This window comes from Shewanella carassii (assembly GCF_019670705.1).
Taxonomy (GTDB): Bacteria; Pseudomonadota; Gammaproteobacteria; order Enterobacterales; family Shewanellaceae; genus Shewanella; species Shewanella carassii.
The window spans coordinates 230,687-287,706 of the sequence record NZ_AP024618.1 but is presented as its reverse complement, the minus strand read 5'-3'; the positions used below and the strand labels follow the sequence as shown (position 1 = coordinate 287,706).

Here is a 57,020-nt window from a genome sequence, read left to right as displayed (position 1 = left end):
CAGAGATTTTCTCTACCCCTGGGTAGAATGGGAGTACCTGCAGGATGACTTTCGGGTACTCACCAATATTCACCTGGTCAACTATAACGAAGACTTCAACCTCGGCTGGCATCACAGCGTTAAATTGGGGCTGGAAACCAAAGACAGTGACAACCTTGGCTATCACCTAAACTGGCGCAGCAGCCGCGGCTATTTTGAAGGCAAGGAGCTGCTGTTGCTGGCATTTGGCGGTGAAGCCACCCTGGCCACCCGGCAACGGGACTTTTATCAAGTGAATGTTGCCGCCGAGTATTTCTATAAGTTCACCCCCAAGTGGACCGCCTACTCCAAGGTGCGGCTATCCAACTCCAACAACAACTATATCGACCGTCCCTTTGCGCTGGGGGATGAAACCGGCATTCGCGGTTATCCCAACGACTACCAGCACGGTGACAATCAATGGCTGCTGACCGGCGAAATCCGCTATTACCCCAATATCAACCTCTACCAACTGGCAGAATTGGGCTGGGCCGCCTTTATCGATGTCGGTCAGGCCTTTGGTGGTGCCATGGCCAATGACAACGAAGTCTCAAGCCCCATAGGCTCTGTCGGTATAGGTGCCAGAATTTACTCTTCCCGCTCCAGTTATGGTCATGTCGCCCATATCGATTTCAGCGTGCCCTTTACTCAGGGCGATGAAGTGGACGGCTGGGAGTGGCGCTTTCAAGTGAAGCAGAGTTTCTAAGCTGACTTTGCCACCTCAGCGGCAAACTCTGCACTAAACTTGAAGGGTCACAGCAACCTGGAGCTGACATGAAAAAACTCCATTCCTCTGTGCTACTCGGCCTGTCGAGCCTGATATCGGCACAGGCAAGCACGTTGAAAATCGCCTTTGTTGATTTTGCGCCATACCGCTTTCAGGAAGAAGGAGAACTCAAGGGCGTCATGGTAGAGATGACTCGCCTGGCCTGCCAGCGCTGGGAGGAAGGCTGCCAACTCAAGCTGTGGCCCAATGGCAGCCTGAGCAAGCCCAAGCCATGAACATTCCACTCGAGTAGAAAAGCAAAAGGCCGCCCGTGATAACACGGGCGGCCTCGTTTTATTTGGTGAGTTGGCCTATAAGCCGGGTCCTGTTCTCCCGAAGGAGCGGCAGTCATTCCTCTAGGCCTGCAATCGCTCACAGGCTCAAGCAATCTACCCGGTTCCAACGCGAGCCACGCATTAATTCCGAAGAATAGTGGAACCCTATTTGATCTTGCTCCGGGTGGAGTTTACCGTGCCGCGAACTGTTACCAGCCGCGCGGTGCGCTCTTACCGCACCCTTTCACCCTTACCGGCCCGAAGGCAGGCGGTCTACTCTCTGTTGCACTGGTCGTCGGCTCACGCCGCCCAGACGTTATCTGGCACCCTGCTCTATGGAGCCCGGACTTTCCTCCCCGTTCTTGCGAACGCAGCGACTGCCCGGCCAACTCGGCGCGGATTATAGCCCATAGCGAGCCTCACACCAAGGCATTTCCTTACCAGCCCAGCTCCAGCCCTTTTTTATAGAGAGCATTTTTCTTCAGCCCATGGATCTGTGCCGCAATGGCGGCCGCCTTCTTCAGCGGTAATTCATCACAGAGTAGTTTGAGGGTATCCAGCGCCGCGGCGGGCGTTTCGTCTGCTTCTTCACTGACAAAACCGTGCAGCATAAGCACGATTTCACCGCGCTGCTGGTTGGCATCGGCTTCAACCTGCGCCAGCACTTCGGCCGTGGTGCCGCAGAGGAAAGTTTCAAAGGTCTTGGTCAGTTCCCGCGCCATCACCATCTGCCTATCCGGCCCCAGAACCGCCACCAGCGACTTGAGGCTGGGCAAAATTCTGTGGGGAGACTCATAGAAGATCAGGGTGCGCGGGTCTTCCCTAAGCGCCAGCAGTTTATCCTGGCGCCCTTTGTCTTTGGCCGGCAAAAAGCCTTCAAACGAGAAGCGATCCGAGGGCAAGCCAGATGCCGACAGCGCGGCAATGGCGGCGCAGGGGCCGGGCAGCGGGATCACCGGATAACCGGCGGCGCGGACATGGGATACCAGGTGATAGCCGGGATCGGAAATCAGCGGCGTGCCGGCATCGCTGATCAGCGCTATGGCTTCACCTTCGCCGAGGCGCTCAACAATCCACTGCGCCCGAGCACGTTCATTGTGGTCATGCAGCGCTGTCGTGCGGGTATCTATGCCAAAGTGGCTCAGCAATTTACCGCTGTGGCGAGTGTCTTCACAGGCGATCAACGCCACCTGATTCAGTACTTCCAGAGCCCTGGGGCTCAAGTCCCCCAGATTGCCTATGGGAGTGGGAACTATATACAGCGCGACCGACAGGTCCATAACTACCTCGGAGATGAAAGTGCCGAGACTTTCGTCAGGCACAATAGAAGGTTAAACTAGAGCCAGCATCTTACCAGAGTGAAGCCCTGTGTTAAAAAGCCTGAATAGAGTTAAATACATTTCTGCTGCAATTCTGCTTGCCAGCCTGTGGGGCTGTAGCAGCACGCCGCCGGCAGACAAAGAGCAGCTGGCCGTTGTTTCCCTGGTCAGCGCCCCGCAAGCCCCGGCCGAGTATTTGGCATTTGCCGCCAAGGCGCCCAGCAAGGAAAACCGCGAGCGTTATCTGTTGTTGGCTGCCAATGCTTATCTCAAGCAAGGGGATACAGATGCCGCTGCAGACATTCTGCATTCAATGCAGGCAGGGCTGAGCCCGGTGGATGAAATTCAGGCCGAGCATCGTTTTCTCAGTGCTCGCCTGCAAGAGCTGACCGGCAAGAGCGCCGAAGCGCTGAACACCTTGAATTATCCCGGTAATTGGCAGTTGCCCGATTGGCAATGGGCCAGTTATCACCAGGCCCGTGCCCGGCTGTTTGCTGCCAACCAGCAACCCGTGGAGCAGGTGCGTGAGTTGAGTCAGCTCAGTCAGTATCTGCCGATAAAGGCGACCGGCGAGGTTAACGACGAAATCTGGCAATTGCTCAAGCCGCTGCAGGAAGAAACCCTCTTAAGCTTTGCCGCGCAAGAGAGCGATGCCATATTCAACGGCTGGCTGCAGCTGGCTTATCTGGCCAAGCACTACGCGGTGGATCCCTCAAGCCTGATTCGGCAGCTGAGTGATTGGCAGAAACGCAATCCTTATCATCCTGCCGCGGTGCAGTTGCCTTCGGATCTGCAGCTGGCGCTCAGCGCCAAGCCCTACAGACCCAGCAATATCGCCGTGCTGCTGCCACTTTCAGGCCCAAGAGCCGGAGTCGCCAACACAGTGCGTCAGGGCATACTGGCCAGTTATCTGAACGACCCGGACAGCAATGTCAGCCTCAACTTCTTCGACACGGCCCAAGGTGCCGATAAGGCCTATCAGCAAGCGCTGCAGAGCGGTGCCGAATTTGTGATTGGCCCACTGCTGCAAAACGAAGTGGAACAAGTGATGGCGGCCCAGCAAGCTGCCGGGGCAAGCTCCCCGCCGCAACTGTTCCTCAACCAAATAGATAAGCTGGCGCCGCAACAGAATAAGTACTACTTCGCCCTGTCTCCCACTCAGGAGGCCAGCGATGCCGCCAGACGCATGTATCAAGATGGCATACAGGTGCCGCTGCTGCTGGCCAGCAATGATGCCGTGGGGCAACGTATGGCCCAGAGCTTTAAGCAGACCTGGATGGAACTGACCGACAGCGAAGCCGAAGTTCACTTCTATGACAACGGCGACAAGATGCGCGAAACCGTGGAAGAAGCCCTCGGCGTAACGGACAGCAAGGCGCGGATCCAGGCCATCAAGGCGCTGCTCGGCAGCAAGGTGAAGGCCGACTTCCGCTCCCGCGCCGATATCGATGCCATCTATATGATCTCAGGGATTCAGGACTTGCCGCTGCTGAAGCCCTTTATCGATGTTAACTTCAGTGTCTTTGCCGAGCAGGTGCCACTGTATACCAGCAGCCGCGCCCGTCAGGAAGACAACGCCAAACAAACTGCGATTGAACTGAACAATATCACCATCAGTGATATCCCCTGGTTGCTGCAGGCCAGTGAAGAAACCGAAGCGGTCAACAAGTTGTGGCCCACTTGGGGCAACGCCCAAAAACGCCTGTATGTGATGGGCTATGATGCCCTGCAGCTGGTCAACCGTCTGGCTCAGATGCATGCCTTCCCCGGATATCAGTACAGTGGCCGCAGCGGCCAGCTGACGGTGAGCCCGGATGGGGTGATCGAACGTCAGCTCAGTTGGGCCAAATACCAGCGCGGCGTTTTGCGGCCACTGTAAGCGGGCATATGGATCTGGGACAGGAAGGCGAGCGTCTGGCTCGCCAGTATCTGGAACAACAGGGCCTGACCTTTGTCGAACAGAATGTGCGCTACAGTTTCGGCGAACTGGACTTGGTGATGAAACAGGGCAGCCAATGGGTGTTTGTTGAGGTAAAATACCGCTCACCCAGCCGATTCGGCGGTGCTTTGCAGTCATTGAGCCAGGCCCAGATAACCCGGCTTCGCAAGGCCGCCAGCCAGTATCTGCAGCAACACAGGATCAATGCCCCCTGTCGCTTCGATCTACTGGCCATTGATGGCGGCAAGGTGCAATGGCTACAGGACGCTTTTTAGTAAGCGCTTAACCCGAAACAAATTTACACTTTAATGCCTGAAAAAAGCCCCCGGCCTATGGCATGATAGCAACACTTGATAGTGAAGGACTTATCCATGTTAGAACGTATCAAAGACAGCTTCACCGAGTCGATTCAGACCAAGATTGACGCCGCAGAGGCGCTGCCTGAGTCTATCGCCAAGGCCGCAGAAATGATGGTGCAATGTCTGTTGGGTGGCAATAAGATCCTTGCCTGTGGTAACGGCGGCAGCGCCGGTGATGCCCAGCACTTTTCAGCCGAGCTGTTGAACCGCTACGAAGTGGAACGCCCACCGCTGCCGGCCATAGCTCTGACCACAGACACTTCTACCCTGACGGCCATCGCCAACGACTATAGCTATGACGAAGTGTTTTCCAAGCAGATCCTGGCACTGGGCCAACCCGGTGACATACTGCTGGCCATTTCCACCAGCGGTAACTCAGGCAACGTTATCAAGGCGATGGAAGCTGCACTGAGCCGGGATATGACCATAGTGGCGCTCACGGGTAAAGATGGTGGTGCCATGGCCGGATTGCTGAGCACCAATGATGTGGAGATCCGCGTGCCCTCCAATGTCACCGCGCGCATTCAGGAAGTGCACCTGCTGGTTATCCACTGCCTGTGTGACAACATTGACCGTACCCTGTTCCCGCAGGACGAGCATCAATGAGACGTCTGCTGCCCCTGTGTCTACTGCTTACCAGTTTGACCGGCTGTGCCGGAGCCGTAATGGTGGGTGCAGTCGGCGGCGCCATGGTGGTCAACGATGAGCGCTCGCTCAAGACCCAGTTGAATGATACCAATGCCGACTTTAGTATCTCCAGCGCGTTGGGCGCGGAAGACGATCTGAAAAATCAGACCAACATCACCGGCGTCAGTATGAACGGTAATGTGCTGATGATAGGCCAAGCGCCCAACTCTATGCTTAGAGACAAAGCGATTCGGCTGGTCAAAGAGCTGCAACTGGGTGGCAAGATCCACAATCAGATCCGTATCGGCAACCCGACTTCCTTCACTACCCGCAGCAACGACACCTGGATCACCACCAAGGTCAAGGGGCGGATGCTCAACGACAAGAATCTGGATGTCACCAAGATCAAGGTGGTCACTGAGAACGGTGAAGTCTTTCTGCTTGGCCTGGTCGAGCGTGAACAGGCCGAACTGGCGGTGGAAATCGCCCGCAACACAGCTGGAGTGCGTAAGGTGATCAAGGTGTTTGACTACATCACCCCTTAACGCCCTTCATATCGAGTCGAACAAGAGCCGGTTATACCGGCTCTTGTGCTTTCAGTTCACGGGTTTTCATCAGCTTGGCGATAGCCGGCAAGCACAAGGTTGGCAGCACCACTAGCGCAGCTCCTATCCAACTCAGGGTATCCAGCCACTCATCGAACAGTAACCACCCCAGGAAGACGATAAAGATAAGCCCGCTGTATTCGGCTACGGCAATTTCACTGGCCTTGGCCCTGCGATAGGCCAGAACACAGAACCAGTGATAGGCCAGCAAGAAAGCATTGGAAAGCAGCGCAACCCCGAGCAGTTGCCAACTCAGCCCGGCCAGTTGTTGCGACAGTGCTACCAGCAGAGTCAGCGGCAGACTCAGCAAGTTGTAGCAGAGCAACGTCAGACTGGCAGGCTCGGTACTGGGCAGCTTTCGCAGGCTCATCTGGTTCAAAGAGAAGGTAAAGGCCGAAACCAACACGGCGATACCGGCCAACTCCAGTTCACTGGGCTTTAGGATCAACAAGATACCGACAAACCCCAGCGCGGCAATTCCCCATTGCAGCGGCGTGATCTTTTCCTTCAGGAACACCGCGCCGAGCACCATGATCATCAGGGGCGCCGAATAGAATAGCGAACTGACCGTCGCCAACGGCAGTGCCATTAGGCCAATAATCAAAAAGAGCGCGCCAACAGCTCCTGTGTTGGCACGCCAAAGGTGGATCTTGAGATGAGAAGTGCCCGGACGACCGGCCTTGAGCCACAGGGGCAGCAACATGAGTACCGCCGTCACCTGGCGCACCAGTAGGAAGGTTGCCGCATTGGCATCCTCAGGCAACCACTTGACCGACACGTCATAAAAAGCGCTGAAGAGATTTCCCACGGTCAATAAAATCAAACCGATAGCTACGGTTCTCTGCATCTTGGTTACCTTGAATCACTCTCAATCGGCGGCATCATATCCGGGTTAAAAACCAAACTGAAATGATGTTTTTTGCAAATAAATGAATTAAATTCATACTAAAGTTCTAAACAGAGTCGCCAATGCGAAAACTTCCCCCCTTGAGAGCGCTGCAGGTATTCGAGGCCGCGGCACGCCAGAGCCACTTTTCCCGCGCCGCCGAAGAGTTGTGTATCACCCAGAGCGCCGTGTCCCACCAGGTCAGGATATTGGAGGAACACTTTGACGAGCCTCTGTTTCTGCGTCAGGGGCGCAGCCTTAAACTGTCACCCAAGGGGGAGATCCTCTATGGCGAATTGGAGCGGATATTCAACGAACTCGCTGACCTTGGCCGTTTGTTCGGCGAGCCCAATCGTGAGCTGAAACTGGCGGTTTACAGCTCTTTTGCGGTCAAATGGTTGATCCCCCGACTCAGCGACTTTCGCCGCCGCCACCCCGAGGTACAGATAAGACTGGAGATGGTGGCCCAAGATCCCGAGCTCAGCGACAGTGTAGCCGATCTCTTTATCAGCGGTGGCCTCAAACGACGGGGTTACTGGCAGACTGTGCTGCACAAGGAACGGCTTATTCCAGTTTGTAGCCCGCAGTTACCTCCCAGAGCCGGACTGATAACGATTCAGAGTTTGCAGCAGTATCCGCTGTTGACCGTGGATGAAGGGCCGCTGGGACTGGACTGGAACCGCTGGGCCGAGGCCAACGGCGTGACTCTGACCCCCAATCACAGGCAGCATATTTTCAGCCATGTGTTAATGGCCATAGAAGCAGCTATTGCCGGTCAAGGTATAGCGCTGGCATCTGACTTTATGGTGGAAGATGATATTGCCAGTGGCCGTTTGATCGAACTCGAACTGCCGGATGTGCACACAGGATTTGAGTTCACTTTTTGCTGTAAGGAGCGGCGCCTCAAAGAACCGGCGATAGCCGCCTTTGCTGATTGGCTAATGTTGATGGCAAGCCAGCCGCAACCTCAGTAATTCGAACGCAGCCACAAAAAAGCCGACCTTGTAGGTCGGCTCTCAAGATAGGCGGAGTTACACCAACAAGCCTATCTTTTCATAGACTTTCTTCACTGTGACTTCGGCGCGGGCCTGGGCCTTTTCGGCGCCCTGCTTCATCACAGACTCCAGGAAGGCTCTGTCTTCACGGAATTCACGGAAGCGTTGTTGCAGCGGCTCCAACATACCGACCACAGCCTCACCGGCAGCCACTTTCAGATGGCCATACATCTTGCCTTCAAACTCGGCTTCCAGTTCGGCTATGCTCTGGCCTGTCACCCCGGACATCAGGCTCAGCAGGTTGGACACCCCAGGCTTGTTGTCTATGTCGAAACGCACCACAGGTGGCTCGTCACTGTCGGTCATCGCCTTTTTAAGCTTCTTCATCACCGCCTTGGGATCTTCCAATAGGCCGATGACATTGTTGCGGTTGTCATCTGACTTGGACATCTTCTTGGTGGGATCCTGCAGCGACATCACCTTGGCACCCAGCTCAGGGATAAAAGGCTCAGGCACAGTGAAGGTGTCACCATAAGCGTTGTTGAAGCGGGTGGCGATATCCCGGGTCAATTCCAGATGCTGTTTCTGATCCTGACCGACAGGGATCTCATTGGCCTGGTACAGCAGGATATCGGCCGCCATCAGTACAGGATAGCCAAACAGGCCGACGTTGATATTGTTGGCGTGCTTTTGCGACTTGTCCTTGAACTGAGTCATGCGGCTCAGTTCGCCCATCTGGGTGTAACAGTTCAGAACCCACCCCAACTGAGTGTGCTGTGGCACCTGTGACTGAATAAATACCGTGCTCTTCTTGGGATCGACACCACAGGCAAGGTACAGCGCCAGAGTGTCCAGGCAGGCTTCACGCAAGGCATTGGGATCCTGACGTACTGTGATGGCGTGCAGATCCACCACGCAATAGAGACAATCATGGCTGTCCTGCATGGCTACCCACTGACGCAGGGCACCCATGTAGTTACCTATGGTCAACTCGCCTGAGGGCTGGGCACCGCTCAATACTATGGGTTTGGGACTGCTCATGAATTTCATTACTCCGATTGCTGTGGCGGCAAATGCGCCAAAATTTGCTCAAAATGATCGCATACGGCATCTGGGCCGCAAAGCCCAATATCTTCACCGTAGTTGTAGCCATAGGTCAAGCCGATTGAGGCAATACCTGCCGCTTTCGCCGCCAGAATATCATTGCGGGAATCGCCCACCATCAACATCTGCTGTGGCGACAACTGCCATTTATCCAACAGATGAGTCAGCGGTAAGGGATCCGGTTTCATCTTGGCGAGAGAATCCCCGCCGAGAATTTCGCTGAAAAATGGCTCGATACCAAAGGACTTCAACAAGGGGATAGTAAAGCGATAAGGCTTGTTGGTAACTACCGCCAGTCTGAAACCTCTTTGTTGCAACGTGCCGAGCACAGATTCAACCCCGGGATACAACTTGCTATAACGCTCGAGGCAGGCTTCATAATGCTTCATAAATACCGGCATGGCATCGGCCATGACAGAGGCATCCGGCTCGTCGCCCAGGCTCGAGGTCAGCGCTCGGCGCATCAACATCTCTGTGCCATTGCCAACCCAGCTGCGCACTTGGTCTTCGCTGCAACCACGCAGTCCCATATCGGCCAGCGTGGCCTGAGTTGCTGCGGTCAAGTCCGGCACACTGTCCACCAGGGTGCCATCCAAATCAAAGGCGATCGCTCTGATACTACTCGCGATCATAACTTACACTCCTGCCAGTTCACGACGCATCTGGTCGATAACCGCCTTATAGTCAGGCTGGCTAAAGATAGCTGAACCGGCAACAAACATATCGGCACCGGCGGCGGCGATTTCGGCAATATTGTCCACCTTAACCCCACCGTCGACTTCCAAGCGGATATCACGGCCACTCTCATCGATGCGACGACGTACTTCGGCCAGTTTGTCCAGTGTCGATGGGATAAATGACTGGCCACCAAACCCTGGGTTGACCGACATCAGCAAAATCACATCCAGCTTATCCATCACATAGTCGAGATAATGCAGTGGTGTGGCCGGGTTGAATACCAAGCCGGCCTTACAGCCGTGATCTCGAATGAGTTGCACAGTGCGGTCCACATGCTCACTGGCCTCTGGATGGAAGGTGATGATAGAGGCTCCCGCCTTGGCAAAGTCCGGCACTATGCGGTCGACCGGCTTCACCATCAGGTGTACATCGATATCGGCGGTAATACCATAGTCACGTAACGCCTTGCAGACCATGGGACCAATAGTCAGGTTAGGTACATAATGGTTGTCCATTACATCGAAGTGAACCACGTCGGCCCCCGCATCCAAAACGGCTTTAACATCATCACCCAAGCGGGCAAAATCGGCAGACAGAATGGAAGGAGCAATAAGAAATGGGCGCATAGCATTCTCACAGGATGTTTAAGAAGTCGCCTATTTTACCCGCCAAGGCGCTCGGGCTCTATAGCCAGGCGCCCATTTCTACCGTTGAAAAAATTTATAAGTTGGAATAAGGTTGTTGCCAGGTAAAAAGTCGTTCAATTTATCAACGACTTTGTTATAATCGATTGATGTCACACTTGGGATTGGAACAGGATGAGCCAGAAACCGCCGGTTTTCACACACAGCATAAAGTCAGCAGCATTGCTCGCTGTCGCCGCTGGCGTGGTGGGAATTGCGGCCGTTGGGCTTAAAGAATCCAATAACTCGGCCAATAATTTGGTCCGTAATTGTAACCAAGAAAGTGAATATAACTCCAACCTACCTTCCAGCCATCCTAATAATCGCTGTGCGACTCAGGAAGATGAATTGAGCTGGAAGAGTTGGCTCAGCGGCAATAGTCGTTCAGGCCAGTTTCACTTTGTCGACTTACTGGAGTTATTACACGGCCATCAACGCAAACCGGTTGATGATATGGCTCCGGCCAATACCAACAACGGTTTCTAAATGCTTGGCCGCTACTGGCGTTACCTTTACAGTACGCTGGCAGCCTTCTTCGGGGTGCAGAGCGAATCCAATCGCTTGAAAGACTTTAGCTCTCACTCCTCCCCTCTCCCTTATATCATCACGGGCGTGTTGCTGGCTGCACTACTGGTGCTTGGACTATTGCTGCTGGTAAATAGAGTACTCGCCTGATTACTTTGGCAAAGATGACTTTCAGTCGTTCTCGTTGTGATAGGTTTCGTCGTACAAAGCCATCAACTCGTTCACCTTGGTCCTGGTGCTACCTTTCTGACTGATGTTACGCTGTACCTGAATCGTTTCCATTCTCGAGCCATGATAAAGCTCGCGGGTCAGCGGAATATCATGATTGCTGATAAGCACTGGAATGCCGCGCTCGATAGCAGTATGACGAGAGTGCCTGGCCAGCAGCGCCTGATCATCCAACGAAAAGCCGGCACCCACGTAAGTAGTAAAGCTGGCGGTGGTCGATAAGGGCGCGTATGGCGGATCGCAATAAATCACGTCACCGCTTCTGGCCAAGGCAAACGCCTGCTCGTAGCCAATACAGCAAAACTCGGCACTTTGAGCCTTGGCGGCAAAGCCGCGGATCTCTTTCTCAGGGAAATAAGGCTTCTTGTAGGAGCCAAAGGGAACATTGAACGCCCCCTTGCGGTTATAGCGACATAAGCCATTAAAACCAAAACGATTAAGATAGAGAAAATAGATCGCTCTATCGAAGGGATCGCGGCTACGATTGAATTTATCTCGGATCAGATAATATTGCTCTTTGTCGTTCATCTGCGGCACAAACAACTCGGCCGCCGCCCCTATGTATGCTTCAGGACGGGTTTGAATGATCGAGTAGAGATCAATCAAATCGCGATTGATATCGCACAGCAGGTAACTGGGGTAATCTGTGTTGAGGAACACAGAACCGGCACCGACAAAAGGCTCAACCAAGCGCTCGCCCTTAGGCAAGTGCTGAGTCAGGGCATCAACCAGTTTAAATTTACCACCGGCCCACTTGAGAAAGGCTCTTTGTTTTTTCTTCATTAAAATTGATTGGTGCCCGGAAAAACGAAAGTGTGGATTGTACTCGGTTTAAGAGGAAATTTCACTGTTACTTAGACCCGACTGTAAACGATAACGTTGCAAAGATTGCCAGGATTTTACCCAAGGTTGGGGAAGCCCCAGCGACTGTTGTAACTGTTTTCCGGCCTCAACAGCCTCTTGTTTGCTGGCATATTCACCGACCAGCACTACCCACCAATCGTCATGCCGAGCAATTCTCAGCTTGTCTACATTTTGCAATTTGCCAATAAAAGCCACCAGAGATGAGTAACGTTTAACGCTCACCAACTGCAAGGTATAACCTTTGGTAGGCAACGGCTCGGCTTTGGGTTCGACTCGCTCTTGGATTGGCTGAGGTTCGCCATCTAAAACAGAGGCCGCTTTGATTTCTTCGGACTCAGATTTAGTTGGCGGCACTGTGATAGGAGCCGTCTCCACATCCACTGTCGCCTTGGCATCGTTGAGCAGTTCAGAACTATTTTCCGGCTCTGGGTTCGGCTGACTATCCGCTTGCAGTTTGATTTCCTGAACGGATTTCGAGTCTTGCCGCGAGGCGTTCGCTGACGCACCAATGCTCTGGCTTTGCGGCGGTTCGAGACGAACATATACAGGAACCGAGGTGAGATCTTTCGAAGCCGGTTCATTATCGAGCCAACGCTCGGCAAATTGAGTTAAGGGAGTTGTTTGCCGTTCCAGCACCAAGGTCGATTTGGGGAGCTCGGGCAAAGGCTCAGTCGAGCGCAACAGATACCAGGAGAACAACGCCAGGCCGAACAACACAACACTGCCCAAGATCAATATAGTCTTCCAAGGCAAGCGTCTTGGCTGCGGCGGCTCACCGTTCAAGGCCAACTCCAGCAATGCCAAAACCTCGGCAGGTGTCCCTTGTTGCCGCTCCAATTGCTTGACCACTATGGCCCGAGGCGTAAAAGTACGCACCGCACTGCGAGTCAACAAAGTTTGATACAAGCCCTCACGTTCGGCGAGGGAAAGCGGCTCAAGTTTAACCGGCAACACCTGCTGTTTCTGTGCCTTGGGCAGTTGCAACTGTAACTGCTCGGCAAATTCAGGCGAGACCGAACAGGTCAGCGTGATAGGCTCACCTCTGGCTTGCAACTGAGTCAATAGCAAACACTCGGCCCAGAGCGCCAAGGGCATATTGTCGGCATCGTCGATCAGGATATGGATAGGCTTGCGCATCTCACTCAGATAGCGCAACAGAGTATCGGCTAGGGGTTGTTCGTCGTCAAATAGGGGATCGGGCAGCAGTTGGATCAGCAATTTACGCCGTATTTCGGCGGCATCGACATGTTGAGGGCAAGTGACCAACGCCAGATTATGCTCATCGAGCACATTAGCCAAGGCGGTCAACAGTCTTGTCTTACCGGCTCCAACCTGCCCCTGCAACAAAACCAGCTGCTGACCATAACAGGCCAGATGCTGCAGTCTTTGTAACAGCGCCTCTTGTGAAGGCAGGAGAAGTTCTTCAGTTGCCACCATTGTCACCCATTAAGGCTCAAGCGCGGCAGATCACCTGTTCGAGTAGGGATTCCGGCACTTGAGCAAAAATACCGGCCTGCCCCATAGCAGTGGGCAAAACTAGGCGGATTTGCCCAGCCAAAACCTTTTTATCACGCCGCATATGTTTGATAAAGCTTTCAAAATCCATGGAATCTGGTGCGGTTATCGGTAAATCGAATGCCTGTAACAACGCACCGATGCGACAGAGAGTTGACTCGTCAATCAGTTCCATGGCCTTTGCAGTTTGTGCAGCAAGGACTGTGCCAGCAGCAACCGCTTCACCATGAAGCCAATTACCATAGCCCATTTCAGCTTCGATGGCATGACCAAAGGTATGCCCCAGATTCAACAGAGCGCGAACCCCCTGCTCGGTCTCATCTTCGGCAACCACTTCGGCTTTGATCTCACAGCAACGACGGATGGCATAAGCCAGTGCCTCTGGCTGCTGCGATTTGAGTGACTCGACATTGTTTTCGAGCCACAGGAAAAAGTCAGCATCCCAAATGATGCCGTATTTGATCACTTCGGCCATGCCAGCGGCAAATTCACGCGCCGGCAAAGTCTTCAGGCACAGAGTATCTATCAGCACAAGTTTGGGTTGATAGAAAGCGCCTATCATGTTTTTGCCCAGCGGGTGATTAACCGCCGTCTTGCCCCCCACGGAGGAGTCGACCTGAGACAGGAGCGTAGTGGGGATCTGGATAAAGTCCACGCCCCGCTGATAACAGGCCGCAGCGAAGCCGACCATGTCACCAATGACACCGCCGCCGAGAGCCACCAGCACCACATCACGACCGCAATTGTGCTCAAGCAGAGCCGTAAATACGCTTTCGAGTTGTGCCAGTGTCTTGTACTGCTCACCATCAGGCAGAATATGAGCAAAAACCTGAGCCGCAGGCAGCAGAAGGCGCTGCAAAGACTGCAGATACAGGGGAGCTACTGTGTCATTGGAGACAATAAGGACTTTTTTACCCGAGATACTCGCCGTTAGACAATCGCTCTGGGCCAACAGACCCTGGCCAATGAAGATAGGATAACTACGTTCACCTAAATCGACCCGGATCTGTTGCATCTTGCGTCCTAGAAACCTAATTGTTCAATGATTTGATTGGCCACCACTTTGGCACTTTGCTCGTCGGTCTTGACGATAACATCGGCGATTTCCTCATAGAGAGGATTACGCACGTCAGCCAGCGCTTCCAACACTTCGCGAGGATTATCGACCTGCAGTAAGGGACGACGCTTGTCACGTTGAGTGCGAGCCACTTGTTTATCGATAGTCGTTTCCAAATACACCACGATACCGCGGGCAGAGAGGAAGTTGCGGATATCTTTGCTTTGAACTGAACCACCACCAGTTGCCAGAACTATGCCTTGTTTCTCGGTCAGGTCAGAAATCACCTGAGCCTCACGGCGACGGAAACCTTCTTCGCCTTCAACGTCAAATACCCAGGCAATGTCAGCGCCGGTGCGATTTTCAATCTCTTGATCTGAATCGTGGAATTCCAAGTGCAGCATTTGTGCCAGATGACGACCTATGGTGCTCTTGCCTGCGCCCATAGGGCCTACCAGAAAAATATTACGTTTTTCAGCCATTTCTTGTACGTCTGAATCTTATGAAAAGTTTGCCGAATGTCGACTTACTATCAAATCGACGGGATTTGTTACCTTGCTCTTATGAGACTTGACCGGGGATTATCTCAGCTTAAGGACATTCAAGGCAAGTAATGCCGACTATTAAAGCCAAATTTCCCCCCACCCAAGCATCAAAGCCAGCGACTAGCACTGGCTTTGATTGAGGTTCTACAGGTTTGGAAAAAACTTAGGCTAACCCTGGCATGGCTTCAATCAGACGCCTTGAACGCCAATTGCTGTGCAAGTCACGCTCTACAAAAGATCACACTAAGAGGACTTATTCTTACCTTTTCTTACCTTCCCTAGATTTCCTCAGTCACTATCTTGGGCGTTACGAAGATCAGCAGCTCCTGGCGCTCATTCTTGTCTGAAGTATTGCGGAACAGGAAGCCAACCAGAGGAATATCGCCCAAAACAGGCACCTTGCTGACCCGGCTGATCAGGTTCTGTTGATAGATACCCCCCAGCACTATGGTTTCACCATTGTCCACCAGCACTTGAGTACCTATGCGTTGGGTATCGATGGAAACAGCTTCTCCCAGCGGAGTCTGTACTACCTTGCCCTGCGAATCCTGAGTGATTTCCAAATCCAGTATCACACGGTTATCCGGAGTGATTTGAGGTGTCACCCGCAACGACAGTACAGCTTTCTTAAATTGTACAGTTGCCGCACCACTGGAAGCCGACTCCACATAAGGGATCTCAACACCTTGCTCAATATAAGCGGCTTTCTGATTCGAGGTGGTGATCCTAGGGCTGGCAATGATTTCACCCTTGTTTTCCTGCTCCAGCGCACTCAACTCGAGATCCAATACGGTGCCATCGGCCAATTTGGCCACATGGAAAGCTATGCTGGTAGCATTGCTAGGAGCCGCCGGCAGATTCACATTGAGACGGTCGCCTATGGATGGAATGGTGCCGTTGGTGATGTCCTGAGCGCCTTCCAGGCTGCCCGAGGTGCCTTTATTGCCCTGTTGATCTGTGATCCCCCAACGGATACCCAAGTCCTCAGCAACATCATCCTTAACCGTAACCATTCGGCTTTCAATCAACACCTGACGAATAGGCACGTCCAGCACTTCTATCAGCTTGTGCACGTTTTCCAGAATATCGGCTGTATCTTTTACCAACAGAGTATTGGTTCTTTCATCTACGGCAACAGTGCCACGTTTGGACAACAGGCTGGAACCTTCTCCCCGCAATAAGTTGGCAATCTCAGTCGCCTTGGCATAATTCACCTGCAGATATTCGGAGTACAGCGGTGCCAACTCTTCAGACACTTTTTTCTTGTTCTTGAGTTGGTTTTCCTCACGAATGGCCAGCTCTTCAGCCGGCGCGACCATCAGAATGTTGCCCTCGATTCGTTTATCCAACCCCTTGGTTTGCAAGATAAGATCCAACGCCTGATCCCAAGGTACGTCATCCAGTCTCAAGGTGATACTGCCTTCAACCGTGTCACTGGTCACCAGATTGAAGTCGTTGTAATCAGCGATAATCTGCAGCACGGTTCTGACAGAAATATTCTGGAAGTTGAGTGACAGAGTCTTGCCCGAGTATTTCTTCTCCGCCTCCATCTGAACTTCACGTTCAACCTTATTCATCGCCAAGATGAACAAATTGCCATCTTGTCTGTAGTTGTATTCGTAGTCACCCTTGATATCGATCAGGATTCGACTGGTCAGTTCCTCTTTAAAGGTCTCAAAGCTCTTCACCGGGGTGGCAAAGTCCTGCACATCCATGACATAAAGCATGTCAGATGGAATATCTGTGTTGTACAACTTCAATTCCAACTTGGAACCCACTTGCTCCACATTGGCGGCAACCGATGAATTACGCAGTTCAACCAATAATTCGCCACCCTTGTCGCTCAGACGGCGAAAATCGATATTCTTAATACCGTTAACGAAGGGGTTACTGGGCTTACTTTGAGGAGACATCACTTCATCATTAACCGTCAAACGATAGACATTGCCCACCGCCTTACCCTGATAAGGTTTGACTTTTTTCAACGTCAACACCAATTGCAGTTTGTCACCATTCTGCATGCTGGACAGCTGCTCGACTCCGGCAGTATTAATAGGGATTTGTGCCTTCTCCAGCGCCGAAATACTGTCGTTGAAGTCCAATTGAATGCTGGCTGGATCGGCACTCAAATTGATTTCCGGCTCAGATATCGGCTTGTCAAACACCAACTCCAATTCCAATTGATGATCCACAATGGCGTGATACTTTACATCTACCAATTTGTTGGCTGCATCAGCATAGGGGCTAAGGCCCAGGACGAGCAGGCTGCCCAGGATAAATTGCATCCATTTGGCTGCATTCTTCGGGGTGATATTCGCGGCAGAAGATTCCATTATTCCCTCATCCTTCGCTTGTTATTCTCCGGCCAATTCCAGGCTGCTGTTGCGCTCTGTCCAACAGCCGGAACCGTCCGGTACTAATTCAATAATCTCAATATTCTGAGCTGTTACTTTAGCGATGCGACCATGATAGAGTCCCAAATACTCACCGACTCCCATGCGGTAGACATTACCATCGGTTGTCTCTACCAAGGCCCAAACTAAGTTGTCTTCACTCAGGGTGCCACGCATCTTCAGGTTATCTAGTGCATAGGTTTCAAGCCTGCTCTTACGCCGTTTCAAATCCGGCTGCAAACAGTCCTTGGTGGTATCTATCACCTCTTCGGTCAACTCCCGGGAAGGAGGTACAAAGGGACTGCGCAACATATCGGCCTGATAATCAAAGTGCTCAAACTGAGGCGGCTCTTTCAGCGGCGGGATAGGCGCAACCGGCTGAGCCTTAGTGCTGGTAACAAAGTCCTCAAGATCTGTTCTGTCACCGATACAACCACCAAGCAATAATGCCGCCATCAGGGGAATGAGTCGTTTCATTTGCCTTTCCCCTTAGCCTGCTCGGGCGGCAATTCGGCTCCCTCTTTGAATCTGTATGTCTTGGCCAGAATTTCCATTGCCAAGGTGCCGGATGGATCGCGCTTAACCACAAAGTCATGCAGGCTGACGATCCGTGGCAGCTTGGCCACTCCGCCGACCATGTGCCCCAATTGGTGATAGTCACCGGTCACTGCCATGCGTATCGGAAACTCAATATAGAAATCCCGTTGGATCTCGGCATCCCAATCCAGGCTCAGGATCTTCAGACCCGCGTCCGTAGCCACATAGGTCAAGTCATCGAGTAAGCCCGGCATTTCGTTCTCAGATGGCAGCATCTTAAGCAGTTCAGCAAATTGCGCTTCCATCTGCACCAACTGCTCCCGATACAATTTCAGGTTAGCGGCCAACAGATGCTTTTGCTGGAAATCATCACGCAGTTGTTGCTCTTTCGCCTGCTCAGACTGGTAAATATCTATGGCGTCAGAAACAAACAGATAATAGCCTCCCACGAACACCAGAATCGCCAGCAAACCGGCAAATACAGCTTTGACCTGAGTCGGCCAACCGCCGATATTCTCCATGTCCAGATCATTGAACTGGCTCAAATCGAAACTCATTTGCCCGCTCCTTTCGCCATCTGCGCCGTCCCTTCAATCCGATTCGCCCCTTTGATACTGACCTTGAGACTGAAACGTTGCAGCTCTCTGAATTCTTCCTGTTGGGAGACTATCGACTGCATACTCGGCTCCTGAAGCCATTCTGACGCTTCAATTTTTCGCATCATATTGGCGACATTGTTATTGGATTCACTGCGTCCTTCGATCCAGATAAGACTACCTTTCTTCTCAATGCTGGAAAGATAAATGCCAGGGGGAATAATTCGAACCAACTCATCCAACACATGGGTGGGCAGATTTCGGGCCTGTTGCAGGTTAAGAATGATATCGGTGCGACGCTCAATATCCTTTTTGCGTTGTTTGATCTTGTTAATCTCAGCTATCTGCCTATCAAGCAAGCTAATTTCAGATTGAAGATAAGCATTTCGCTGACGCTGGTCTTCTGTCATCAAACCAATAAAGTTCAGTGCCAAATAAACCAATAGCGCGGCACCAATAAAAACGGCCGCCAGAATCCCAATATAATCTCGCTTCTGTTTTTCCCTGGCTTCTTCACGCCATGGCAATAAGTTTATGTTCGCCATTGACCATAACTCCTCAGTGCCAGGCCGCAGGCCACCATGTATTTACTGATATGGGGTTGCAGGGCATTTTTTACTGAATCGTCCGCATGCAAACCACCCTGAAAGGGGTCGGCAATTATAGTATGAACACCTAATTCATTAGTCAGAAGATTAGCCATACCTTCCAATTTGGAAGTACCGCCGCAGAGCACCAAATGGTCGACTTTATCCTTACCACTCGAAGTGCAATATATTTGCAGCGTACGTTTTACCTGTTGCAGTAATTGCGTTTGAAATGGCGATAACACCTCAAACATATAATTGCGAGGTAGATCGCCTTCTATTTTGGCCTTTTCCGCCTGCTCATAGGACATACCATAAAAAGACAATATAGATTGAGTGAAGAGTTCACCGCCAAACGCCTGTTCGCGGATAAAAGCGGTTTCCCCTTTTTCCACCACTGCGAAGGTGGTCATATTGGCACCGATATCAACCAAAGCGACAACCTGATCTGCTGCACCATCCGGAAGCTGCCCTAAGATCAATTCTTGGGCGCGTCCCAAGGCATAACCTTCTATATCAACGACTTTAGGCTCTAGATCGACACTGTCCAACACATCGATTCTGGCATCAATATTTTCGGTACGGCAAGCACTGAGCAAGACATCGACCTTACTGGGGTCTGTCTTGTTGACGCTCAACGTTTCAAAATCAATGCTGACTTCATCGAGTGAATAGGGTATGAGGTTATCGGCTTCTATCTCGATCTGCGCCTCCATTTCCACTTCACTCAAAGAAGCATCCATATAAATAACTTTAGTCATAACAGCAGATCCAGACACAGCAACAGAAGCAAATTTAGTTGCTTTGGGCAATTGCTTCTTCAGCTGTCTCATTGCTTCAATAACAGCTTCAGGATCGCGAATATCATGATCATTAATGGCTCCTTTTTTAACAGGAGCTGCGGCATAAGCCTGAATTTTGTAACCATCGCCTGTCTTGCCCAGCAGGATCGCTTTGACCTCGTGAGAACCGATGTCAATACCCACCATTTGCGGAGCCTGACGCTTCCATAGATTCGAAAGCATAGTCCTTTGTCACTTTGTTATTGTTAGGTTTTAGAGTAGCACATTTTTAAATTGTTACGCTCCTTTGTATAAAATGTTTGAGCACTTTACAACGGCTAATTTTTTGACGCTGCCTTTTTGCTTCACCCTGTACCAAACGCCTTATATACTATTGTGCCCGCAGCAAGTTTTGGAATAATCTAGTGAAGTGGTTAAAACGTATACTCATAGCTCTGTTCAGCCTGGCCCTTTTGGGGGTTGCAGCTATCGTTGGAGCCTACTTCTATGTCCTTCCCGAACTCCCGGATGTCGCTACACTCAAGACAGTGCAACTGCAAACGCCACTGAGGGTTTACTCCAGTGACGGCAAGCTGATCTCACAATTCGGTGAAAAGCGCCGGATCCCGTTGGAATTGGCCGAAGTGCCCAAACCGTTATTGCAAGCCTTTCTAGCAACCGAAGATTCACGTTTTTATGAACACAAGGGCGTGGATCCCATAGGGGTAGCGCGGGCCGCACTGGTTATGCTGGCCACCGGCGAGAAAAAGCAGGGTGCCAGCACTATTACCATGCAGGTGGCCAGGAACTTCTTCCTGACCCGTGACAAGACAATTATTCGTAAAGTCAAAGAGATATTTATCTCTATCCACATAGAGCAGCTGCTGACCAAAGATGAAATTCTGGAGCTCTATGTCAACCGTATCTATCTTGGACAGCGTGCTTACGGGGTTGGCGCCGCGGCTCAAGTTTATTATGGCAAGGAAGTCAAAGACTTGACGCTTGCTGAAATGGCAGTTATCGCAGGTTTGCCAAAAGCCCCTTCAACACTCAACCCTATCACCTCCCCCAGCCGAGCTTTGACCCGTCGTAACCTGGTGCTCAACCGTATGCTGGAGGTCGGCTATATCACCCAGAGTGAATATAACGAAGCCAGTGCTCAACCTATTACCGCCAAATACCATGGTGCCGAAATCGATCTCTACGCCCCTTACATTTCAGAGATGGCCAGAGATTATATGGTGCAGAAATATGGTGAAGAGGAAGCCTATACCGGTGGTTACGATGTTTACACCAGCATAGACTCATCACTGCAGTTAAAAGCCCAAAAGGCACTGCGCAACAATGTCTACGCCTATGATGAACGCCATGGCTATCGAGGCCCGGAAGCGGTTCTCTGGACAGACAAGCAACCTGATGAGAGCGAGTTGATTGCCACCCTGAAGAAAACCATGCCCATTCAGGAGCTCAGGCCAGCCGCCGTATTGCAAGTAGAGGAACAGCAGGCACAGGTGCTGCTCGCCTCGGGAGAAAAACTCACTCTGCCTTGGGATGGCCTCAAATGGGCCCGCAAGTTTATCAATGACAAACGCCAGAGTGCACCACCGAAGAAAGCCGAGCAATTTCTGAAAGTGGGCGAGCAGATTTGGGTGCGTCACAACGGCGATATCTGGCAATTGGCTCAGGTGCCTCAGGTTGCCAGCGCCATAGTCTCGATAGATCCCAAAGATGGTGCAATTCAGGCTCTGGTCGGTGGTTACAGCTTCAGTCAGAGCCAGTACAACCGGGTAACTCAGGCCAAACGTCAGCTGGGTTCCAACATAAAACCTTTCCTATATGCCACGGCGCTGGAGAAAGGCTATACCCTGGCGACACTGATCAACAACGCGCCGATCAACAAGCCCGACCTCAGCCAAGGTACGGCATGGCGTCCCAAAAACTCACCCGACGTATACGGCGGCCCCACCAGGCTGCGTCTGGGACTGGCCCAGTCTATCAACGTGATGTCGGTGAGAACCCTGCGTTATGTTGGGCTGGATGCCGCCATCGACAAGCTGGTGCAGTTTGGTTTTGATGCCAAAGAGCTCAACCGCAACGAGTCTCTGGCGCTGGGATCACCATCTGCCACACCTTTGCAGGTGGTCACGGCCTTCTCTGCCTTTGCCAACGGGGGCTACTTGGTTGAGCCTTACTTCATTAAACGGATCCAGAATGCCCAGGGCGAAATCCTTGAACAAGCTCATCCGGCTCTGGCTTGTGACGCGCCGCTTAAGCCTGAAGAGGATATGGCGGATAACGCGATAACCGATTTGACTATGCAACAGCCGCTGCAGCCCATGGTTCAGGAAGATCCTTTCAGCTGTGACAGCCCAAGTGCCCGTCACGCCAAGCAAGTGATCAGTGAGCAGACCGCATTCCTGATCACCGATGCCCTCAAGAGTGTTATCTGGGGTGGCGGTAACTGGAGCAAGGGCACTGGCTGGAACGGTACCGCCTGGCGCGCCGCCAGAGTGGTCAAACGCCATGACATAGCCGGTAAAACGGGAACAACCAACGAATCGCGGGACACCTGGTTCAGTGGCTACAATCCCAAGCTTGCTACCACTGTCTGGGTCGGCTTTGATGACCATGGCCGTGAACTGGGACGTACCGCCTGGAATGCCAGCGGCGCCAAAGATCAGATTTCGGGGGCCGAATCCGGTGCCAAGACCGCGGGCCCAGGCTGGAACGAGTTTATGCGCGATGCCCTGGAAGGAACGCCGGAAGAACCCAGCATTCCACCGGCTGGAATCGTTTCGGTGCGTATTGATTTAGACAGCGGCAAGCTGTCGCGTAAGACAGACTACACCAGCGACTTCGAGTACTTTATTCAGGGTACCGAACCCAAGGAATACGCCACCGGCGCTGAAGATGACAGCGACATCTTTATCGAAACACCGCCGGAAGAGCTATTCCAGTAACTGTCTGTTTAACACCGTCTGCTAAACATTAAAAAACGCGCCGATTGGCGCGTTTTTGTTTGGCTCGAATCCGAGGGATAGCTTCTATTTGGCCTGCTTGGCTGTCAGTGCGGCCTTGACCTGTTCCACCGCGGTACCACCGAGAATATTACGCTTCGCCAAGCAGGAGTCTATACCCAGATGCGGATAAACATCCTCCGTTATGATGTCGGCATAGCCTTGTAAGACTTCAAGTGGCAAGGCTTCCAGTGGCTTACCCTCGGCAATAGCTTGCAGCACCACCTCACCCACAACGTGATGCGCCTGTCTGAAGGGCATGCCTTTACCCACCAGATAGTCCGCCAGTTCAGTGGCATTGGCGTATCCCTGTTGAGCTGCGGCCAACGCATTGGTTCGGTTAACCTTGACACCTTCAAGCACCAGAGCCGCCATTTTCAAGCACAGGCTCCAGCTGTCCATCACATCGAACAAGCCTTCCTTGTCTTCCTGCATATCCTTGTTGTAGGCGAGTGGCAGCGCCTTCATGGTGGTGAGGATCCCCATCAAGCTGCCGTATACCCTGCCCGCTTTACCGCGGATAAGCTCAAGCGCATCGGGGTTCTTCTTCTGCGGCATCAAGGAAGAACCTGAGGTGACATTGTCGGCTAGTTCGATGAAGTTGGCTTCGCCGGAATTGAAGAAGATCATATCTTCGGCCATACGACTTAAGTGCATCATGCTGATAGAGGCATCGCTGCAGAGTTCGATCACATGGTCACGATCAGACACGCTATCCAGGCTGTTGAGGGTGGCAGAGGCAAAGCCTAAGCTGGCCGCCAGCGCCTGGCGGTCGATGGCATAAGCTGTACCCGCCAAGGCGCCACAACCCAGAGGGCAGGTGTTGAGGCGATTCAGTGCATCCTGCAAGCGACTGATATCTCGCTCAAACATTTCCACATAAGCCAAAGCCCAATGGCCAAAGGTCACAGGTTGCGCCCGCTGCAGATGGGTATATCCCGGCATCACCGCATCCAACTCGCGCTCGGCCAAGGCCAGCAGCCCTTGTTTGACTTCAATCAACAGACTCAGCAGGTGTGCGCCTTCCTGTTTGCACCACAGCTTGAGATCGGTCGCCACCTGATCATTGCGCGAACGGCCAGTGTGCAGCTTCTTACCCAAGTCACCCACCTTGGCGATCAGCTGTGATTCCACAAAACTGTGAATATCTTCGGCGCCGGAAGCGATGATCTGCTCCGGCGTATCTTTAACTTCTGCGAGCAACTCAGCCAGCGCCTGAGTCAGGGCCTGGCATTCCTCCTGAGTTAACACGCCGGCCTGGGTTATCGCCTCGGCCCAGGCGACTGAGCCCTGGATATCCTGCTCCAGTAAACGGAAATCCACCGGCAGGGAATCGTTGAAGAGTTTGAAAAGTTCGCTGCTTTGGCCGCTGAATCTGCCACCCCATAAAGCCATGATAAGGTCCTCTTTCTCGGGCATAAAAACTAAGGGGCGCCAATGCGCCCCTGATATACTGACGCTTACTTACTGTTGAGCGCGCGAATACGGCTCGCCAATGAGTAGAGGCGGATAAAGCCTTCGGCGTGTTTCTGATCGTAAACCGTGTCTTCACCGAAGGTGGCAAACGCCTCGGAATACAGGCTGTTGGGAGAACGTTTCTTCACGGCTACCGCCTGGCCCTTGAAGAGCTTGATCACCACTTCGCCGTTGATGTCCTGGGCCAGAGCCTCGGATGCCGCTAACAGCGAGTTGCACAGAGGCGTAAACCAACGGCCATCATAGACCAGATGTGCCATCTGAGCGGCCACCTGTTCACGCCAGTTACGGCTGGTCTTGTCGAGCACCAACTCTTCTACCGCTCTCAGAGCTGCAAACATGACAGTGCCGCCCGGTGTCTCATAACAGCCACGGGACTTCATCCCCACCAGCCGGTTTTCAGTGATATCGATACGGCCAACACCGTGGGCGGCAGCAATCTGGTTCAGCTTCATCAGCGCCGCATAGGGGCTCAGGGCTTCACCGTTGACTTCAGTCACCCGGCAGTTTTCCACTTTCAAGCTGACATATTCAGGCTCATCTGGCGCATCCAGCGGATCGACTGTCATGGTCCACACCTCTTTGCTGGGCTCATTCCAGGGATCTTCCAGCTCCCCACCTTCGTGGGAGATATGCCAGGCGTTGGCATCGCGGCTATAGATCTTGGTGGCCGAAGCCGAGGTCTTGATGTTGCGCTCGGCCAGGTAAGCCAGCAGATCTTCACGGCTCTCCATGGTCCACTCACGCCAAGGAGCAATCACTTTCAGATCCGGCGCCAATGCGGCAAAGCAGCCTTCGAAACGCACCTGATCGTTACCCTTGCCGGTACAACCGTGACACAGGGCATCGGCGCCGACCTTGCGAGCCACTTCCACCTGAGCCTTGGCGATAATGGGTCTGGCCATGGAGGTACCCAGCAGATAGGTTCCCTCATAAATGGCACCGGTCGCTATGGTGGGATAGATGTAGTCTTTAACAAACTCTTCTTTCAAATCAACAATATGACACTCACTGGCGCCGGAGGCCAACGCCTTTTCTGTCAAACCTTCAAGTTCGGCTTCCCCTTGTCCAACATCGGCACAAAAGGCGACGATCTCACAGTTGTTATAGTTCTCTTTCAGCCAGGGAATAATGGCCGAGGTATCCAGGCCGCCGGAGTAAGCCAGGACAACTTTTTTTACATCTGTGTTTTTCTGTGCAATAGACATCTTAATTTTCCTAGATTCAACTGGCCCTTGGCCATCAGCTCAAAAGTGTTACCAGAACGGCATTCTGCGCATGCATGCGGTTTTCTGCCTGTTGCAGGATCAGAGAACCTTTGCCATCCATCACCTCATCTGTCACTTCTACCCCTCTGTGAGCGGGTAAACAATGCATAAAATACTTCACCTTATACTGATCCATCAGCGGCTGATTGATTTGATAAGGATTAAATTTTGCTTCAATATCAGAAAGTTCTGTTTGGTCGCCCATGGAAATCCAAGTATCAGTGTAGACGGCATCCTGACCCTCCAGGGCGGCGATGTCTGAAGTCAGTATCAGGCTGCCTCCATTCTCGGCCGCCAGTTGCTGTACTTCATTGACAATCAGACCATCGGGGAAATGCCCTTCGGGGCAGATAACCGTCATGCTGGCACCCAATATGGCAGCGCCTATCATCAATGAATGGGTCACGTTGTTGCCATCACCCACATAGGCCAATTTCACCTTGCTCAAGTCACCGAGCTGCTCTGACAGGGTCAGAAAATCCGCCAGTGCCTGACAAGGGTGGTACAAGTCCGACAGCGCATTGATCACAGGCACAGTGCCAAATTCCGCCAGGCCTTCTATGGTCTTGTGGCTGAAAGTCCGTGCCACTATGGCGTCGGCCCAGCAGGAAAGGTTACCGGCGAAATCGGCAACAGATTCGCGCTTGCCCAAAGCACCATTTTGTTGATCCAGATAAAGACAGTGGCCACCCAGCTTATGGATACCGATATCGAAACTGACCCTGGTACGCAGGGAAGGTTTTTCAAACAGCATCACTACGCTCTTACCCGCAAGCGCGTGTCGGTAGTCTGCCGGATTGGCCTTGATCTTCTTGGCCAAGTCCAACAACGCCAGCAACTGGGATTGGGTGAGTTCTTTAATGGTCAACAGGTGCTTCATACTGCCTTCTCCTATGGTTTTATTTGTGTACCCACGGCTTCGCCCTGAGCCAATGCAGCCAGTTGCGCCGCATCTCTCCAGGAAGCAACCTGTACCGGCTGCCCCATGAGTTCTGCGACTTCCAACGCCGCCTCTACTTTGACTTTCATGCCTTTCTCTATCACGCCCTGTTTCACCAGGTCGTCGATTTCGCTGCGATTAAGACTGGCGATCAACTGCCCCTTACCATCCAATACTCCGGAAACATCGGAGAGCAGTACCAGCTTGCCCTGCACAAGCTTGGCCAGCACTGTGGCGGCCTGATCGGCATTGACGTTAAGCAGTTGCCCTTCGCTGGAGACTGCAATGGAGCTGACGATAGGCATCCACCCCTGAGACAGGACGAAATTGATATAGCTGCCGTCTTTGGGGGAAACTTCACCTACCAGCCCCAAACGTTCATCTTTAATTACCGCATCGACCAAGTTGGCATCCGCCAGACTCATGCCAACGCTGGCGACACCGGCCTTGATGGCCGCCGCCTGCAGTATCTTGTTGGACATACCGGCCAGAGCGCCGGCGATGATCGGCATCTGCTCCGGCGGGGTGACCCGCAAGCCATCGAGCTTCACCGTATCCATGCCATTGGCCTTGAGCTGTTCATCCACCAGATAACCGCCACCATGAACCAGAACCACCTTCTGTCCCTGGGCCAGCATTTTCGCCGCCGTATCCATCAGCCTGGCCATTCCCATCTCACACTGCATCAGTGCGCCGCCAACTTTCAGAACCAACACCTTGTCTTTCGTGCTCATAGTGACAACTCTCCCTAACCGTTCCGGGAATAATTAGTATTTAAAGTGAATCTTTATGCATTGAAGCGCCTGACTGGCAGCGCCTTTCATCAGGTTGTCTATGGCACTGGCCACCACCAGATAATGGTTCTGTTCATCAAACTTCCATCCCAGATGACAATTGCCCGTATGTACCACGTCATCCACCTTGGGAAATTGGTTCTGTTTTACGCTGACAATGCTCGAGCCATGGTAGATGCTGTAAGCCTCGGCAACGTCCTCTGCCTTGGTACCCGGCTTGAGCTGCAGCGTAATGGTGGCGAGAATGCCGCGTTTGAAGTTGCCAAGGTGCGGAGTAAAAATCACTTCCTGCCCCAGTTGGCTGGCGATTTCGGGCTGATGCCTGTGACCAAGCACACCGTAGGGCGTTAAACTCACTTCACAGAAACTGGTGTGCAACTGCGCCTTGCGCCCGGCTCCGGTCACACCGCTAACGGCATTAATAACGGGGAAGGCATCTGTCATCAGTGACTTGAGCGGCTTAAGCGCCAACAGGGATGCCGTGGGATAACAACCGGGAACCGCAATCATCTTGCTGTTGGCAATGGCCTCGGCATTCCACTCGGCCAGGCCATAAACCGCCTGTGCCAATACTTCGGCTTGGTTATGCTCAAAGCCATACCACTTGGGATAATTGGCCGCGTCGCTGAAACGATAAGCACCGCTCAAATCAAATACCGCCAGCCCCTGGGCATAAAACCAGGCCGCCAATTCCAGGCTTACCGAATGTTCGGTCGCCAGCGCCACGGCATCGGCCTGTGCCACTATCTGCTGTTTGGCCTCTGGCGTTAACGGCTGCAACTCTGCAGAGATATGTTGATAAATAGGATAAAGCTCGGCTAGGCTTTTGCCTTTATCCAGACTATTTTCAGAGACATACAACCCTTGAATGCTTAACTCTGGCTCGGCTTGGATCAGGGCGGTTAACTGGGCACCTGTATATCCACTGGCCCCTATAATGGCGATATTTTTCATGGTTTCTAATTCTTCAAGCTAATCAAAAAAGGAAGGGCACAACGAAAGCCCGTGGCTCAACGCCTAATGACAAGTTTATCGTCGCAGGGAGTTATTGCAGTTTTGGGTCTGAATCAAGCTCAAGGTCGAACTCAACATACTTAGTCTCACTGAATTTAGTCACCATGAAAGATGACACTGGCTTTAGCTGTTTGCTAGACTAACACAGCAATTTATTTATGCAATATATATGAATAGTTATTTTTAATGTTTTGCAGGATAGTCATGAAAAAACTGCCGGAACTCACAGAAAGCTTCAGTGCGCTTATCGCCTCGCCCTCCATCAGTGCCCTGGAGCCCGAGAAAGATCAATCCAATGCTGCCGTTATCGACTTGCTGGCCAGCCTGGGGACTGGCCAAGGGGGTCTGCTGCTGGCCGGGCACACAGACACAGTGCCGTTCGATGAAGGCCATTGGCAGCATGATCCCTTTCGGCTAACCGAAAAAGATAATCTTTGGTATGGCTTGGGAACTTGTGACATGAAAGGTTTCTTTGCCTTGATATTGGAGGCCTTGAAACAACTGCCGCTGACACAAATGAAGCGGCCTCTTTATATTCTCGCCAGTGCCGATGAAGAAACCACAATGAATGGGGCCAAGGCCTTTGCCGCCAACACTGCAATCAAGCCTGAATTTGCCATCATAGGCGAACCCACCAGCCTGCGGCCGGTTTATATGCATAAGGGACACATGGCTCAAGGCATTCGGGTAACGGGCCGCAGCGGTCACTCGTCGGATCCGGCCAAGGGACTCAATGCCATAGAAGTGATGCATCTGATCATAGGCCGACTACTTAAACTCAAGCAGCATTTGAGTGAACACTATCGCGAAGACGCCTTCAGTGTGCCTTACCCAACCATGAACTTTGGCCATGTACACGGCGGCGATGCCGCCAACCGTATCTGTGGTTGCTGTGATCTGCATCTGGATATTCGCCCGCTTCCCGGTTTGGCTTTGACCGATCTGCAACTCATGCTGCAGCAGTATTTACAGCCGGTCTGCGAACAATTCCCGGGGGCAGTTTCCATCAGCGAACTCTATCCCGGCTCGGAGCCGTTTGCCGATGATAGAGACTCCCCCTGGAGCCAACTGGTAGCCAGCCTGGCGGGACAGGCACCGCAAGTGGTGAACTATGCCACCGAGGCGCCTTATATTCGGCAACTGGGGTGCCACACTCTGGTATTGGGACCCGGCAGCATAGAGCAGGCTCATCAGCCCGATGAATATTTGGATACGGCGCAGATCAAACCTACGATAAATTTGCTGAAACAGCTTATTTATCATGCCTGTATAAAATAATGATCCAGCCCACAGCCGCTGGAAACAACGCGAGGCAAATACCTCAGCGTATTGACCACAGGGCACAGTGCTGGTTATTGTGCTCTACTCAAGTCCGCCCGAAACGACGACTCTTTCTCACTATTCTTTGGAGCAATCAACACGATGGCAGATATGTATGCATCCTTAAGATCCAACGTCAGTATGCTTGGGCAGATCCTCGGCGACACCATGCGATCCGATCTGGGAGAGCCATTTCTCGATAAGGTGGAGCAGATCCGCCAACTGGCCAAGAGTTCCCGTCAGGGTGACGAAAGCGCCCGCCAGCAGATGCTGGAATTGCTGACGGCCTTGCCCGATGACGAACTGGTGCCGGTCACCAAAGCCTTTAACCAATTTCTCAACCTGGCGAATATCGCCGAGCAATTTCATACCATCAGCCGCAACTGTGATGAACTGGTGTGTGTACCGGATCCCGTGGAGCAACTGCTCGGACGCATGCTCAACGGCCCGATAGATCAGAAGCAGATGCAGTCCTGCCTCAGAGAGATGAACATAGATCTGGTACTGACGGCACACCCGACCGAGATATCCCGCCGCACTCTGATCCAGAAGTACTCATCTGTGGTCGATTGTCTGACGGCACTGGAAAACGATCAGCTCAGCGAGCGCGAGTTTAAACAGATCAATCTGCGACTGCGGCAGCTAATTGCCCAGATTTGGCATACCAACGAGATCCGCCGCGAACGCCCAACGCCGGTGGATGAAGCCCGCTGGGGTTTGGCGACTATCGAAACCTCACTGTGGCAGGCGATTCCCGACTTTTTACGCCAGCTCAACGACCAGGTAGAAGAGCGCACCGGCAGCCAACTACCGATTGATATCGCTCCGGTGCGATTTTCCAGCTGGATGGGGGGCGACCGTGACGGCAACCCCTTTGTTACCGCCAAGGTCACTCAGGAAGTATTGGATCGTAACCGCCATGCCGCCGCCAGACTCTATCTCAAAGATATCGTCTCTCTGGTTGGCGAATTGTCCATGGAAGAAGCCAACGAGGAGCTGAGCCAGTATACCAACGGCAGCTGTGAACCTTATCGTGACGTGCTTAGAGATCTGCGCCAAAAGCTGCGCAACACCATAGACTATCTCAATGCCCGCCTCGAAGGTCATCAGCCCGAGGTCGACAGCCATAGCATCATCTGGCACCAGGACGACCTGAAAAAGCCGCTGCTGATGCTGTATCAAAGCCTGTGCGATTGCGGCATGAGCCTGATAGCCAATGGCCTGCTGCTGGATATGTTGCGCCGCTTGGCATGCTTCGGCATTCATATGCTTAGGTTGGATATCCGCCAGGATGCAGAGCGCCACGCCAATGCCATTGCCGAACTTACCCGCTATCTGGGCATGGGTGACTTCAACCATTGGGATGAGACAGAAAAGCAGGCATTCCTGCTCAGGGAACTGGCTAATCGCAGACCCTTGATCCCGGTAAACTGGCAGCCATCAGACGAGGTGGCCGAGGTACTGGCAACCTGCCGCTTGATAGCCACTCAGCCTCAACAAGCGCTGGGCTCTTATGTGATATCCATGGCCAGCCAACCATCCGACGTGTTGGCGGTACTTTTGCTGCTCAAGGAAACCGGCTGCCGCTATCCCATGCGGGTAGTGCCGCTGTTTGAGACCCTGGATGACCTCAACAATGCCGCCGATTGCATCTCTGCCCTGCTCGATATCGATTGGTATCTGGGTTACACCAAAGGCATGCAGGAAGTGATGATTGGCTATTCGGATTCGGCCAAGGATGCCGGAGTCATGGCTGCGGCCTGGGCACAATACCGGGCGCAAGAACAACTGGTTGCGGTATGCAAGAAGGCTGGCGTCAAACTGACTCTGTTCCACGGCCGTGGCGGTACTATCGGTCGTGGCGGCGGCCCTGCTCACCAGGCGATTCTGTCACAGCCTCCGGGCTCAGTTGACGGACGGATCCGGGTGACAGAGCAGGGAGAGATGATCCGCTTCAAATTCGGCCTCCCCAAGTTGGCGGTGCAGTCATTGGCGCTTTACACCTCGGCGGTGATGGAGGCCACTTTGCTTCCACCTCCCGAGCCCAAACAGGAGTGGCGGCAATGCATGCAGCGACTGGCCGATGAATCTGTACTGGCCTACCGCAGCATAGTCAGGGAAGAAGCTGACTTTGTTGCCTATTTCAGAGCCGCAACGCCTGAAGTAGAGCTGGGTAAACTGCCACTCGGCAGCCGACCGGCCAAACGCCGGGTGGATGGCGGTATCGAAAGCCTGCGCGCCATTCCCTGGATATTCGCCTGGTCACAGAACCGTTTGATGCTGCCGGCCTGGCTCGGTGCCGGTGAGGCTCTTGAAGCCGCGGCCAAGCGAGGAGAGCTTTCTCTGCTACAGGAGATGGAACGCCAGTGGCCCTTCTTCAACACCCGTATCTCCATGCTGGAAATGGTGTATGCCAAGGCAGAACCTAACCTCGCCCGCTATTACGACACCTGCCTGGTGCCTAAAGAACTGCGTCACTTGGGTGAGGCTCTCAGGGAGAGGTTGCAACAGGGGATCCAGGCAGTACTCGAACTGACCCGCTCTGACAGCCTGATGTCGCATACTCCTTGGAACCGGGAGTCGGTGCGGCTTCGCAACCCCTATATCGACCCGCTCAACTTCCTGCAGGCCGAGCTGTTGGCCCGAAGTCGCAAGGAACAGGAAACTTCGGAACAATTGCAACTGGCGCTGATGCTGACCATAGCCGGTGTCGCGGCGGGCATGAGGAATACAGGGTGAGGCTGCACCTAATACTGTCTCTGTGGTTGATGCTGATGTTGGGCGGCTGTGTCAGCCAATACAGCATCAGCGAAGGACAACTGGAATCCTATCTGAATAAAGAGCTGCAACTGGATATGCAAGACACCCAGGGGCCACTGGCAACAGAGATCCAGTTGAATCGGGTAACTGTCAAATTGGGGCACAAGCCGGATACCATGGCGGTGAAAGCCACCTCTGAGCTGATACTCAGAACGCCGCTGTTTCCCCTACGTGCCAGCCTGACGACAGAGTTTGAGGCCAAGCCTTGGTATGACAACCAAACCCATGGCGTCTATCTCCGTGGTCTGGAATTGACCTCTGTCGAGTCCAATCCCAAGGATATTCAGCGGGCTTTACAGGGTATTGCTCCGCAGTTGATGGGCTTTATCCGCAACTTCCTCGAAAGTCAGCCGGTTTATGTTCTGGACACCCAGGACAGCAACCAAGCGAGACTGGCCGATATGACCAAGAGCCTTCAGGTTAAACCGGGCAAGCTGGTGCTGGAGTTTAAATAAATCGATATTCAGAGCACAAAAATACGCAGCCTTGGCTGCGTATTTTTATTTAACCTATTGCTGTCTTTGACTATTTGGCAAATCGACCAATAGAGGAGTAGTCAACAATAACCGCCTCGCCCAACAACTCGCGGCGCAGCATGTCATAGGCTACTGCGCTGCTGAGACTGCGAACCAGCTCTCGAGAACGTCTTGGCAGCTGAATCATCTGGCTGTAACAACCGCCTTTGGTCGCCAAGGCTATGGCGACAGTACCGACAGGCTTCTCCTCTGTGCCGCCGTCAGGACCGGCAATACCACTGGTGGCCAGGGCATAGTCGCTATCCAGTATCGCCCTGGCCCCCATCGCCATCTCCTCAACGGTGGCAATCGACACAGCGCCATGGTCATCCAGTGTTGAAGGTTGAACCCCAAGAATCCGCACCTTGCTCTCATTACTGTAGGTCACCAACCCCTGATGCAAATAGGAAGAACTGCCAGGGAAAGCCACCAATTGACTGGTCAACATACCTCCGGTACAGGACTCAGCCAGGCTAAGACTTAGGCCTGAATTCAACAATCTGTGATGGATCTCTTCCGCCAGTGTCGCGCGATTTTCGGCAACAACCGCAGTGCCCAAAACCTGTCGCACATGATTGGTGACTCGGGGCAACAGAGCAATGGCCTTATCACCGCGGGCAAACAACTTGATCTCTATATGTGGCATAGAGGAGCGATAACCTATGGTGATCCCTGCAGGCAACTCCAATGCTTCCAGCTTATCGGCCAGCGTCGATTCGCCATGGCCCAGGGTCAATAGCTTGTTCAATGCAACTTTTGCATCCAGGCCGAACTCCTGTTTGATAAAGGGCAGAAACTGCTCCTGAACCATATGTTTCAGCTCAAATGGCACCCCGGGAGTGAAGTAGAGCCAGGCACGATTGAGCTTGACTCTAAAGCCACAGGCCGTGCCAACCGGATTATCCACCATGACGGCAGACTCAGGCAGCAAAGCCTGTTTCAGATTACTGGCTGGCATCTCTCTGTTGTTACGGCTAAACCAGGCCTCCATCTTGGCACGCCATTCGGCGTTCTCAACCAGAGGCTCACCCTTGGCCTTGGCCATGGCTTCGGCCGAGAGATCGTCGCTGGTTGGCCCCAAACCACCATTAACCAGAATGATATCGGCATGGAGACTACGCTCCTGAAATACGGCTATCAGATCTTCGAGTCTATCCCCCACTGTGACCCTGCGCTGCACCTCAATCCCATGCTCCATCATCACATTGGCAAACCAGGCGGCATTGGTATCTACTATCTGACCGGACAATACTTCCTCTCCAGTACAAATCATCTCTAACTTCATTCAAAGATCCCTTTGGCAAAAACTGCATATACGTTAAGTAACCACTGGATGAATAGCAAGCACGGCTTGGAAGACACAAGAAAGGGAGAAACAGGGAGAGTGGAAAACCAGCATGACACGCAGTTTAGAGAGTTGTACGCGGGTTAATTTGCTGGGGCGGAAGTCGATTTGTCGCGGGGTAAAGTTCAACGCAGTTCTGGATCAAAAATCTGCGGATAAAAACGAAAAAAGCCTCATCTTTCGATGAGGCTTTCTCTTTAAGTTGGCGGAGCGGACGGGACTCGAACCCGCGACCCCCGGCGTGACAGGCCGGTATTCTAACCAACTGAACTACCGCTCCTTTAGTATTACGCCTTGGCGCACTACTAAAATTGGGCGTCTGGCGATGACCTACTCTCACATGGGGAGACCCCACACTACCATCGGCGCGATTGCGTTTCACTTCTGAGTTCGGGATGGGATCAGGTGGGACCACAATGCTATTGTCACCAGACATAAAATTGTACGGAACAAATTTTAAACGCGCTTTAGCGCGGCCCGTTAGGGTCAAATACAGGGATGTATTTGATAAATTCATTCCTAAATTCAGAAAGCTGTGCTCTTTTCAGAGCTTGAGTTCAAACTTCAATCAAGTATCGACTTCTTCAAGTCCGTAAAACCCATCTGGGTTGTATGGTTAAGCCTCTCGAGTCATTAGTACAGGTTAGCTCAACGCCTCGCAACGCTTACACACCCTGCCTATCAACGTCCTGGTCTCGAACGGCTCTTCAGAGGTCTCTAGGACCTAGGGATGACTCATCTTGGGGCTCGCTTCCCGCTTAGATGCTTTCAGCGGTTATCGATTCCGAACGTAGCTACCGGGCAATGCCATTGGCATGACAACCCGAACACCAGCGGTTCGTCCACTCCGGTCCTCTCGTACTAGGAGCAGCTCCCCTCAATCATCCAACGCCCACGGCAGATAGGGACCGAACTGTCTCACGACGTTCTGAACCCAGCTCGCGTACCACTTTAAATGGCGAACAGCCATACCCTTGGGACCGACTTCAGCCCCAGGATGTGATGAGCCGACATCGAGGTGCCAAACACCGCCGTCGATATGAACTCTTGGGCGGTATCAGCCTGTTATCCCCGGAGTACCTTTTATCCGTTGAGCGATGGCCCTTCCATTCAGAACCACCGGATCACTATGACCTGCTTTCGCACCTGCTCGACGTGTCTGTCTCGCAGTTAAGCTGGCTTATGCCATTACACTAACCGTACGATGTCCGACCGTACTTAGCCAACCTTCGTGCTCCTCCGTTACTCTTTGGGAGGAGACCGCCCCAGTCAAACTACCCACCAGGCACTGTCCCTAACCCCGATTAGGGGCCCAGGTTAGAACATCAACACTACAAGGGTGGTATTTCAAGGTTGACTCCAACAAGACTGGCGTCTCATCTTCATAGTCTCCCACCTATCCTACACATGTAGGGTCAATGTTCAGTGCCAAGCTATAGTAAAGGTTCACGGGGTCTTTCCGTCTAGCCGCGGGTATACGGCATCTTCACCGCAATTTCAACTTCACTGAGTCTCGGCTGGAGACAGCGTGGCCATCATTACGCCATTCGTGCAGGTCGGAACTTACCCGACAAGGAATTTCGCTACCTTAGGACCGTTATAGTTACGGCCGCCGTTTACCGGGGCTTCGATCATGAGCTTCTCCGAAGATAACCCAATCAATTAACCTTCCGGCACCGGGCAGGCGTCACACCGTATACGTCATCTTGCGATTTTGCACAGTGCTGTGTTTTTGATAAACAGTTGCAGCCACCTGGTATCTGCGACTGCCAGCAGCTTACGACGCGAGGTCTTCACCGCCGGCAGCGTACCTTCTCCCGAAGTTACGGTACCATTTTGCCTAGTTCCTTCAGCCGAGTTCTCTCAAGCGCCTTGGTATTCTCTACCCGACCACCTGTGTCGGTTTGGGGTACGATTCCTGCTAACCTGAAGCTTAGAAGATTTTCCTGGAAGCATGGCATCAACCACTTCATCCCCGTAGGGACTCGTCATCAGCTCTCAGTGTATGTGTGCCCGGATTTGCCTAAGCACACCACCTACTACCTTAAACGCGGACAACCAACGCCGCGCTGGCCTAGCCTTCTCCGTCTCTCCATCGCAGTTAGCAGAAGTACGGGAATATTAACCCGTTTCCCATCGACTACGCCTTTCAGCCTCGCCTTAGGGGTCGACTCACCCTGCCCCGATTAACGTTGGACAGGAACCCTTGGTCTTTCGGCGAGGGGGTTTTTCACCCCCTTTATCGTTACTCATGTCAGCATTCGCACTTCTGATACCTCCAGCGTGGGTTACCCCTTCGCCTTCAACGGCTTACAGAACGCTCCTCTACCGCACTGATGCAAGCATCAGTACCCGTAGCTTCGGTGAATTGCTTAGCCCCGTTACATCTTCCGCGCAGGCCGACTCGACTAGTGAGCTATTACGCTTTCTTTAAATGATGGCTGCTTCTAAGCCAACATCCTAGCTGTCTAAGCCTTCCCACATCGTTTCCCACTTAGCAATTACTTTGGGACCTTAGCTGACGGTCTGGGTTGTTTCCCTTTTGACGACGGACGTTAGCACCCGCCGTCTGTCTCCCGGATAGCACTCTTTGGTATTCGGAGTTTGCAAAGGGTTGGTAAGTCGGGATGACCCCCTAGCCTTAACAGTGCTCTACCCCCAAAGGTGTTCGTCCGAGGCGCTACCTAAATAGCTTTCGAGGAGAACCAGATATCTCCCGGTTTGATTGGCCTTTCACCCCCAGCCACAAGTCATCCGCTAATTTTTCAACATTAGTCGGTTCGGTCCTCCAGTTGATGTTACTCAACCTTCAACCTGCCCATGGCTAGATCACCGGGTTTCGGGTCTACACCTAGCAACTAAACGCGCAGTTAACACTCGGTTTCCCTACGGCTCCGCTATTCGCTTAACCTCGCTACTAAATGTAAGTCGCTGACCCATTATACAAAAGGTACGCAGTCACGGTCTCAAGTACCGCTTCCACTGCTTGTACGTATACGGTTTCAGGTTCTATTTCACTCCCCTCACAGGGGTTCTTTTCGCCTTTCCCTCACGGTACTGGTTCACTATCGGTCAGTCAGGAGTATTTAGCCTTGGAGGATGGTCCCCCCATATTCAGACAACATATCACGTGTGCCGCCTTACTCGTTTTCATCTCTGGTTAGTTTACATGTACGGGGCTATCACCCTGTGCCGCTGTGCTTTCCAACACATTCCACTAACACCCCAAAGACTTAAGGGCTAATCCCCGTTCGCTCGCCGCTACTTGGGGAATCTCGGTTGATTTCTTTTCCTAAGGGTACTTAGATGTTTCAGTTCCCCTCGTTCGCCTCAATACGCTATGTATTCACGTATTGATGACACCTTATGGTGCCGGGTTTCCCCATTCGGACATCGCTGGCTCAAATGCTTGTTACTAGCTCACCAACGCTTTTCGCAAGTTACTACGTCCTTCATCGCCTCTGACTGCCAAGGCATCCACCGTATACGCTTGGTCGCTTAACCATACAACCCGGATGAGTTTTCATCGGTTTGTATTGCAACCAGCTTAGGTTTACTTGTCTCACCTCCGGGTTAAGGAAGTGGACTCGCCTTGAAGAATTTCCAAAACACTTGATTGAAGTGTTTGAGAACTCAATTTGTATGCATCAAATCCAACTCCTAAAAGTGGTTTTGATGTCTACTATCAGCTTTCCAAATTGTTAAAGAACTCATTGACCTACCAGGGTCAACGGCCTGCTCTATGAACAAGCAATCTGTGTGAACACTCAACAAACACCAATTATCGCTTAGGTAAGGAGGTGATCCAGCCCCAGGTTCCCCTAGGGCTACCTTGTTACGACTTCACCCCAGTCATGAACCACACCGTGGTAAACGCCCTCCCGAAGGTTAAGCTATCTACTTCTGGTGCAGCCCACTCCCATGGTGTGACGGGCGGTGTGTACAAGGCCCGGGAACGTATTCACCGTGGCATTCTGATCCACGATTACTAGCGATTCCGACTTCATGGAGTCGAGTTGCAGACTCCAATCCGGACTACGACCGGCTTTATGAGATTAGCTCCACCTCGCGGCTTCGCAACCCTCTGTACCGACCATTGTAGCACGTGTGTAGCCCTACTCGTAAGGGCCATGATGACTTGACGTCGTCCCCACCTTCCTCCGGTTTATCACCGGCAGTCTCCCTAAAGTTCCCGGCATTACCCGCTGGCAAGTAAGGATAGGGGTTGCGCTCGTTGCGGGACTTAACCCAACATTTCACAACACGAGCTGACGACAGCCATGCAGCACCTGTCTCAGAGTTCCCGAAGGCACCAATCCATCTCTGGAAAGTTCTCTGGATGTCAAGAGTAGGTAAGGTTCTTCGCGTTGCATCGAATTAAACCACATGCTCCACCGCTTGTGCGGGCCCCCGTCAATTCATTTGAGTTTTAACCTTGCGGCCGTACTCCCCAGGCGGTCTACTTAATGCGTTAGCTTGAGAGCCCAGTGTTCAAGACACCAAACTCCGAGTAGACATCGTTTACGGCGTGGACTACCAGGGTATCTAATCCTGTTTGCTCCCCACGCTTTCGTGCCTGAGCGTCAGTCTTTGTCCAGGGGGCCGCCTTCGCCACCGGTATTCCTCCAGATCTCTACGCATTTCACCGCTACACCTGGAATTCTACCCCCCTCTACAAGACTCTAGTTTGCCAGTTCGAAATGCGGTTCCCAGGTTGAGCCCGGGGCTTTCACATCTCGCTTAACAAACCGCCTGCGCACGCTTTACGCCCAGTAATTCCGATTAACGCTCGCACCCTCCGTATTACCGCGGCTGCTGGCACGGAGTTAGCCGGTGCTTCTTCTGCGAGTAACGTCACAGCTAGCAGGTATTAACTACTAACCTTTCCTCCTCGCTGAAAGTGCTTTACAACCCGAAGGCCTTCTTCACACACGCGGCATGGCTGCATCAGGGTTTCCCCCATTGTGCAATATTCCCCACTGCTGCCTCCCGTAGGAGTCTGGGCCGTGTCTCAGTCCCAGTGTGGCTGATCATCCTCTCAGACCAGCTAGGGATCGTCGCCTAGGTGAGCCTTTACCTCACCTACTAGCTAATCCCACCTGGGCTTATCCATCAGCGCAAGGCCCGAAGGTCCCCTGCTTTCCCCCGTAGGGCGTATGCGGTATTAGCAGTCGTTTCCAACTGTTATCCCCCACAAATGGGCAAATTCCCAGGCATTACTCACCCGTCCGCCGCTCGTCATCTTCAAAAGCAAGCTTTTGAAATGTTACCGCTCGACTTGCATGTGTTAGGCCTGCCGCCAGCGTTCAATCTGAGCCATGATCAAACTCTTCAATTAAAGTTTTGGTTGAACCCGAAGGTTCGACTCAATGAATTCTGTTCGTATGAACACTCTTCATCGAGTTAAATCGTTTTGTCGATTTCTCAATGCCTGTGAGTGTCCACACAGATTTGCTTGTTTATCTTGTTAAAGAGCAATCCCTTAGACGCTGTGGCCATCGGGTCAGGGCTGCGTATTCTACGCTTTCCTGCTGCGGCGTCAAGAGGTATTTACCATCTTTTTTCGCCTGTCGTTGAAAGGACTCAAGAGTCTCTTTTCGTCGACCCTGTCACGTCTTTCGCGTTGCCGCTGTGCCGTGTCAGTGGGAGCGCATTATAGGGAGCCTGAACTTTTGTGCAAGGGCTTTTTAAAAGAAAAAAGATCGCTTGCCGATATTTTAGGCAAAAACGATCTTTTTCAGTCATTATGGCTGTTTTGCAACCAGATTTAGCTAGTTTGCAGCCGACTTAGGGGCATTTTCCTGTTCAATGAAACCTTTGAGTAAGGCTATCGCTTTTGGGTCATCCCAGTCGACAAAGCTACGAACAAAGGCAATCAGCTCCCCTTTACCATTAAGAATAAAGGTCGCGGGGATAGTATCGAGTGGAAATATCTGTCCCAACTGCATCTGCGGATCGTAGTAACTGCGAAAATTCGCCATCTCTATAGACTGCAGAAAGCCAGCGACTTGTTCCTGGCCACCTTGGTCGATGGAAATAGGCAACAAGGCAAACTCTTTATCACTGAACTGCCCTTCGAGCCGTTCCAGAGCAGGCAACTCCCTGACACAGGGAGGACACCATGTGGCCCAGATATTGACCAACACTACTTTTCCCTTGTACTGACTGAAATCCAGTTGGCTACCGGTTTTATCTTGGAACGGCACCACTTCTAGGGGAAAGCTGTGGGGGAGCACATTGATTTTGTCGACACTGGATTGGATCTGATTGTGATCCTTTGGCTGCATACCGGGATAAGCCTGCGCCCCCAGTGACAGGGACGCCAACAAGAGTAATGAGTATCTGAGTTTGCTCATTACTTGTCTCGCTTCAACAACTCATCCAACTGGCGTTGTTCTTCGGCGGACAGTTCAAGATCTTTACCACCAGAAGTACGTTGCTTACGGATGAAGATAAAACCAATCAAACCACCGAACAACAGTAACGCCACAGGCCCCAACCACAGGACATAAGTCTTAGTCTCAAGCCTTGGCTTATAGAGAACGAACTCACCGTAGCGACTGGTCATGAACTGGACAATTTCATCATCGGCCTTGCCCTCTTCCACCATCTTGTAAACTTCAAGACGCAGATCGCGAGCAACGGGAGAGTTGGAATCGATCAGGTTTTGGTTTTGACATTGAGGGCAACGCAACTCATGAGCCAGCGACAATGCCCGCTTTTGCTTATCTGGAGAACTGAACTCGAAAGTGTCCACCGGCGTGGCCGCCACCTGAGCGGCATAGCCGAACAGGAGCGCAGCAACAGCAAAGGTCTTCAGCAACAGCTTTCTCATGACGCGTTATCCTTAGCAGCCTCAGCCTGCAATTGTTGGATCATGGGATACAGAGTTTCTTTCCAAACCCGCATATCAACCGGTCCGGCATAGCGATAACGAATGATGCCGTTATGATCCACGATGAAACTTTCCGGTGCACCATATACCCCGAGATCCAGACCAAGACGGCCGTCCTTGTCATAGATATTCAGCGTATAAGGGTCACCTTGACGAGAAAGTTCTCTCATTGCGAGTGCACGCTCGTCACGATAATTGATACCATGGATAGGTATCAAATTCTGACGAGCCAGTTGCATCAGGTAAGGATGTTCATACTTACAGGATGGACACCAAGTTGCCCATACGTTCAGCATGGATACCTTGCCCTTGAGATCTTCGTTGGTGACCATCTCCCCGGGATTATCCAACTTCTCCAGTTGGAAGGCAGGCACAGGCTTGCCTTCCAGTGCGGAATCCAACTGCTGCGGATTCAAGAACAGTCCCTTGTAAAGGAAGACTCCCATCAAAAGAAACAATATTAATGGAACAAAAAGTACTAGCTTCTTCATCTTCTTCTTACCCGTTTCAGGCTGTTGCCAGCTTGGCTTTCTTGGCTGCGGCAGCCTCTTCAGCACGAGCCTTGGCGCGATAACGCTTGTCAGAAGCCGCGAAGAAACCACCAACCATCATAAAGATACTGCCAAACCACAACCAACGAACAAAAGGTTTGTAGTTCAGTCGCACTGCAAACTCAGTACGGCTGACGGGGTCGCCCATAGTGATATAGAGATCCCGGAACAGACCCCAATCGATACCCGCTTCGGTCATATCCATGGTACGAACATTGTATTGACGACGATCCGGTTGCAACAGTGCAATCTTTTCACCATCTTTCAGTACTTCAACCTGTCCTTGCTGGGCCGTGTAGTTAGGACCGACAACGTTACGGGTTTCAAGGTACTTGAAGGTGTAACCGGCCAGTTCATGGCTCACACCTGGGCCCATGCGCACGCTCTTTTCAATTGAATAGTTGGATACCATGGTGGCGCCAACCACTGAGACAGCGATACCTAGGTGAGCAATGATCATCCCCAGTTCACTGCGCCCCATACGAGCCAGACTAACACTACCGTCTTTTGCCTTAATCACGTTGTAACCGGCACGCATGGTCGCCAACACAATCCAGACAGCCGCACCTATACCCAGGGCCACCCAGATATTGAACTCACCACCGGCAATGAATGGTGCGATTATGCCCAGCACAGCCGAGATGATCGCAGGTACCAACAATTGACGTTTGAGCTCACCTTGCTTGGATTTTTTCCAGCGAATGATGGGGCCGACACCCATAAAGCCAAACAATACCAACACGATAGGAACAAATACTGCGTTAAAGTATGGTGGGCCAACAGAAATCTTACCCATACCCAGTGCATCGATCAGCAGTGGATAAAGAGTACCGAGCAGTACAGTACCAGCAGCCACGGTCAGCAATACGTTACAGACCAGCAGCATAGTTTCTTTGGATTTAAGATCGAACCGGGCAGGACTGCTCATTTCACTGGCGCGGAAAGCAAACAGGGTCAACGAACCACCGATAGCCAAACCAAGCAACAACAGAATGAACATACCCCGGCTTGGGTCTGCCGCAAAGGAGTGCACTGAGGTCAGCACGCCAGAACGAACGATAAAGGTACCCAATAAACTCAGGGAGAAGGCAAAGATAGACAGGAGTACTGTCCAGTTGCGGAAGGCACCACGCTTTTCGGTCACTATCAAGGAGTGAACCAGAGCTGTACCAACAAGCCATGGCATAAAGGACGCGTTTTCAACCGGGTCCCAGAACCACCAACCGCCCCAACCTAACTCGTAATATGCCCACCAGGAGCCCAATGCGATACCACCAGTGAGGAAGATCCAGGCAGCCAGAGTCCATGGACGGCTCCAACGAGCCCAAGCAGAATCCAGTCGCCCACTCATCAGCGCGGCAATGGCGAAGGCAAAGCTGACTGAGAAGCCAACATACCCCAGATACAGCATGGGAGGATGAAAGATCAAACCTACGTCTTGCAACATAGGGTTAAGGTCTCGGCCTTCTGCCGGAATTGGGAACAAACGCTCAAATGGGCTGGAAGTGAGCAGCATAAACAAGGTAAAGCCTATGGTTATCATCGCCAACACGGCCAATACCCGGGCAGTGAACACCTCTTCCAACCCCTTACTGAAGAAGGCTACAGCAGCGGCCCAAACAGAAAGCGAGAAAACCCAAAACAACAGTGAACCTTCATGTCCACCCCAGACAGCAGCAATCTTAAAGAAGATGGGCAGTTGAGAGTTGGAATGATGGGCCACATAGGCGACTGAGAAGTCATCGGTAGCAAAGCTGTAACCGAGCGCGATTACCGATAACAAGATGAAAAAAAACATACCGTAACTCAGTGGCCAAGCATAACGCACTAAGTATTGGTCTTTGCGGGCAACACCGATTAACGGGACTGTCATCAGCAATACTGCAAACGCCATCCCTATGATCAGTGAGAAATGTCCAAGTTCTGGGATCATGGGTTTTCCTCAGTTTCCAGGTCAATGTCTGCCAAGCTTCTATCCTGGTCAGACGCACAACTACGGGGGCTCACACCATCACCTTATTAACTTAATCACGGCTTAAAAAGCCGCAAGCGTTAACAGGCATATATTACGAATTTTTGCTCATTTTAGTATTTGCTTTTGTTCCTGTCTGCCATTTTCCACCAATTCTGGGTCGCGGCTCTCATTCTCTGAAGGGCCTGTATCAGTGGCGATAAGACGGCATGACACAGAACTGTGACAGGCATTAAATAGAGAAGTTTCATTGATTTTTTTGCTGAAATTTGGAACTGTGAACCAGTGCCCAACTATGACTATAAACCTTGGAGGGGTACTTATATTACTGTTCAATGAATCATCTTTCCGTATAATCTTGCAGTCAAGCCGTGCGGTAACCCCGCTTTGTCACAAACCAACGTGAAATAAACATAATGACCACTTTTTGGATTTTTATTGCGATTGTTGTGTTAGTCAGCCTGGCGCTGATTTGGCTTCCTCACTTCCGGCAACAGAAGCTGCTGAAAGCAGAAGAGTCTGGTGTCCGTAGGCAAACCAATCTAGAACTGTTTAATGAACGACTAGCTATCCTGGAAAAAGAACACCAGGAAGAACGGCTGGACGAAGATGAGTTCGAGTCTCTGAAAAAGGAACTGGAAGTCAGCTTACTACAGGATATTAAACAAGGGGACGATGAATCACTCGACTCCCAAGCCAAGCCCAAGGGTCTGCTGTGGCCAAGTCTAATGTCAGTGGTATTACTGGTCGTGGCCGGTTATTCCTATCAGCAGTTAGGCGCTTACCAGAACATAGATTCACCTCAACCAGAGAATCCCCATGCTGGTATGAGTAGTGAACAGATCATGATGCAGCAGGTACAAATTATGGAATCTGCCGTACAACAGGAGCCTGAAAACAGCCAAGCTTGGTTCAGTTTAGGGCACGCCTATATTTCTACCGGGCAGTATGATCAGGCAGTCGCGGCCTTCGATAAAGTAATTGAACTTGTTGGGGTTCATGCCGAGCTGTTGGGACCCAAAGCAACCGCCCTATATTACAAAGCCGGTCAACAGATGATCCCTGTGGTGCAGTCTCTCATAGACCAAGCTCTGAAGCTGGACCCACAAGATCCATCCACTCTGCTACTAGTGGGTATGGATGCATTCTTTACTGCAGATTACAACAAGGCCATCGGTGCTTGGCAGACTATCCTCGACAGCGATAGAGCCGACGTAGATCGCGCCGCACTGATCAATGCCATCGACAGCGCCAAGATGCGCTTGCAAGCAGAAGGTGGAGTCACCATTCCGAATGACGAAGCTCATAAAGGCGTGAAGGTGACTACAGCCAAAACAGTAACACTGAATGTGTCTATTGCTCCGGAACTGGCGGCCAAGGTAAGCAATACCGATATGCTGTTCATCTTTGCCAGAGCAACAGAAGGCCCGAAAGTTCCGCTGGCAGCGACCAAGGTTAGTGCCAAGTCATTACCAGTAACTGTGACCCTGGATGACTCCACCAACATGGGCGGCAACGTCAAACTCAGCGATGCGACAGACGTTGAAGTGATTGCGGTATTGTCCAAGCATGGCAGCGTGAAACCTCAACCAGGTGACCTGCAAGGTAAACTAGCAAGCATCAAGGTTGGCGCCAGTGGTGAACTGGTGTTGGATACCGAAGTGCAGTAATCCTAAGTTGCAAGACATAAAAAAACCGGCGTGAGCCGGTTTTTTTATGATGAGATACGATTACTTAGACATAAACTCAATGGCGTTCTTGTAATCATCATCAGTACAATCTGTGCACATGCCACCAGGAGGCATTGCATTCAAACCAGACTTAACACTATTCAGCAGTGTGTCGATACCCTTGGCCAGACGTGGTTCCCAAGCAGCAGCATCGTGTGCTTTAGGTGCACCGGCAACACCCATGCTATGACAGACCTGACAAGCTTTATTGTAAACGGCCTCACCTTCTTGGGCGGAGACGTTTACAGACATAGTCAATGCAGCTACTGCAGTCATTGCTAACAATTTTTTCATGTTCAATGTTCCTAATGCAAATACTTACAAAGCTCAATGCCGCCCTTGAAATAGCGGGCAGACTCATTATGGCTCGCTAAGAGTACAACAAACTTCAACAAAACTCACTCTTTTGTGATCAAAATCTCGCACCCCAAAACTGATCAAGGAATGGCTCTCGAAGCCGTTATATATTAGTAACAAGTTAAAAAGTTCCCAAAAATTTATTTTTATTGGAAGCACATCAAATTGCTGAAACTTAGTGCGATACGGTGGTAAACCCCAGACAGAGCATGTGTTAATATCCCTTGTGTTTCCTTACCGCTTGTTATAGAGGGCTCAGTGGCAGAACCAAAACCTACAACACTGCTGTCGGCAAGCAGTCTCACTTGTATCCGCGAAGAACGGATACTATTCGATGAACTCAGCTTCGATATTCACCCCGGCGATATAGTTCAAATTGAGGGTCCCAATGGTGCTGGCAAAACTAGCTTATTGAGAATTCTCGCAGGCTTATCGCGTCCTTATGGTGGTGAAGTCCTTTATCAAGGAGAGGCTATCACTCGTTGCCGCGATGAGTTCAATGAAAACCTACTCTACTTAGGCCATCTCGCGGGTGTAAAAAGTGAGCTAACTGCCGAGGAGAACCTTAACTTCAATTTAAGAATCAGCGGGTATGATGCTTTCAATGCTAGGGATATCCTTGCCAAAGTAAACTTGGCTGGATTTGAAGATGCCCTTGCGGGCCACCTCTCTGCCGGCCAACATAGACGAACTGCGCTTGCCAGGCTCTGGCATACCGCCTGTAAAATCTGGATTTTGGATGAACCCTTTACCGCGATAGACAAGAAAGGGGTTGCAGAATTGGAGCAACTCTATATTCGCCATGCCGATGCCGGTGGCTGCGTCATTCTGACAACTCACCAAGACATGGGCATCATTTCAGATGAAAGGTTACGGAAGATCCGCTTGGATTATCGCTTCGTATAAGGCTTAGCAGAGATGAATAGAGGCATTAGTTTTACCAAGGCATTTTTCACCCTGCTGAAACGGGATCTACAGATTGCCGTACGTCATCGTGGTGACATTTTTAATCCACTATTGTTTTTTATCATAGTGGTTACCCTGTTCCCACTGGGTATAGGGCCTGAGCAGCAGGTATTAACCCGGATTGCCCCCGGAATTATCTGGGTTGCGGCCTTGTTGGCAGCCATGTTGTCACTGGAACGCCTGTTCAAGGCCGACTTCAGTGACGGCAGTTTAGAACAGATGTTGCTCAGCCCGCAGCCTTTGGCACTATTGGTACTGGCCAAAGTGTTTGCTCACTGGTTACTGACTGGCGTACCTTTAATTATAATAGCCCCCTTGTTGGCAGTGTTATTGCATTTGGACGACAACAGTTACGGAGCTCTGATTGCGACCCTAGTGCTAGGGACACCTGTATTGAGCTTACTTGGCGCCATAGGCGTGGCCTTAACAGTGGGATTACGTAAGGGCGGTGTGTTGCTGAGTTTATTGATATTACCGCTCTATATACCCGTGTTGATTTTTGCGACCGGCGCGATCGACTTTGCAGCATCCAAACAACCCTATGATGGTCAGTTGGCGATTCTAGGCGCCATGCTGGTCGGTTCTTTAGTCTTGGCACCTTTTGCTATCGGTGCCTCTTTGCGAGTGAGTACCAACTAAAATGTGGAAATGGTTACATCCTTACGCCGACCCTCAGAGAGCGTATCAACTATCAGGAAAGCTGTTGCCATGGTTTGCGCTATCTGCACTGGCGCTTATCGCAACCGGAACCGTATGGGGTCTGGCATTTGCTCCCACTGATTACCAACAGGGCGACAGCTACCGTATTATTTTTATCCATGTACCGGCAGCATCCATGTCGATGGCCGCTTATATGGGTATGGCAACCGCAGCCTTTATCGGCTTGGTTTGGCAGCTTAAGTTGGCCGACTGGGCCGCTGCGGCAATCGCCCCTATAGGTGCAGTAGTCACTTTTATCGCCCTGTTCACTGGTGCAACTTGGGGTAAACCCATGTGGGGCACTTGGTGGGTATGGGACGCGCGTCTGACTTCTGAACTGGTGCTGTTATTCCTATACTTGGGAGTAATCTCCCTATACGCATCATTCGAAGATAAAGTACTAGCTGCCAGAGCCGCTGGCATACTCGCTATAGTTGGGGTGATTAATATCCCTATCATCAAGTATTCAGTTGAATGGTGGAACTCACTACATCAGCCATCTACAATCAGGATCACCGAGAAGTCGACCATGTCCACCGACATGCTCTACCCTTTATTGATTAACATATTCGGATTTGGCCTGATGATAGGCGCTATCACACTAGTGCGTTTCCGTGCCGAAATTTTGGCCCGTAACGGAATGCGTCCCTGGGTTAGGGAACTGGCCAAGGCTGAAGGAGTCAAATAATGCAGTTTCAATCTTTAGCAGAGTTTTTCAACATGGGTGGCTATGCCTTCTATGTATGGTTGGCCTACGGTGTCACTTTCGTGTCCCTTAGCCTGCTTATCCTAGTCAGCTCGATGAAGAAACGTCGAGTGCTGCAGGAAATAGCATCCAAAGTGCAACGTGAGGAACGCCTCGCTCAGAACCGGAGTAACAGATCGTGAATCCAAGACGCAAAAAGAGACTGGTATTGGCTGTAGCCCTAATTGCAGGCGTTGCCGCCGTGGCCTCCTTGCTGTTATATGCCCTCAATTCTAACCTTAACCTTTTCTATACTCCCAGCGAGATAGTCAATGGGAAGAAGGACACGGGTATCAAGCCTGAAGTGGGTCAACGGATCCGTGTTGGCGGCATGGTTACAGTAGGCTCTATGGTTCGAGATCCTGAGAGCTTACATGTAGAATTTGCCGTACATGATGCTGCTGGCGGTGAAATCATAGTGACCTACGATGACCTGCTACCGGATCTATTCCGTGAAGGACAAGGCATAGTAGCCCAAGGTGTTTTGGTTGAATCAGGCAAACTGGAAGCCTCTGAAGTACTAGCCAAACATGATGAAAACTATATGCCGCCAGAAGTTGCCGAAGCCATGGGGCAGACCCATGAAAAGCTCGAATATAACGATCAACAGGTTGGCGGCGCCAAGTAAACCTTTCTCCCCGATAAAAACAAAGAACCCAGCTTAGGCTGGGTTCTTTGCTTCCAGCATTCGAGTCAAGACTTGTTGTTATTTTTAATAGCTATTTTGACTTGCAGAATAACAAAAATCTGCCACGCTAAAGTCCTATTCAACGATAAAAAAGGCCTGGCTTATGCGTATTGTGGTCTTATTCTGCCTGCTTTTCTCATTACCAAGTGATGCTGCAGATATCTTAATCATAGAGTCTTATCATGCCGAAAACCCTTGGGATAAGAGTTATAAGGCCGGAATTAAGACCATCTTGGGAGATCAACATCAATACTATAGTTTCGCTCTTGATACCAAGCGTTTACCAGGCGAAATGTACCAACAACAAGCCGATAAAGCCTGGCAAAAGTATCTTGAACTCAAACCCGATCTGGTTTTTTTGGCTGACGACAATGCGCTCATTCTACTTAATAAGCGCCTGAACGAGACCTCTACCCCGGTTGTGTATTTAGGTATTAACGGTAATCCACGCGATTATGGGATCAAACATACAAGCAACATCACTGGGGTACTGGAACGTCCATTATTCAAGCGGTCGCTATTGATGGCCCAAACTATGTTGCCAACTCCTCCGCCCCACAAATTTTTACTGTTGTTCGATTCCAGTTATACATCCAATACTGCCGTAGCCTCTATCAAGAAATTAAATCAAGACCTAACAATTGGCACTAACCTAGTCGATGTCGAACAGCATAGTAGATTCGCTCAATGGCAAAAATCCGTCTCCACGGCTAAAGAACGAGGTTACGACGCTGTGTTTGTGGCTCTGTATCAAACACTATTAGATGATAACCAACAAGTGGTAGATGAGACTCATGTTGAACATTGGACTCACAATAATGCCACTGTGCCCCATTTCGGCTTTTGGCAATTCAGCGTTGGGAAGGAAGGAACCCTGGGGGGTTATATTTTGGATGGCAACAAGCACGGACGAATCGCCGGTGGAATAGCGAAACAGATATTAGCAGGGAAAATGCCGGCAGAGATATTTCCTAAGATGGATACTAGTGGAACCTACCTTTTCAGTGAAAGCGGTTTAAAACGATGGCAGCTGACTTTACCGGATAAAGTCAGAGAGCAGGCAGAACTCATCGATTAGTACGACAAAAATAAAAAGCCCCGCTTGTTAGCGGGGCTTTTTCAGAACTTACCTGAGATTACTCAGCAGCAGCTTCAACTTCTACAGCTTCAGCGGCTTCTGGGCGACCTACCAGCTCGATGTAAGCCATAGGGGCTTTATCACCGGCACGCAGACCGCACTTCAGGATACGGGTGTAACCACCAGGACGTTCCTGATAGCGTGGACCCAGTTCGTTAAACAGTTTACCTACGACTTCTTGGTCGCGAGTACGAGCAAACGCCAGACGACGGTTTGCTACGCTGTCACTTTTAGCAAGTGTTATCAGAGGCTCAACTACGCGACGCAGTTCTTTGGCCTTCACTACGGTTGTCTTGATGATTTCATGACGAACCAGTGAACTTGCCATGTTACGGAACATGGCTTGGCGGTGACTGCTGTTGCGGTTAAGTTGACGACCACTCTTACGATGGCGCATGACCTAATCCTTATAACCTAAATCTGTACAAAACCTGGGACTTACAGGTCGTCTGCCAAACTAGCCGGTGGCCAATTTTCCAGACGCATACCTAGCGACAGTCCGCGAGATGCCAATACGTCCTTGATCTCGGTAAGAGATTTCTTACCCAAATTAGGTGTCTTGAGCAACTCAACTTCAGTGCGTTGTACCAGATCTCCGATGTAATGAATCGCTTCGGCTTTCAAACAGTTAGCCGAACGTACAGTTAGCTCTAAATCGTCGACAGGACGCAACAGAATCGGATCGAACTCCGGTTTCTCTTCTTTCTGCTCTGGCTCGGTCACATCACGCAATTCCACGAAGGCATCCAGCTGTTCAGCCAGGATAGTCGCAGAACGACGGATAGCTTCTTCAGGATCGATAGTACCGTTAGTGGTCATATCGATGATCAGCTTGTCCAAGTCAGTACGCTGTTCTACACGAGCGGCTTCTACATTGTAGGCAATGCGAGCAACTGGTGAGAATGAAGCATCAACCAACAGACGTCCGATTGGGCGATCATCGTCTTCGGTTTGTGCACGGGCAGAAGCCGGTACATAACCACGACCACGCTCAACGCGGATACGCATGCTGATGTCATTGTTACCGGTCAAGTGACAGATAACATGATCCGGATTCACGATTGTGACATCGCCGTCGTGGGTGATGTCGGCTGCGGTAACAGGGCCTGCGCCTGACTTGCTCAAAGTGAGCATAGCCTCGTCTTTACCCTCGATAATGACGGCCAAACCTTTCAGGTTTAACAGTATTTCAAGGATATCCTCTTGTACGCCTTCCTTACTGCTGTATTCATGCAGTACGCCGTCGATCTCGACTTCGGTAACCGCGCAGCCGGGCATAGACGACAATAGGATGCGACGCAACGCGTTACCCAAAGTATGTCCGAAACCACGCTCGAGTGGCTCCAGAGTCACCTTGGCACGAGTTGGGTTAACCTGCTCGATATCAACGAGACGCGGTTTAAGAAATTCTGTAACAGAACCCTGCATTGTGTCCTCTCTTGTTTGTTAGCCTTACTTAGAGTAAAGCTCGACGATCAGCTGTTCGTTAATTTCCGCAGACAAATCGCTACGTTCTGGCAGACGCTTGAAAGCACCTTCCATTTTTGCGCTGTCGACTTCAACCCATGTAGGCTTCTCGCGTTGAGCAGCCACTTCCAGAGCAGCCTTGATACGGGCTTGCTTCTGTGACTTCTCGCGAACGCTTACAACATCATTCGCAGACACTTTGAATGACGGAATGTTAACAACACGACCGTTTACCATAATTGACTTATGGCTAACCAGCTGACGTGCTTCTGCACGAGTCGCACCGAAGCCCATACGATAAACTACGTTATCCAGACGGGTTTCCAAAAGTTGCAGCAGGTTTTCACCTGTGTTGCCTTTCAGACGTGCAGCCTCTTTGTAGTAGTTACGGAACTGCTTTTCCAGCACACCGTAAATACGACGAACTTTTTGTTTCTCGCGTAACTGCAAGCCATAATCAGACAGACGTGGCTTACGAGCGCCATGCTGTCCAGGTGCTGCTTCCAGCTTACACTTCGAATCGATTGCTCTCACACCGCTTTTCAGGAAAAGGTCAGTACCTTCCCGGCGGCTGAGCTTGAGCTTGGGACCCAAGTATCTTGCCATGATCTTTCTCCAACTATCCTAACGAAACTGCCAATTACACGCGGCGTTTTTTAGGAGGACGACAACCGTTATGAGGGATCGGCGTCACATCAGTGATGTTGGTAATTTTGTAACCAACAGCGTTCAGCGCACGAATGGCTGATTCACGACCTGGACCTGGACCCTTCACGAAAACTTCAAGGTTTTTAACACCATAATCCTGAGCAGCAGTACCTGCGCGCTCAGCTGCCACCTGCGCAGCAAATGGAGTAGATTTACGTGAACCACGGAAACCTGAACCACCTGCAGTCGCCCATGACAGAGCGTTACCTTGACGATCTGTGATAGTAACAATTGTATTGTTGAAAGACGCATGGATATGAGCCATGCCATCAGCAACCTGTTTACGTACGCGCTTACGCGGAGAACGTGACGGAACTTTAGCCATTGTCTACCTTCCCGTTACTTCTTGATTGGTTTACGTGGACCTTTGCGAGTACGCGCATTGGTCTTAGTACGTTGCCCACGGAGAGGCAGGCTACGGCGATGGCGGAGGCCACGATAACAACCAAGGTCCATAAGACGCTTGATGTTCATTGAAACCTCACGGCGTAAGTCACCTTCTACTGAGTATTTGGCAACTTCTTCGCGTAGAGTATCGATTTGAGCTTCGCTCAATTCCTTGATCTTAGCGTCTTCGGCAATGGCTGTAGCCGCGCAAATTGCTTTAGCGCGAGTACGACCGATACCGTAGATAGCAGTCAAAGCGATGACTGCATGCTTTTGATCAGGAATGTTAATGCCAGCGATACGGGCCACTATGCACTCCTTAAGTTAAAGGCCATCTGTGAAAAGCCCGAAAGGATACTCGACAGATGACTAGTTTGCAAACAATATTTTTGGCCAGCTCAGTTAAGAGCTGGCCAAGATTTTTTAGCCTTGACGCTGTTTGTGTTTTGGTTCAACACAGATAACGCGTACAACGCCACTACGCTTGACGATCTTGCAGTTACGGCAGATCTTCTTCACGGAAGCTCGAACTTTCATTTCATCACTCCGTAAAGCTATCTTATCGACCAAAGCGATCGAGATTCGCTTTGTTCACCAGATTAGCTTTCTTCATCACAGACTCATACTGATGAGACATCATATGGGTCTGAACCTGAGCCATGAAGTCCATGATCACAACTACCATAATCAGTAGTGAAGTACCGCCAAAATAGAACTGTACTTTCCATGCGATTAACATGAACTCCGGAATTAAACAGATAAAGGTAATATATAACGCGCCTGCCAGAGTCAAACGGGTCATCACTTTATCAATGTAACGCGAAGTCTGTTCGCCGGGACGGATCCCGGGAATGAACGCACCACTCTTCTTCAGGTTATCTGCTGTCTCGCGAGGGTTAAATACCAACGCAGTATAGAAGAAACAGAAGAAAATAATTGCTGCTGCATACAACAGAGAGTACAGCGGCTGTCCAGGAGAAACTGCGAGGGAAACCTCAGTCAGCCATTCCATAGACGGATTCTGACCAAACCACTGAGCCAGTGTGCCTGGGAACAGAATAATGCTGGACGCAAAGATTGGCGGAATTACGCCGGCCATATTAACCTTTAGCGGCAAGTGGGTTGATTGCGCAGCAAACACCTTACGGCCCTGCTGACGCTTGGCATAGTTAACGACTATACGACGCTGACCACGCTCCACAAATACCACGAAATAGGTTACGGCAAACACAATCACCGCAATCAACAACAATACCAATACGTTCAAGTCGCCTTGACGCGCTTGCTCGGCCGTTTGACCGATAGCAGAAGGCAGACCGGCTACGATACCTGCAAAAATCAGGATCGAGATACCGTTACCTATACCGCGCTCGGTAATTTGCTCGCCAAGCCACATCAGGAACATAGTTCCTGTGACTAAGCTGACGACTGCAACAAAATAGAATCCGAAACCGGGATCGACCACCAGGCCGGTCACCAGATTTGGTAACCCTGTTGCAATACCGATCGACTGGAATGTACCCAGCACCAGCGTACCCCATCTTGTGTACTGACTGATTTTTTTACGTCCTGACTCACCTTCCTTCTTCAGTTCGGCGAGTGCAGGATGCACAACAGTCAGCAACTGCATGATGATCGAGGCCGAAATGTACGGCATGATCCCCAATGCAAAAATAGAGGCGCGCTCAAGGGCGCCACCCGAAAACATGTTGAACATGCCCAGGATGGTTCCCTTTTGCTGAGCAAACAGCTCTGCTAATACAGCAGCGTCAATACCAGGAATTGGCACAAATGAACCGGCACGAAACACGATAATTGCGCCAATCACGAACAGGAGGCGAGCTTTCAATTCGGAAAGTCCACCTTTCGCGCTTTTTAAATCAAGTCCTGGTTTTGCCATCGACGTATTATTCCTCGATCTTACCGCCGGCAGCTTCGATAGCTGCACGTGCACCTTTGGTTACCTTCAGACCTTTTACAGTCACTGGGCGCTCAATGGTACCTGAAAGAACGATTTTCGCAAACTGGATGTTGCGAGTTATTACGTTCGCATCTTTCAGTGCGTTCAGGTCGATAACGTCACCATTAACTTTTGCCAGTTCGCTCAAGCGAACTTCAGCAGTTACCATAGCGATACGCGAGGTAAAGCCGAACTTAGGCAGACGGATCTTAAGTGGCATTTGACCACCCTCGAAGCCAGGGCGTACACCGCCACCGCTACGAGATTTTTGACCCTTGTGACCGCGACCAGCGGTCTTACCCAAGCCAGAACCAATACCACGGCCTACACGCTTAGGTGCAGACTTAGCGCCTGCAGCTGGAGATAAAGTATTCAGACGCATTGATTAGTCCTCCACCTTTACCATGTAGTAGACCTTATTGATCATACCGCGAACAGCAGGAGTATCTTCCAGCTCTACGGTGTGACCAATACGACGCAGACCAAGACCAGTCAGAGTGGCCTTGTGCTTAGGCAGACGGCCGATAGCACTTTTGGTCTGAGTTACTTTGATAGTTTTAGTAGCCATGGTGCATTACCCCCGAATTTCGTCAACATTCAGGCCACGCTTGGCTGCAATCTGCGCTGGTGACTTCATGTGTACCAGAGCGTCAACAGTTGCACGAACGATGTTGATCGGGTTAGTAGAACCGTATGCTTTCGACAGAACGTTGTGAACGCCCGCTACTTCCAATACGGCACGCATTGCGCCACCGGCGATAATACCGGTACCCACTGAAGCAGGTTGCATGTAAACGCGTGAACCAGAGTGACGACCCTTCACCGGATGGTGCAGAGTGCCTTCGTTCAGGTTTACAGTAACCATGTTGCGACGGGCTTTTTCCATTGCTTTTTGAATAGCAGCTGGAACTTCACGCGCTTTACCATAGCCGTAGCCGATCTTACCGTTACCATCACCCACTACAGTCAGAGCGGTGAAGCTAAAGATACGACCACCTTTAACTACTTTAGAAACACGATTAACTGCAATCAGCTTTTCTTGCAGATCGTCTTTTTGCTGAGCTTCTAATTTAGCCATTGTTTTACCCCTTAGAACTGGAGGCCAGCTTCACGAGCGGCTTCTGCCAGAGCAGCAACACGACCGTGATACTTGAACCCAGAACGATCGAAAGCAACAACAGTTACGCCTTTTTCGATCGCGCGCTCAGCAATAGCTTTACCTACTGCTTTGGCCGCATCTACGTTACCGGTGTACTTCAGTTGTTCCTTTACTGCTTTCTCAGCAGTAGAGGCAACAGCCAACACCTGAGCTTCAGGGTTGATTACCTGAGCGTAAATGTGACGCGGTGTACGATGTACAACCAGACGGTTGACGCCCAGCTCTTGGATCTTCTTGCGAGCGCGAGTCGCGCGGCGCAAGCGAGATGTTTTCTTATCCATATCGCGTTACCTACTTCTTCTTAGCCTCTTTACGGCGTACTTGTTCGTCATCATAGCGAACACCCTTGCCCTTATAAGGCTCTGGTGGACGATAGCCACGAATTTCAGCCGCAACCTGACCAACCAGCTCTTTATCGATACTTTTCAGTACGATGTCTGTTTGGCTTGGGCATTCAGCTGTAACGCCTTCTGGCAATTGATGAACCAGAGGGTGAGAGAAACCCAAGGTCAGGTCCAGAGCGCTGCCGCTAACTTTGGCACGGTAACCCACACCAACCAGCTTCAGCTTCTTTTCGAAACCCTGAGAAACACCAACAACCATGTTGTTGATCAGTGCGCGAGCAGTACCGGCCTGTGCCCAAGCGTTAACAACGCCTTCAACAGGAGAGAACTTGATTTCTGCACCTTCAACAACAACGTTAACTGCGCTGTTGATTACTCGAGTCAGACTACCTTTACCGCCTTTAACGGTAATAGTTTGGTCGTTTAAAGTCACCTCTACGCCGGCTGGAATAGATACTGGTGCTTTTGCTACACGAGACATTCCTAGCTCCTTACGCTACGTAGCAGATAACCTCACCACCCATGCCTGCAAGGCGGGCGGCACGATCAGTCATCAGGCCTTTAGAAGTGGACACAATTGCGACACCCAGTCCGCCCATAACCTTTGGCAGTTCGTCTTTACCTTTGTAAATACGAAGACCAGGACGGCTTACGCGCTGGATAGTCTCAACAACAGGTTGGCCCTGGAAATACTTCAGAGTGATTTCCAGTTCAGGCTTAGCGCCTTCTTCTGCTACGGCGTAGTCAGTGATGTAACCTTCATCTTTCAGCAGCTTTGCGATAGCAACTTTCAGTTTGGCAGAAGGCATCTTCACAGATACTTTGTTAGCAGCTTGGCCGTTACGAATACGGGTTAACATAT

Annotated in this window: 58 protein-coding genes, 1 tRNA gene, 3 rRNA genes and 1 other RNA gene (2 of these 63 running past the window's edge); 20 read left to right on the top strand and 43 right to left on the bottom strand. The window is 51.4% G+C overall.

Annotated features, from left to right (window positions below; translation table 11 throughout):
* Both K5621_RS01410 and K5621_RS01405 read left to right on the top strand, forming a co-directional pair.
* On the top strand, positions 1-724 hold the final stretch of the coding sequence (locus K5621_RS01410; protein WP_245003123.1) for a BamA/TamA family outer membrane protein. Its footprint begins 926 nt before the window's first position; only the last 724 of its 1,650 coding nucleotides appear in the window; its start codon lies off the left edge, out of view; its stop codon occupies positions 722-724.
* A 68-nt stretch (positions 725-792) separates the two neighbouring features.
* Positions 793-1,020, top strand: a complete 228-nt coding sequence (locus K5621_RS01405) for a hypothetical protein (protein ID WP_221050232.1) — start codon at positions 793-795, stop codon at positions 1,018-1,020.
* Between the two features lie 62 nt (positions 1,021-1,082).
* On the opposite strand, the gene rnpB is transcribed toward K5621_RS01405, so the two are convergent.
* Positions 1,083-1,452, bottom strand: an RNA gene (gene rnpB, locus K5621_RS01400) — RNase P RNA component class A.
* Positions 1,453-1,496: 44 nt separating this feature from the next.
* Positions 1,497-2,339, bottom strand: a complete 843-nt coding sequence (gene rsmI / locus K5621_RS01395) for a 16S rRNA (cytidine(1402)-2'-O)-methyltransferase (RefSeq protein WP_162207140.1) — start codon at positions 2,337-2,339, stop codon at positions 1,497-1,499.
* 88 nt (positions 2,340-2,427) lie between these two features.
* Between rsmI and K5621_RS01390 the strand changes: the two genes are divergently transcribed.
* The 4 genes from K5621_RS01390 (at position 2,428) to K5621_RS01375 (ending at position 5,848) form a co-directional block, all read left to right on the top strand.
* Positions 2,428-4,257: a penicillin-binding protein activator gene (locus tag K5621_RS01390; protein WP_221050231.1), complete on the top strand. Its 1,830-nt coding sequence runs from the start codon at positions 2,428-2,430 to the stop codon at positions 4,255-4,257.
* Between the two features lie 8 nt (positions 4,258-4,265).
* The gene (locus K5621_RS01385; RefSeq protein WP_100145874.1) at positions 4,266-4,592 is read left to right on the top strand and encodes a YraN family protein; all 327 of its coding nucleotides are present in this window, start codon (positions 4,266-4,268) and stop codon (positions 4,590-4,592) included.
* A gap of 96 nt (positions 4,593-4,688) precedes the next feature.
* Positions 4,689-5,282 (top strand): phosphoheptose isomerase, encoded by a 594-nt coding sequence (locus K5621_RS01380; RefSeq protein ID WP_028780981.1) that lies wholly within the window; start codon positions 4,689-4,691, stop codon positions 5,280-5,282.
* Positions 5,279-5,848 carry a BON domain-containing protein gene (locus K5621_RS01375; protein ID WP_221050230.1) on the top strand — a complete coding sequence of 190 codons (570 nt, stop codon included), beginning with the start codon at positions 5,279-5,281 and terminating at the stop codon, positions 5,846-5,848. Before K5621_RS01380 ends, K5621_RS01375 begins: the two co-directional genes overlap by 4 nt.
* 31 nt (positions 5,849-5,879) lie before the next feature.
* On the opposite strand, the gene K5621_RS01370 is transcribed toward K5621_RS01375, so the two are convergent.
* The gene (locus tag K5621_RS01370; RefSeq protein WP_100145878.1) at positions 5,880-6,755 is read right to left on the bottom strand and encodes a DMT family transporter; all 876 of its coding nucleotides are present in this window, start codon (positions 6,753-6,755) and stop codon (positions 5,880-5,882) included.
* Positions 6,756-6,877: 122 nt separating this feature from the next.
* On the opposite strand from K5621_RS01370, the gene K5621_RS01365 reads away from it, so the two are divergent.
* Positions 6,878-7,768, top strand: coding sequence for a LysR substrate-binding domain-containing protein (locus K5621_RS01365; protein WP_221050229.1), 891 nt, complete (start codon positions 6,878-6,880; stop codon positions 7,766-7,768).
* 57 nt (positions 7,769-7,825) lie between these two features.
* Here K5621_RS01365 and trpS read toward each other — a convergent pair whose 3' ends face one another.
* The 3 genes from trpS to rpe are packed head-to-tail and all read right to left on the bottom strand — an operon-like array spanning position 7,826 to position 10,197.
* Positions 7,826-8,830: a tryptophan--tRNA ligase gene (gene trpS, locus K5621_RS01360; RefSeq protein WP_025011602.1), complete on the bottom strand. Its 1,005-nt coding sequence runs from the start codon at positions 8,828-8,830 to the stop codon at positions 7,826-7,828.
* Between the two features lie 8 nt (positions 8,831-8,838).
* Complete coding sequence (locus K5621_RS01355) at positions 8,839-9,525, bottom strand: phosphoglycolate phosphatase (RefSeq protein WP_425332452.1); 687 nt, start codon at positions 9,523-9,525, stop codon at positions 8,839-8,841.
* Positions 9,526-9,528: 3 nt separating this feature from the next.
* Positions 9,529-10,197: a ribulose-phosphate 3-epimerase gene (gene rpe, locus K5621_RS01350; protein ID WP_100145882.1), complete on the bottom strand. Its 669-nt coding sequence runs from the start codon at positions 10,195-10,197 to the stop codon at positions 9,529-9,531.
* 192 nt (positions 10,198-10,389) lie between these two features.
* On the opposite strand from rpe, the gene K5621_RS01345 reads away from it, so the two are divergent.
* Complete coding sequence (locus tag K5621_RS01345) at positions 10,390-10,740, top strand: hypothetical protein (protein WP_221050228.1); 351 nt, start codon at positions 10,390-10,392, stop codon at positions 10,738-10,740.
* Positions 10,741-10,929, top strand: coding sequence for a DUF2970 domain-containing protein (locus K5621_RS01340; RefSeq protein WP_100145886.1), 189 nt, complete (start codon positions 10,741-10,743; stop codon positions 10,927-10,929).
* A gap of 21 nt (positions 10,930-10,950) precedes the next feature.
* Here K5621_RS01340 and K5621_RS01335 read toward each other — a convergent pair whose 3' ends face one another.
* The 9 genes from K5621_RS01335 to K5621_RS01295 form a co-directional block, all read right to left on the bottom strand.
* Positions 10,951-11,790, bottom strand: a complete 840-nt coding sequence (locus K5621_RS01335) for a Dam family site-specific DNA-(adenine-N6)-methyltransferase (protein WP_100145888.1) — start codon at positions 11,788-11,790, stop codon at positions 10,951-10,953.
* Positions 11,791-11,838: 48 nt separating this feature from the next.
* Positions 11,839-13,308, bottom strand: coding sequence for an AAA family ATPase (locus K5621_RS01330; protein WP_221050227.1), 1,470 nt, complete (start codon positions 13,306-13,308; stop codon positions 11,839-11,841).
* A 16-nt stretch (positions 13,309-13,324) separates the two neighbouring features.
* The gene (aroB, locus tag K5621_RS01325; RefSeq protein WP_100145892.1) at positions 13,325-14,401 is read right to left on the bottom strand and encodes a 3-dehydroquinate synthase; all 1,077 of its coding nucleotides are present in this window, start codon (positions 14,399-14,401) and stop codon (positions 13,325-13,327) included.
* Between the two features lie 8 nt (positions 14,402-14,409).
* Positions 14,410-14,925: a shikimate kinase AroK gene (gene aroK, locus K5621_RS01320; protein WP_025011596.1), complete on the bottom strand. Its 516-nt coding sequence runs from the start codon at positions 14,923-14,925 to the stop codon at positions 14,410-14,412.
* Between the two features lie 341 nt (positions 14,926-15,266).
* A complete protein-coding gene (locus K5621_RS01315; RefSeq protein ID WP_221050226.1) occupies positions 15,267-17,321 on the bottom strand; it encodes a type IV pilus secretin PilQ in 2,055 nt (684 codons plus the stop codon).
* 21 nt (positions 17,322-17,342) lie between these two features.
* A complete protein-coding gene (locus tag K5621_RS01310; RefSeq protein ID WP_221050225.1) occupies positions 17,343-17,858 on the bottom strand; it encodes a pilus assembly protein PilP in 516 nt (171 codons plus the stop codon).
* Entirely contained in the window at positions 17,855-18,475 is a 621-nt protein-coding gene (locus K5621_RS01305; protein WP_221050224.1) for a type IV pilus inner membrane component PilO, read from the bottom strand. The genes K5621_RS01310 and K5621_RS01305 overlap by 4 nt, the downstream gene beginning before the upstream one ends.
* A complete protein-coding gene (locus K5621_RS01300) occupies positions 18,472-19,059 on the bottom strand; it encodes a PilN domain-containing protein (protein ID WP_100145900.1) in 588 nt (195 codons plus the stop codon). The genes K5621_RS01305 and K5621_RS01300 overlap by 4 nt, the downstream gene beginning before the upstream one ends.
* Positions 19,047-20,126: a pilus assembly protein PilM gene (locus K5621_RS01295; protein ID WP_221050223.1), complete on the bottom strand. Its 1,080-nt coding sequence runs from the start codon at positions 20,124-20,126 to the stop codon at positions 19,047-19,049. The genes K5621_RS01300 and K5621_RS01295 overlap by 13 nt, the downstream gene beginning before the upstream one ends.
* A 182-nt stretch (positions 20,127-20,308) precedes the next feature.
* On the opposite strand from K5621_RS01295, the gene K5621_RS01290 reads away from it, so the two are divergent.
* Positions 20,309-22,843: a penicillin-binding protein 1A gene (locus tag K5621_RS01290; protein ID WP_221050222.1), complete on the top strand. Its 2,535-nt coding sequence runs from the start codon at positions 20,309-20,311 to the stop codon at positions 22,841-22,843.
* A gap of 84 nt (positions 22,844-22,927) precedes the next feature.
* On the opposite strand, the gene argH is transcribed toward K5621_RS01290, so the two are convergent.
* The 5 genes from argH to argC form a co-directional block, all read right to left on the bottom strand.
* Complete coding sequence (argH, locus tag K5621_RS01285) at positions 22,928-24,295, bottom strand: argininosuccinate lyase (RefSeq protein ID WP_221050221.1); 1,368 nt, start codon at positions 24,293-24,295, stop codon at positions 22,928-22,930.
* Positions 24,296-24,360: 65 nt separating this feature from the next.
* On the bottom strand, positions 24,361-25,584 hold the full coding sequence (locus K5621_RS01280) for an argininosuccinate synthase (RefSeq protein WP_025889296.1): 1,224 nt from the start codon (positions 25,582-25,584) through the stop codon (positions 24,361-24,363).
* A 34-nt stretch (positions 25,585-25,618) separates the two neighbouring features.
* A complete protein-coding gene (locus K5621_RS01275) occupies positions 25,619-26,524 on the bottom strand; it encodes an ornithine carbamoyltransferase (protein WP_025889295.1) in 906 nt (301 codons plus the stop codon).
* A gap of 11 nt (positions 26,525-26,535) precedes the next feature.
* Complete coding sequence (gene argB / locus K5621_RS01270; protein WP_221050220.1) at positions 26,536-27,318, bottom strand: acetylglutamate kinase; 783 nt, start codon at positions 27,316-27,318, stop codon at positions 26,536-26,538.
* A gap of 33 nt (positions 27,319-27,351) precedes the next feature.
* Positions 27,352-28,332: an N-acetyl-gamma-glutamyl-phosphate reductase gene (gene argC, locus K5621_RS01265; RefSeq protein WP_221050219.1), complete on the bottom strand. Its 981-nt coding sequence runs from the start codon at positions 28,330-28,332 to the stop codon at positions 27,352-27,354.
* Between the two features lie 264 nt (positions 28,333-28,596).
* On the opposite strand from argC, the gene argE reads away from it, so the two are divergent.
* The 3 genes from argE to K5621_RS01250 all read left to right on the top strand — a co-directional run bounded on the left by argE (position 28,597) and on the right by K5621_RS01250 (position 32,987).
* Complete coding sequence (argE, locus tag K5621_RS01260; RefSeq protein WP_221050218.1) at positions 28,597-29,670, top strand: acetylornithine deacetylase; 1,074 nt, start codon at positions 28,597-28,599, stop codon at positions 29,668-29,670.
* 144 nt (positions 29,671-29,814) lie between these two features.
* A complete protein-coding gene (ppc, locus tag K5621_RS01255) occupies positions 29,815-32,451 on the top strand; it encodes a phosphoenolpyruvate carboxylase (RefSeq protein WP_221050217.1) in 2,637 nt (878 codons plus the stop codon).
* Between the two features lie 29 nt (positions 32,452-32,480).
* The gene (locus K5621_RS01250) at positions 32,481-32,987 is read left to right on the top strand and encodes a YceB family lipoprotein (protein WP_052248306.1); all 507 of its coding nucleotides are present in this window, start codon (positions 32,481-32,483) and stop codon (positions 32,985-32,987) included.
* A 70-nt stretch (positions 32,988-33,057) separates the two neighbouring features.
* On the opposite strand, the gene K5621_RS01245 is transcribed toward K5621_RS01250, so the two are convergent.
* The 9 genes from K5621_RS01245 to K5621_RS01205 all read right to left on the bottom strand — a co-directional run bounded on the left by K5621_RS01245 (position 33,058) and on the right by K5621_RS01205 (position 43,771).
* On the bottom strand, positions 33,058-34,332 hold the full coding sequence (locus K5621_RS01245; RefSeq protein ID WP_025011584.1) for a CinA family nicotinamide mononucleotide deamidase-related protein: 1,275 nt from the start codon (positions 34,330-34,332) through the stop codon (positions 33,058-33,060).
* A gap of 263 nt (positions 34,333-34,595) precedes the next feature.
* Positions 34,596-34,672 (bottom strand) — tRNA-Asp (locus K5621_RS01240).
* Positions 34,673-34,709: 37 nt separating this feature from the next.
* Positions 34,710-34,825 (bottom strand): 5S ribosomal RNA (gene rrf, locus K5621_RS01235).
* Between the two features lie 179 nt (positions 34,826-35,004).
* Positions 35,005-37,896 (bottom strand): 23S ribosomal RNA (locus K5621_RS01230).
* Between the two features lie 289 nt (positions 37,897-38,185).
* Positions 38,186-39,730 (bottom strand): 16S ribosomal RNA (locus K5621_RS01225).
* The 16S, 23S and 5S rRNA genes sit together here with 1 tRNA gene alongside, the layout of an rRNA operon.
* Positions 39,731-40,163: 433 nt before the next feature.
* A complete protein-coding gene (locus K5621_RS01220; RefSeq protein ID WP_221050216.1) occupies positions 40,164-40,748 on the bottom strand; it encodes a TlpA disulfide reductase family protein in 585 nt (194 codons plus the stop codon).
* On the bottom strand, positions 40,748-41,227 hold the full coding sequence (gene nrfF / locus K5621_RS01215; RefSeq protein WP_100141785.1) for a heme lyase NrfEFG subunit NrfF: 480 nt from the start codon (positions 41,225-41,227) through the stop codon (positions 40,748-40,750). The genes K5621_RS01220 and nrfF overlap by 1 nt, the downstream gene beginning before the upstream one ends.
* Positions 41,224-41,778 (bottom strand): DsbE family thiol:disulfide interchange protein, encoded by a 555-nt coding sequence (locus tag K5621_RS01210; protein WP_100141786.1) that lies wholly within the window; start codon positions 41,776-41,778, stop codon positions 41,224-41,226. Before K5621_RS01210 ends, nrfF begins: the two co-directional genes overlap by 4 nt.
* Before the next feature lie 16 nt (positions 41,779-41,794).
* Positions 41,795-43,771 (bottom strand): heme lyase CcmF/NrfE family subunit, encoded by a 1,977-nt coding sequence (locus K5621_RS01205; protein ID WP_100141787.1) that lies wholly within the window; start codon positions 43,769-43,771, stop codon positions 41,795-41,797.
* 455 nt (positions 43,772-44,226) lie between these two features.
* Between K5621_RS01205 and ccmI the strand changes: the two genes are divergently transcribed.
* A complete protein-coding gene (ccmI, locus tag K5621_RS01200; RefSeq protein WP_221050215.1) occupies positions 44,227-45,480 on the top strand; it encodes a c-type cytochrome biogenesis protein CcmI in 1,254 nt (417 codons plus the stop codon).
* A 60-nt stretch (positions 45,481-45,540) separates the two neighbouring features.
* Here ccmI and K5621_RS01195 read toward each other — a convergent pair whose 3' ends face one another.
* On the bottom strand, positions 45,541-45,834 hold the full coding sequence (locus K5621_RS01195; RefSeq protein WP_100141789.1) for a c-type cytochrome: 294 nt from the start codon (positions 45,832-45,834) through the stop codon (positions 45,541-45,543).
* 321 nt (positions 45,835-46,155) lie between these two features.
* On the opposite strand from K5621_RS01195, the gene ccmA reads away from it, so the two are divergent.
* The 6 genes from ccmA (at position 46,156) to K5621_RS01165 (ending at position 50,073) form a co-directional block, all read left to right on the top strand.
* On the top strand, positions 46,156-46,803 hold the full coding sequence (ccmA, locus tag K5621_RS01190; protein WP_100141790.1) for a cytochrome c biogenesis heme-transporting ATPase CcmA: 648 nt from the start codon (positions 46,156-46,158) through the stop codon (positions 46,801-46,803).
* A 12-nt stretch (positions 46,804-46,815) separates the two neighbouring features.
* Positions 46,816-47,502 carry a heme exporter protein CcmB gene (gene ccmB / locus K5621_RS01185; protein WP_100141791.1) on the top strand — a complete coding sequence of 229 codons (687 nt, stop codon included), beginning with the start codon at positions 46,816-46,818 and terminating at the stop codon, positions 47,500-47,502.
* 1 nt (position 47,503) lies between these two features.
* A complete protein-coding gene (locus tag K5621_RS01180) occupies positions 47,504-48,250 on the top strand; it encodes a heme ABC transporter permease (protein ID WP_100141792.1) in 747 nt (248 codons plus the stop codon).
* Positions 48,250-48,450 carry a heme exporter protein CcmD gene (ccmD, locus tag K5621_RS01175; RefSeq protein ID WP_025011982.1) on the top strand — a complete coding sequence of 67 codons (201 nt, stop codon included), beginning with the start codon at positions 48,250-48,252 and terminating at the stop codon, positions 48,448-48,450. Before K5621_RS01180 ends, ccmD begins: the two co-directional genes overlap by 1 nt.
* Positions 48,447-48,935, top strand: a complete 489-nt coding sequence (gene ccmE / locus K5621_RS01170) for a cytochrome c maturation protein CcmE (protein WP_100141793.1) — start codon at positions 48,447-48,449, stop codon at positions 48,933-48,935. The genes ccmD and ccmE overlap by 4 nt, the downstream gene beginning before the upstream one ends.
* Positions 48,936-49,098: 163 nt before the next feature.
* Positions 49,099-50,073: an ABC transporter substrate-binding protein gene (locus K5621_RS01165; protein ID WP_221050214.1), complete on the top strand. Its 975-nt coding sequence runs from the start codon at positions 49,099-49,101 to the stop codon at positions 50,071-50,073.
* Positions 50,074-50,131: 58 nt separating this feature from the next.
* On the opposite strand, the gene rplQ is transcribed toward K5621_RS01165, so the two are convergent.
* From rplQ to rpsH, 13 genes are all read right to left on the bottom strand, one after another.
* The gene (rplQ, locus tag K5621_RS01160) at positions 50,132-50,530 is read right to left on the bottom strand and encodes a 50S ribosomal protein L17 (RefSeq protein WP_028781249.1); all 399 of its coding nucleotides are present in this window, start codon (positions 50,528-50,530) and stop codon (positions 50,132-50,134) included.
* A gap of 41 nt (positions 50,531-50,571) precedes the next feature.
* The gene (locus K5621_RS01155) at positions 50,572-51,561 is read right to left on the bottom strand and encodes a DNA-directed RNA polymerase subunit alpha (RefSeq protein WP_025011980.1); all 990 of its coding nucleotides are present in this window, start codon (positions 51,559-51,561) and stop codon (positions 50,572-50,574) included.
* 24 nt (positions 51,562-51,585) lie between these two features.
* Positions 51,586-52,206 carry a 30S ribosomal protein S4 gene (gene rpsD / locus K5621_RS01150; protein ID WP_100141796.1) on the bottom strand — a complete coding sequence of 207 codons (621 nt, stop codon included), beginning with the start codon at positions 52,204-52,206 and terminating at the stop codon, positions 51,586-51,588.
* Between the two features lie 34 nt (positions 52,207-52,240).
* Positions 52,241-52,633, bottom strand: a complete 393-nt coding sequence (gene rpsK / locus K5621_RS01145; RefSeq protein WP_025011978.1) for a 30S ribosomal protein S11 — start codon at positions 52,631-52,633, stop codon at positions 52,241-52,243.
* Positions 52,634-52,647: 14 nt separating this feature from the next.
* Complete coding sequence (rpsM, locus tag K5621_RS01140) at positions 52,648-53,004, bottom strand: 30S ribosomal protein S13 (RefSeq protein ID WP_100141797.1); 357 nt, start codon at positions 53,002-53,004, stop codon at positions 52,648-52,650.
* Between the two features lie 114 nt (positions 53,005-53,118).
* Positions 53,119-53,232, bottom strand: a complete 114-nt coding sequence (rpmJ, locus tag K5621_RS01135; RefSeq protein WP_006083579.1) for a 50S ribosomal protein L36 — start codon at positions 53,230-53,232, stop codon at positions 53,119-53,121.
* Between the two features lie 22 nt (positions 53,233-53,254).
* On the bottom strand, positions 53,255-54,595 hold the full coding sequence (secY, locus tag K5621_RS01130) for a preprotein translocase subunit SecY (protein WP_039036046.1): 1,341 nt from the start codon (positions 54,593-54,595) through the stop codon (positions 53,255-53,257).
* A 7-nt stretch (positions 54,596-54,602) separates the two neighbouring features.
* Entirely contained in the window at positions 54,603-55,037 is a 435-nt protein-coding gene (gene rplO, locus K5621_RS01125) for a 50S ribosomal protein L15 (RefSeq protein WP_039036045.1), read from the bottom strand.
* A 3-nt stretch (positions 55,038-55,040) separates the two neighbouring features.
* Positions 55,041-55,223, bottom strand: a complete 183-nt coding sequence (gene rpmD / locus K5621_RS01120; RefSeq protein WP_025011974.1) for a 50S ribosomal protein L30 — start codon at positions 55,221-55,223, stop codon at positions 55,041-55,043.
* Positions 55,224-55,229: 6 nt separating this feature from the next.
* On the bottom strand, positions 55,230-55,733 hold the full coding sequence (rpsE, locus tag K5621_RS01115; RefSeq protein ID WP_100141798.1) for a 30S ribosomal protein S5: 504 nt from the start codon (positions 55,731-55,733) through the stop codon (positions 55,230-55,232).
* Between the two features lie 11 nt (positions 55,734-55,744).
* Positions 55,745-56,095: a 50S ribosomal protein L18 gene (gene rplR / locus K5621_RS01110; RefSeq protein WP_025889969.1), complete on the bottom strand. Its 351-nt coding sequence runs from the start codon at positions 56,093-56,095 to the stop codon at positions 55,745-55,747.
* 10 nt (positions 56,096-56,105) lie between these two features.
* Positions 56,106-56,639, bottom strand: coding sequence for a 50S ribosomal protein L6 (gene rplF / locus K5621_RS01105; protein ID WP_039036044.1), 534 nt, complete (start codon positions 56,637-56,639; stop codon positions 56,106-56,108).
* Between the two features lie 10 nt (positions 56,640-56,649).
* On the bottom strand, positions 56,650-57,020 hold the 3' portion of the coding sequence (rpsH, locus tag K5621_RS01100) for a 30S ribosomal protein S8 (protein ID WP_025011970.1). The gene runs 25 nt beyond the window's last position; only the last 371 of its 396 coding nucleotides appear in the window; its start codon lies beyond the right edge, outside the window; the stop codon is at positions 56,650-56,652.

Excerpts from the sequence above, each read along its gene's own strand:
- ccmD (WP_025011982.1), top strand. The coding sequence starts at position 48,250 with ATGCAGTTTCAATCTTTAGCAGAGTTTTTCAACATGGGTGGCTATGCC.
- nrfF (WP_100141785.1), bottom strand. The coding sequence starts at position 41,227 with ATGAGAAAGCTGTTGCTGAAGACCTTTGCTGTTGCTGCGCTCCTGTTC.
- ccmB (WP_100141791.1), top strand. The coding sequence starts at position 46,816 with ATGAATAGAGGCATTAGTTTTACCAAGGCATTTTTCACCCTGCTGAAA.
- rpsE (WP_100141798.1), bottom strand. The coding sequence starts at position 55,733 with ATGGCTAAATTAGAAGCTCAGCAAAAAGACGATCTGCAAGAAAAGCTG.
- K5621_RS01155 (WP_025011980.1), bottom strand. The coding sequence starts at position 51,561 with ATGCAGGGTTCTGTTACAGAATTTCTTAAACCGCGTCTCGTTGATATC.
- K5621_RS01355 (WP_425332452.1), bottom strand. The coding sequence starts at position 9,525 with ATGATCGCGAGTAGTATCAGAGCGATCGCCTTTGATTTGGATGGCACC.
- K5621_RS01305 (WP_221050224.1), bottom strand. The coding sequence starts at position 18,475 with ATGAGTTTCGATTTGAGCCAGTTCAATGATCTGGACATGGAGAATATC.
- K5621_RS01280 (WP_025889296.1), bottom strand. The coding sequence starts at position 25,584 with ATGTCTATTGCACAGAAAAACACAGATGTAAAAAAAGTTGTCCTGGCT.
- K5621_RS01275 (WP_025889295.1), bottom strand. The coding sequence starts at position 26,524 with ATGAAGCACCTGTTGACCATTAAAGAACTCACCCAATCCCAGTTGCTG.
- K5621_RS01345 (WP_221050228.1), top strand. The coding sequence starts at position 10,390 with ATGAGCCAGAAACCGCCGGTTTTCACACACAGCATAAAGTCAGCAGCA.
- rpe (WP_100145882.1), bottom strand. The coding sequence starts at position 10,197 with ATGCGCCCATTTCTTATTGCTCCTTCCATTCTGTCTGCCGATTTTGCC.
- K5621_RS01365 (WP_221050229.1), top strand. The coding sequence starts at position 6,878 with ATGCGAAAACTTCCCCCCTTGAGAGCGCTGCAGGTATTCGAGGCCGCG.
- argB (WP_221050220.1), bottom strand. The coding sequence starts at position 27,318 with ATGAGCACGAAAGACAAGGTGTTGGTTCTGAAAGTTGGCGGCGCACTG.
- K5621_RS01300 (WP_100145900.1), bottom strand. The coding sequence starts at position 19,059 with ATGGCGAACATAAACTTATTGCCATGGCGTGAAGAAGCCAGGGAAAAA.
- argE (WP_221050218.1), top strand. The coding sequence starts at position 28,597 with ATGAAAAAACTGCCGGAACTCACAGAAAGCTTCAGTGCGCTTATCGCC.
- rpsD (WP_100141796.1), bottom strand. The coding sequence starts at position 52,206 with ATGGCAAGATACTTGGGTCCCAAGCTCAAGCTCAGCCGCCGGGAAGGT.
- rpmJ (WP_006083579.1), bottom strand. The coding sequence starts at position 53,232 with ATGAAAGTTCGAGCTTCCGTGAAGAAGATCTGCCGTAACTGCAAGATC.
- aroB (WP_100145892.1), bottom strand. The coding sequence starts at position 14,401 with ATGCAACAGATCCGGGTCGATTTAGGTGAACGTAGTTATCCTATCTTC.
- K5621_RS01250 (WP_052248306.1), top strand. The coding sequence starts at position 32,481 with ATGCTGATGTTGGGCGGCTGTGTCAGCCAATACAGCATCAGCGAAGGA.
- rplQ (WP_028781249.1), bottom strand. The coding sequence starts at position 50,530 with ATGCGCCATCGTAAGAGTGGTCGTCAACTTAACCGCAACAGCAGTCAC.
- rplR (WP_025889969.1), bottom strand. The coding sequence starts at position 56,095 with ATGGATAAGAAAACATCTCGCTTGCGCCGCGCGACTCGCGCTCGCAAG.
- K5621_RS01220 (WP_221050216.1), bottom strand. The coding sequence starts at position 40,748 with ATGAGCAAACTCAGATACTCATTACTCTTGTTGGCGTCCCTGTCACTG.
- rplO (WP_039036045.1), bottom strand. The coding sequence starts at position 55,037 with ATGCGTCTGAATACTTTATCTCCAGCTGCAGGCGCTAAGTCTGCACCT.
- argH (WP_221050221.1), bottom strand. The coding sequence starts at position 24,295 with ATGGCTTTATGGGGTGGCAGATTCAGCGGCCAAAGCAGCGAACTTTTC.
- K5621_RS01205 (WP_100141787.1), bottom strand. The coding sequence starts at position 43,771 with ATGATCCCAGAACTTGGACATTTCTCACTGATCATAGGGATGGCGTTT.
- argC (WP_221050219.1), bottom strand. The coding sequence starts at position 28,332 with ATGAAAAATATCGCCATTATAGGGGCCAGTGGATATACAGGTGCCCAG.
- K5621_RS01315 (WP_221050226.1), bottom strand. The coding sequence starts at position 17,321 with ATGGAATCTTCTGCCGCGAATATCACCCCGAAGAATGCAGCCAAATGG.
- rplF (WP_039036044.1), bottom strand. The coding sequence starts at position 56,639 with ATGTCTCGTGTAGCAAAAGCACCAGTATCTATTCCAGCCGGCGTAGAG.
- K5621_RS01245 (WP_025011584.1), bottom strand. The coding sequence starts at position 34,332 with ATGAAGTTAGAGATGATTTGTACTGGAGAGGAAGTATTGTCCGGTCAG.
- K5621_RS01340 (WP_100145886.1), top strand. The coding sequence starts at position 10,741 with ATGCTTGGCCGCTACTGGCGTTACCTTTACAGTACGCTGGCAGCCTTC.
- K5621_RS01380 (WP_028780981.1), top strand. The coding sequence starts at position 4,689 with ATGTTAGAACGTATCAAAGACAGCTTCACCGAGTCGATTCAGACCAAG.
- rpsK (WP_025011978.1), bottom strand. The coding sequence starts at position 52,633 with ATGGCTAAAGTTCCGTCACGTTCTCCGCGTAAGCGCGTACGTAAACAG.
- K5621_RS01375 (WP_221050230.1), top strand. The coding sequence starts at position 5,279 with ATGAGACGTCTGCTGCCCCTGTGTCTACTGCTTACCAGTTTGACCGGC.
- ppc (WP_221050217.1), top strand. The coding sequence starts at position 29,815 with ATGGCAGATATGTATGCATCCTTAAGATCCAACGTCAGTATGCTTGGG.
- rsmI (WP_162207140.1), bottom strand. The coding sequence starts at position 2,339 with ATGGACCTGTCGGTCGCGCTGTATATAGTTCCCACTCCCATAGGCAAT.
- aroK (WP_025011596.1), bottom strand. The coding sequence starts at position 14,925 with ATGGCTGAAAAACGTAATATTTTTCTGGTAGGCCCTATGGGCGCAGGC.
- secY (WP_039036046.1), bottom strand. The coding sequence starts at position 54,595 with ATGGCAAAACCAGGACTTGATTTAAAAAGCGCGAAAGGTGGACTTTCC.
- K5621_RS01210 (WP_100141786.1), bottom strand. The coding sequence starts at position 41,778 with ATGAAGAAGCTAGTACTTTTTGTTCCATTAATATTGTTTCTTTTGATG.
- ccmI (WP_221050215.1), top strand. The coding sequence starts at position 44,227 with ATGACCACTTTTTGGATTTTTATTGCGATTGTTGTGTTAGTCAGCCTG.
- K5621_RS01385 (WP_100145874.1), top strand. The coding sequence starts at position 4,266 with ATGGATCTGGGACAGGAAGGCGAGCGTCTGGCTCGCCAGTATCTGGAA.
- K5621_RS01165 (WP_221050214.1), top strand. The coding sequence starts at position 49,099 with ATGCGTATTGTGGTCTTATTCTGCCTGCTTTTCTCATTACCAAGTGAT.
- K5621_RS01295 (WP_221050223.1), bottom strand. The coding sequence starts at position 20,126 with ATGCTTTCGAATCTATGGAAGCGTCAGGCTCCGCAAATGGTGGGTATT.
- trpS (WP_025011602.1), bottom strand. The coding sequence starts at position 8,830 with ATGAGCAGTCCCAAACCCATAGTATTGAGCGGTGCCCAGCCCTCAGGC.
- K5621_RS01370 (WP_100145878.1), bottom strand. The coding sequence starts at position 6,755 with ATGCAGAGAACCGTAGCTATCGGTTTGATTTTATTGACCGTGGGAAAT.
- K5621_RS01335 (WP_100145888.1), bottom strand. The coding sequence starts at position 11,790 with ATGAAGAAAAAACAAAGAGCCTTTCTCAAGTGGGCCGGTGGTAAATTT.
- K5621_RS01195 (WP_100141789.1), bottom strand. The coding sequence starts at position 45,834 with ATGAAAAAATTGTTAGCAATGACTGCAGTAGCTGCATTGACTATGTCT.
- K5621_RS01310 (WP_221050225.1), bottom strand. The coding sequence starts at position 17,858 with ATGAAACGACTCATTCCCCTGATGGCGGCATTATTGCTTGGTGGTTGT.
- K5621_RS01180 (WP_100141792.1), top strand. The coding sequence starts at position 47,504 with ATGTGGAAATGGTTACATCCTTACGCCGACCCTCAGAGAGCGTATCAA.
- rpmD (WP_025011974.1), bottom strand. The coding sequence starts at position 55,223 with ATGGCTACTAAAACTATCAAAGTAACTCAGACCAAAAGTGCTATCGGC.
- K5621_RS01405 (WP_221050232.1), top strand. The coding sequence starts at position 793 with ATGAAAAAACTCCATTCCTCTGTGCTACTCGGCCTGTCGAGCCTGATA.
- K5621_RS01330 (WP_221050227.1), bottom strand. The coding sequence starts at position 13,308 with ATGGTGGCAACTGAAGAACTTCTCCTGCCTTCACAAGAGGCGCTGTTA.